Raw genomic sequence first — 56819 nt, forward strand, 5'->3', positions numbered from 1 at the left:
CCACGCTTAAGTTCTAAGAGCCGCTTCGGAGTCCCCGTAGAAATCCTCTTCTTATATTAGGAATCCTCCCAACAGTCCATCAGTCGGTAGGTTGGCCGCAGAATTTTCGGGAATTGACGTTTTCGACTCACCGAAGGGGGTTGGGGCCTTGAGTGCTTGAGTGCTTGAGACCCGGGTAGGCTCAAGACGTCTCGCGCTTTAGGAGAGCCCAGTGAAAAAGAAGCTAAGCATTGTCCTGATACCGATGATGACCTTGAGCTTGTCGAGCTGCCAGTCAGACTCCGAATTTATTGGAGACGCGGCAGCACATGCCAGTCTGATGAACACCACACACTTTTTCAGCGAGGAATTTGAGTTTGATGACGGCTTGCCGTTGCTGCGACAAGTTAACGATTGGCTCGCTGACCCAGACCCAATTGATCTCAAGCTACTTGGAGACCCCGGAATTATTGTATTGGATGCTACATCTGACCGGCTGGACGCTGCTATTTACAGGTACGGGCGTGGGCCAGGGATGTTCATGAGTAAAGTTGAAGGCTGGGGGCATCGATGTGTTCAGTTTCGGGAGTCACCTCTGGCTACGTTAACTATTAACGAGATCGAATGCCCGGAAGAGCTACCAGAAGACCCAAGCGCCTTAATATACAACCTTGATTAAGCTATCGCATCTAGATAAGCCTACGACTAGCCAATGGATCCAATATGCCAATCAGCCATTAAAGGTCTCCACTGGGCGCAACACCCGGCGAAACGCTGGAAAACGAAAAAGACCCCCAGCATTTCGCTGAGGGTCTCGATCTGGTAGCGGTGCCGGGACTCGATCCCGGGACCTCACGATTATGAGTCGTGCGCTCTAACCAGCTGAGCTACACCGCCACAAGTGGGAAATCAAAAGTAGAAGCCAAATGACTTCCCACTCAGAGCCCCCTGCCGGAATCGATCCGGCGACCTCGTTCTTACCAAGAACGCGCTCTACCACTGAGCTAAGGGGGCAACGAGTAAATACTCTACACGGATTGGCCGGTAAACAAAAATCGACTCACCCTCACCTTTCGGACTAAAGAGTGCGACAAAAAGCCAAGTCAGATCGTGGTTTGCTAGCCACCATCGAGCTCTACCCTCATTTTCACGTTGATTTTTTCGCGCGTGACCCTGCTCACTAGGAGTTTTATGAGCCCTGGCGCCCCGCAGCGCACCGCAAAGCCAACTAGTTCACCCCACCCAGAGGCCGCCACCACTCGGCCGGGAGAGTAATCCTCAATGTCGGCACACAAAACCAATAGCGGGAACCAGCGACCCCCACCACCGGAATCTTGACGGCAGGGCCCGGTGACGCCACCCTCGGCACCGAGTGCCACGCGAATTCATGCCCGCAATCTTGCACACCCATTCACCCCAAGGCGCTTCGGAAAGCGGCCTTCAGTAGCGAAGATGTGATTACCATCACCTTTAGGTTGTCGATTTTGCAATCCACCGGAGCCTGTGTAAAGTATTTACCTGTTGCCCCCTTAGCTCAGTGGTAGAGCGCGTTCTTGGTAAGAACGAGGTCGCCGGATCGATTCCGGCAGGGGGCTCCACTACAGAAGGACAATTCGATTGCGAATTGTCCTTCTTTTTATTGCGCTACTCCCCCGAGAGGGTTGCCATTCTTCGAGGTATACCGAGCGCGCAACATTCTTTTTCACGGTCATGAGCGGACAGACTGCAATCCGTTTTCTCCTAGTGGACCCAAACCTAGAATTCGCGCTACGAGCGCCTACAACACGCATTACGCCGCATCGCTGGCGCCCGCCCCTCTTTAGGTCACCTAAGGACGGTTTACCGGGCCCAGCGAGCCCCCATCAGCCTTGTTCGACGGCCGCGGCCGACCATCGGGACATCTGAGCGCCACAGCTATCGCCGGCGGCCCTCTGCACCCGCTCTACGCCATATTTAGACCTCACAGACCCAACTAGTGTGGAGACGAAAACGATCGAGCCAGGATAGGCCAAAGGCCGGGCACCCTCGGAAGAGGATGCCCGGCCTTTGAAAACCGGTAGCTTTAGTCGAAGTCGCGGCGTGCGCCACGGCCTGCGTCGCTGAAGCGACCCTTGCCACGACCACCGAAGCGCTTATCGCCACCACGACGATCGTCACGGAAACCGCCACCGCCGCGCTTGCGATCCTTGAAGCTACGATCCGGACGGTTGCCACCACGCTCGTCATCACGATCGCGGCGAGGCTTGCGACCGGAATCGAGTTCGAGGTTGATCAGCTCGCCACCGATACGGGTTTTGGACAGCGCGCGCCACTGGTCCTTGGACAGCTCGGCTGGCAGCTCCACCAGAGTGTGATCCGAGCGGATCTCAATGCCACCGATTTGCGAGGAGTTGAAGCCACCCTCGTTCGCCAGGGCACCAACGATCGAGCCGGGCTGCACGCGGTTACGTCGACCAATCGCCAAACGGTACATCGCGTTGCCCTCGGCCGCAGTCTTGCCGCGGTTGCCGCGCTGGCCTGGCTCGCGCTTCCCGTCACGCTCGCGGCTCAAGCGAGCCTGCTTGCCGGCCGGGATAGCTGGCTCCTCCATCAGCAACGGACGGCCACCCTGCGCCATCAAGGCCAGTGCAGCGGCGATCTCCAAGTGATCCAGGTTCTCGTGCTTCGCGGCGAACTGCTCGACGATCTCACGGAAAGTGGTCAGATCCTGGCTCGTGATGGTCTCATCGATGCGATCGGTGAACTTCTGGATACGGCGATTGTTCACCGAATCCAGCGACGGCAACTGCATGAGGCTCACCGGCTGGCGGGTAGCCTTCTCGATGGCACGCAGCAGGTACTTCTCGCGCGGGGTCATGAACAGAATCGCGTCGCCCGAACGACCGGCACGGCCGGTACGTCCAATACGGTGCACGTACGACTCGGTGTCATGCGGGATGTCGTAGTTGATGACGTGGCTGATGCGCTCGACGTCAAGACCACGAGCGGCGACATCGGTGGCGACCAAGATGTCGATCTTGCCGGCACGCAGGTTCTCCACGGTGCGCTCACGCTGCTGCTGCGGAATGTCACCGTTGATAGCTGCTGCAGTGAATCCGCGGGCCTTGAGCTTGTCGGCCAGGTCTTCGGTGGCCATCTTGGTACGCACGAAGGTGATCACGCCATCGAATTCCTCGGACTCGAGGATGCGGGTCATGGCATCGAGCTTGTGAGCTCCCATGACCTGCAGGTAGCGCTGGGTGATGTTGGTGCCGGTGGACTGCTTGGACTTGACCGAAACTTCTTCCGGATCACGCAGGTACTCGGAGGCAATGCGGCGAATGGTGCGCGGCATGGTGGCCGAGAACAGGGCAACCTGCTTCTCTTCCGGGGTAGCTTCCAAGATCTTGTCGACCTCTTCGGCAAAGCCCATGCGGAGCATCTCGTCGGCCTCGTCCAACACGACATACTGCAAGTTGGACAGGTCCAGTGAACCCTTGTTGATGTGGTCGATGACGCGACCCGGGGTACCGACAACTACCTGTGCACCGCGGCGCAGACCGGCCAGCTGTGGGCCGTACGGCGAGCCACCGTAGACCGGCAGGACGGTGAAGTTCGGGATGTGCTTGGCGTAGGACGTGAAGGCCTCGGCAACCTGCAGAGCCAATTCACGGGTCGGAGCGAGCACAAGAATCTGTGGGCTAGAGGCCGGACCGTTGAGGTCGGCCAGCTCGGCCATACGCGAAAGCGCTGGCAGGGCGAAGGCTGCAGTCTTACCGGTACCGGTCTGGGCCAGGCCCACGACGTCACGGCCGTCGAGCAGCAGCGGGATGGTCGCCGCCTGAATCGGCGACGGTTTTTCGTAGCCGAGGTCGGCTAGAGCCGCCAGTACTCGACCGTCAAGGCCCAGCTCGCTGAACAGAACGGTCGGTTCCTCGGTGGCCTGGGTATCGGTGGAGTTTGCGGGCATGTCAGAAGACACGAAGAATTACCTCATTCGTTAGGGGAAACGCCTAAACGCCCCTACTACGAGGCTCAGGCGGCACACAGTCAATACAACTCACGCGCATTCAGCGTTCCCCTATGACATACAAACCCGCACACACTTTGCGGAAATACAACACGAGAAGGCTCCAACCTCAAAAATTGGGCTGGATGCGAGGGATACCCTGATGTTCGCGAACACTTAATACTATCGGGCCTAGCTCCGCTTGGGCAGGGCAAAAGGTGTGAGATCACCCACCGCGCGATATTTTCAGGAAGGCTACTAAGCCCCTATTTTCCCGGTCACAACGGCAATTGAGGTAGATCACTCGTTTGAAGAAAACGTGCGGCAGATTACTCAATGCCGCGACTTCCGGTAGTGTCCGATGTCATGAACTGGCTACAAAATGAGGATGTTGCTACCTGGTTGGGCGACCAGGGCAACGTTTTATGGGGCAATATCGTCCTGCCCGTGGTGATTGCAGCCGGCCTGTACTTCACCATCCGCACCGGCGCAGTCCAGCTACGACTACTGCCGAATATGCTCAAGACTCTGACCGATAAGGCACTCGTCGACGAGAACGGCAACAAGAAGTCGATCTCCGCGTTCCAGGCTTTTACTATTTCGGCTGCCTCACGCGTGGGCGTCGGCAATATCGCCGGTGTGGCCACCGCTATCGCCGTCGGTGGAGCGGGTGCGGTGTTCTGGATGTGGACCATGGCCTTCATCGGCGGCGCTTCCAGCTTCGTGGAGTCCACGCTGGGTCAGCTTTATAAGCGTCACGGCAAGGACGGCTACCGCGGCGGTCCGGCCTACTACATGCAGCACGGGCTGGGCGCCCGTTGGTTGGGGATCATCTTTGCGATCATCCTCGTGGTCACTTTCCCCTTCGCCTTCTCCTCGCTGCAGGCAAACACCATTACCGCCACCATCACCGGTGCGGTTGGACTGGACGCAACCGCAGATGCAGCACAAATCACCACTCTGAGCTGGGTGATCGGTGTGGCGTTGGCCGTGCTGACCGCACTCGTCGTCTTCGGTGGTGTCCGCCGTATCGCCAAGGTCACCGAGTCGTTGGTGCCGGCCATGGCCGTGCTCTACATCGTGCTGGGTATCGTGGTGGTCTCCATGAACATCGGCCAGCTCCCGCACGTCTTCGGCATGATCTACTCGGAGGCCTTCAACTTCAATTCAGCTATCGGTGGCGGGCTGGGCATGGTCTTGCTAACCGGTGTGAAGCGCGGCATGTTCTCCAATGAAGCCGGTCTCGGTTCGGCTCCGAATGCCGGTGCTACGGCCTCGGTTACCCACCCGGTCAAGCAGGGGCTCGTTCAGACCCTCGGCGTGTACTTCGATACCTTCATCGTGTGCACGGTGACCGCGTTCATCATCCTGCATACCGTCCCGGACGCCGTCGGTTCCGAAGGCGGCGTGGCCATTACCCAGCTGGGTCTAACCAACGCCCTTGGCTCCTGGACCGGCACGCTGCTGGCAGTGATCATCTTCCTGTTGGCCTTCTCGTCGGTGATCGGCAACTACTACTACGGTGAAGCGAATATCGGCTTCATTACGAGTAATCCCACCGTCATGACGGTCTACCGCCTGCTAGCTTCGCTCGCCGTGCTCGGCGGCGCCGTCGCGGCTTCCTCGGTGGTCTGGAACTTCGCCGACGGAATTATGGGCATTATGGCCTTGCTGAACCTGGTAGCGATCATCTTGCTCTCCCCCAAGGCCTTGGCTCTGCTCAAGCACTACACCGCCCAGCTACGCGATGGTAAGGATCCGGTGTTCCTTGCCTCGGATATGCCAGGCTTGCGCGGCATTGAATGCTGGGAGCCATCGGACGTGCGCACGCAGTGATACTTCGGCGCAACGACCGGGCTTCGGCCTCGAGCCCCGGGCAGCTCCCAGAGCTACCCGGGGCTCTGCGTGTAGCTCGCTGGTGGTGGGTGGTGTTGGGGCTGGTTTTCGCGGGGTTCGCCGGCAAGTTGCTCCTCGATGAATTCAGCGCCCAACGCAACGCCACCACCTTGCTCTTTGCTGGCCTATTGTGCGCCGCAGGCATTGCAGTGGCGTTCTTGGCCTCCGGACTGTGGCGTGCCGATCGACGCGCTCGATCCCATTTGACCTGGCTCGGTCTGATTCTTGCGCTTCCGCTCTTTCTTCGATTCGGACGGTACTCGCTTCTAGCACTACTGGTTCTGGTCGGAGTGCTACTGCTGTGGATGCCTTCCTCGATCAAATACTTCAGGGCCCTTCACCGGCGCAAATAGTAGCTGACCTACGGCAAAGGCCTGGCCCCATCCAAGGATGGGGCCAGGCCTTTGCCGTAGGTCGGGAGTTACCGATTAGAGCGTCGTGAAGGCGCGTTCGAGGTCATCGATGAGATCGGCGGCATCCTCAATACCCACCGACAGACGCAATAGGTTCTCCGGGACGGCCAGTTCGGTCCCCTTCACCGAGGCATGCGTCATCTCCGACGGGTAGTTCATCAAAGACTCAATGCCACCGAGCGACTCGGCCAGCGTGAACAGGCGGGTGCTTTCGGCGACCTTGCGTGCGGCCTGGGCCCCACCGGCCAGCTGAACCGAGACCATGCCACCGAAGTCGCGCATTTGCCGCTTAGCGATCTCGTGTCCCGGGTGTTCGGCGAAGCCCGGGTAAAGCACGTGCTCGACCTCTTTGCGGTCACGTAGCCAGGTCGCGATCTGCGAGGCATTTTCACTATGTGCCCGCATGCGCACCCCGAGGGTCTTGAGCCCGCGGGTGGTCAAGTAGGCATCCATGGGCCCGGAAACGGCACCGACGGCAAACTGGATGAATCCGATCTGCTCAGCCAACGCCTCATCCTTGACCACTACTGCGCCGCCAACCACATCGGAGTGTCCGCCGATGTACTTGGTCGTCGAATGCACCACGATATCGGCACAGAGACTCAGCGGCTGCTGCAGGAACGGGCTGGCGAAGGTATTATCTACGACCAGCAATGCACCGGCGGCGTGTGCGATCTCGGCGAGCGCGGCAATGTCGGTAATCTTCATCATCGGGTTCGAGGGCGTCTCCACCCACACCAATTTGGCGCCGTTGGCCTCGATGGCCGCGGCTACCGCGTTGGCATCGGACATGTCCACCGGGGTGCTGCCGATTCCCCACGGACCCAGCACGCGGGTGAGCAGACGGTAGGTGCCGCCGTAGACGTCATTGCCGAGCACAATGTGATCCCCGGGACGCAGAATAGCTCGAATCAGCGAGTCTTCCGCAGCAAGGCCCGAGCCGAAGGAGAAGGCGTGAGTGCCCTGCTCCGCGGCGGCTAGCTGGGTCTGCAATGAATCTCGCGTCGGGTTGGTGCCGCGCCCGTAGTCATAGCCGGCGCGCAGCTGCCCGATAGCTTCTGGGGCGTAGGTGGTGGAGAAGTGCACCGGGGGCACCACGGCGCCGGTGCGTGGTTCGAATTCCTGTCCGGCGTGCACGAATCGAGTGTTGAATCCCTCGACATGGCTCATAGGGGATGCTCCTAACTAGGCGTGGTGAGTTGAGGTGTGGGCCAGCAGTTCCGCGGCGTTCAGTCCGCGGGTGATGTCCCCGTGTTCGGTGATCAGCAGGACCGGGCAGCTATCCAAGGCTGCGCGGGCATCGGCGACGGGTTGTCCGGCACCGATTAGTGGCTTGGGCAGATCGGTCAGTTCGGAGACGGGGGTTTCTGGGCTTATCCCGGCCAACAAGGCATCCGTAAGGATGGTTGCGCTCAGCACACCGCGAACCTCACCGATACGGGCGGGTAAACGGCGGCTTGCCACAATTGCGGCACTACCACCGGAGGCGCTGAGCGTTGCCGCTGCTTCGCTGAGCGTGGCCTGCAGGTCAATGACCGGGGTGGATCCGGTTCCTGCTGCGCTGAGCGCCGCTAGGGGTGCATCCTCGGCAATGCTGAAGCCTTGCTGGAGCATCCATGGTTCATTGAAGATCTTGGCAAGGTAGCCGCGGCCTCCGTCGGGGGCAATGACAACCACGATGTCATCTTCGGAGAGGTCTTTGGCGCTGCGCAATGCGGCGGCGACGGCCATTCCCGAGGAACCACCAAGCAGCAGCCCTTCTTCCTTAGCCAGGCGCTGAGTCATGGCGAAGGACTCCGCGTCACTGACCGGCACCACGCTGTCAGGTACGGAAGGGTCGTAGTTGCCCGGCCACATATCCTCGCCGACGCCTTCGACCTGGAAGGGGCGTCCGCTGCCGCCGGAATAGACCGACCCGTCGGGATCGGCGGCGATGACCTTGACCGGTCCACCGGGTCGATCGGCGGAAACCTGCTTCAGGTAGCGCCCCGTGCCGGTGATGGTGCCACCGGTGCCGGCGCCAATCACCACATGAGTCAGGCGCCCATCGGTGTCGTTCCAGATCTCGGGGCCGGTGGTTTCGAAGTGGCTCTCCGGGGCGCCCGGGTTCGAAAACTGGTCCGGCTTGTAGGCGCCGTCAATTTCCCGAACGAGGCGATCCGAGACGCCGTAATAAGACTCCGGGGATTCCGGGGCGACATCGGTGCGGGTGACCACCACATCGGCACCGTAGGCGCGCAACACGTCGCGCTTCTCTTCGCCGACCTTATCGGGGGTCACGAAGACGGTTTTATACCCCTTTAGCTGGCCCACCATTGCCAGACCGACTCCGGTGTTGCCGCTGGTAGGTTCCACGATGGTGCCGCCCGGCTTCAGGGCACCGGTTGCTTCGGCACGTTCCACCATCTTCAGGGCGATACGATCCTTGATGGAACCGCCGGGATTCAAGTATTCAAGTTTGACCAAGATTGTTGCCTTGATGCCATCGGTGACATGGTTGAGTTTGACCAGTGGCGTATTACCGATGAGATCTAGCACAGTGGGGGCATACTTCATGTCAAGTACCTTACCGGCGGTCGTCATAAACGAAGATGTCTTACGTAGCTTGGCGTCATTCTTCGTCCAAAACTTGAAGTGTGCGAACAGCTAGGGGTGGGGGTGATGATGAACGGACAGAGTAGCTCCGAGGTCCGCGGCCGTTATCAGCCCGAGCACCCCGTCGATCTGCTGAGCTCTTGGAGTATCTTTCGGCGCGGGCTGGGCGACCCGACGATCCGGCTTGAGCGCACGGAAGCGTGGCTGGCACTCGACACGCCGCTCGGTGACGCAACCCTTCACGTGACTCTTCCCGATCCGGGTGCCGGGGTGTGTTTCGTCGCGTATGGCCCCGGGGCTCGTTGGGCGGCCGATCAGGTTCCGCAACTGTTCGGGGCCGGCGATGACTGGTCGGCCTTTGACGATCCGGCATTCTTTAGCGGGCTACCGGAATTGGTGCAACGTAGCCGGAGTCTGCATCGAGCGTTGGTACTTCCGCGCACCTCACGGGTCTTTGTTCCGGCCGCGGGGGCGGTGTTGGAGCAACGGGTGACCGGTATCGAGGCGAACTACGCGTGGCGCTGGTTGATCCGGCATGCGGGGCGTCAGGCGCCGGGGCCCTGCCCGGCTTCGCTGCGCTTGTTCCCTACTCCGCGCGAGATCTTAGGGCTCAAACGCTGGGATTGGCAGGCGGCACGGGTCGATGCCTCGCGAGCCACCACCCTGCGGCATCTGGCCGAGGCGGCCAGCCGATTGGAATGGTGGGGTCCTGAAGAGTTGGAGACAAGCAAGCCTCAGGCGCGACCGCCCGGAACTTTAGAAGCGGCGCTACTGGCCGTGCCGGGCATTGGTCCGTGGACGGTGGCAGAGACCCTGCAACGTTCGCATGGGTCTGCCGACCACATCTCCGTCGGTGATTTTCATCTTGCTGATTTCGTCGGGCAGGTGCTCACCGGTCACCGTGTCGACGATGCGACGATGCTCTCGCTGCTGGAGCCTTACCGTGGACACCGCCAACGAGTTGTGCGGCTCTTGCAGCTGTCCGGGGTCCGCAAGCAAGCTTTTGGACCGCGTTATGCACCGCTGGACCACCGCAATCGATAGTCCTGCGGGCATCCTCGCTTAGGCTTCGGACTGTCCACTGGCCTCTTCGGCGATCTGTGCGTGAACTTCGGACATGTCGATGCCCTTTACCGCGGTAACCAGGTCCTCCAGCTGGGCGGCGTTCAGTGCGCCGGGCTGCGAGAAGACCAGAACCTTCTCACGGAAGGCCATCAGCGTGGGAATGGAGGTAATGTTTGCCGCGCGGGCTAGACCCTGCTCGGCCTCGGTATCTACCTTCGCAAAGATCACGTCGGTGAACTTCTCCGAGATCTGCTCATAGACCGGAGCGAACTGCTTGCATGGGCCACACCAGTCGGCCCAGAAATCGACGAGAACGATTTCGTTCTGATCAATCAGCTGCGCAAAGTCGGCTTCGGTTACATTTCGTGTTGCCATGCTTACACGGTAGCGGAATTTGGCGGAGAACTCCCATTGAGGCGTGCCTCACGCGCCACAGAAAACGTGCGGTTAACGAAAAATCTCCCAGATCCATGATCTGGGAGATTTTCACTCGGTGGCAGATGAGGGATTCGAACCCCCGTAGGCATTGCCAGCTGATTTACAGTCAGCCCCCTTTGGCCGCTCGGGTAATCTGCCGAGTTTGTTCTTGTCGGAACGAGAAATAACTCTACATGAGAATCCGGATGATGTGAAATCGAGGGGGCTATATTGGCTGTAACCCTGCTCACAGCCTGTAAGGGCATCGCTAAACCGGTAGGCTATGAAGCGAATTTGACCCATTTCCCGACGCCAAAGGAGCAACAACATGGCAAGTGATTCCACATTCGACGTGGTCAGCAAGGTCGACAGCCAGGAAGTGTCCAACGCCTTGAATCAGGCGCAGAAGGAGATCGCCCAGCGCTATGACTTCAAGGGCGTCGGGGCCGAGATCGATTTCTCGGGCGAGAAGATCCTGATGAAGGCCAGCTCGGAAGAGCGCGTCAAGGCAGTCTTGGATGTTTTCCAGTCCAAGCTGGTCAAGCGCAACATCTCGCTGAAGTCGTTGGATGCCGGCGAACCTTACGCTTCGGGTAAGGAGTACCGCATCGAGGCCAGCATCAAGGAGGGCATCGCCCAGGATGTAGCCAAGAAGATCAACAAGCTCATTCGTGACGAGGGCCCCAAGGGCGTGAAGTCCACCATCCAGGGCGATGAGCTCCGCGTCTCCTCCAAGTCCCGCGACGACCTTCAGGCAACGATCGCCTTGCTGAAGGACTTCGAAGAGGCCGACCTGCAGTTCGTGAACTTCCGCTAGAGTTTCGCAGCTACGCGCGTCAGCGACTTACAGGGGTCTATAGCCCGAACAGGGTCCGCAGACGGGTGAAGAGCCGTTGCCACCATTTTGGTGGCAACGGCTCTTACTTTTTATCCGTAGCGCTAGGGCTCCGTCTACGAAGCGCGGCGCTCTTTCGACGTACGCGCTTCGGTATGATCCGCCGCCTAACTATCAGCACTGCACATCATCGGAGACTGTGAAGCTTTCCCCAGTATCGGTTGCGGTAAGGGTTAGCGATTGGAGGCCCGAAAGGGCTTCCTTGTCGGCGGTGCCGAAACGCAGCAAGCTACAGACTTCCCGTGTCGCCACTGATCGCAGGGCCGGTGATGTGTAGTAGCTATCCAGCACGAACTCAACGGCTCCGTGCATATCGGACTTTACTTCGGTGATATTGAGCCAACGGTCAATACCTCCGGCATTCAGCGCGTAGAGATGCTGGCCGTATTTTCCACCGCTAATACCGGCATAGTAAGCAACGTGCGAATCTAGAGCCTGCTGAGCTTGGGCTTCAAGCTCGGCGGTAGCGCCAGAAACCTTCACATCATCGACGGTCCAGGGCCCCTCGTGCCCCGCGGTCTCCGAGGCCATCTTCGAATCGGTGGGGACAGCCGGTGCGGTTTGCGGAGCTGGTTCTACCTCCACAGCCGTGCATCCGGTTAGCGCTAGGCCTGCGGTGATCACCACAGCTGGGATTTTCCAAGCCTTCAATCTTCCTCCATCGGTATTTCTCGTGCTTCACGACCACGGACATTTGCTCGACAAGTCGCGCGAACCGCTGTAACCAGTGGCTCTATGGAACTATCCGCATCCGCGCACTTCACGCCGCTAAACGTGAACGTCGGCTAGAGCCTCGTGCTGATACACGAAAGGCACCGACTTGGCGGTCGGTGCCTTGCGTGTATTGAGCCACGGAATCGCGAGCAGTGAGCTCGTGATTACATGCCTGGCATTTCGATGAGCTCGTCTTCGGCCGGAGCCTCGATCGTCACATCTTCGCCCCACTTGGAGAAGTTGGCGGTCATCGGAGTATCTGCAACATTCATCACCATACGGCGCGGAAGGTCATCGGCATCGCCAACGTACATCTCGTAGGTCAGGGTGTCACCGAGCTGCTTGAGTGCTTCCGGCGGCAACTGCTCGCTCTGCCCCGAGGCTTCCATGGCCTTCTTGGTGTCGACGGTCAGCACGTACTTGGTGGTCTTCACACCGTCGATCTCTTCTCCGGCCTCGGCCTTGAAGTCCTTCAGTGCGCTCTTGAGCTGCTCGGCGCTGGCGGCCGGGTTCATCTGCGAGGTGATCTGGTCGAAGTTCATCTGCTCCTTCATCGAGTCAGGGAGCTTGGTGAACTTGTTCTGCGTGGCGTCGCCCATGTTCATGTAGAGCTCGTTGCCGATGAGAATCATGACTGCCTTCATATCCTGAATCGGCATCGTCATCTTCATCGCGACATCTTTGGGATCTTCGGCGATCTTGATGTCGGCGTCAATGTTCATGTCGGTGCCGGCAGCATTCATCTTCATGTTCATGTGAGCGGTACCGGCCTTGTACTGCGCGTCGGACATGCGCTGCACAAAGTTGTCGGCGGTCATCTGCTGGTTAGCGGGCTGCTGCTGCTCCTGCGATGCACCGGTCTCGCCAGTGGCACCGTTGTCGCCGCAACCGGCTAGGCCCAAGGAAGCGGCCAGAACGATCGAAGCGACTGCAGTGATTTTGCGTGATGATTTCATATCTACAAGCCTATGATTATTTCCCAGCCGAGGCAATGCGACCGACCGGGTACTTCTCCCCATCGCTGATCACCGAAGGGTGTAAAAATGGCGCCTACCCGATACTGGGCAGACGCCATCTGGCGTAGGCGTTACGGGCTTAGTACCCGCGGCCACCGGCCATTGCTTCCAGGCGAGCGATCCGCTGGTCCATTTGAGGGTGAGTGGAGAACATCTGCCGAAGCTTGGAACCAAAGGGGTTGGCAATCATCAGGTGAGAGCTGTTCACCACCCGCTGATCCTGCTTTAACGGTGAGGCACTGATGCCGGTTTCCAATCGACGTAGCGCACTGGCTAGCGCCAGCGGGTCATTGGTCAGGCGAGCACCGTCCTCGTCGGCGTCGAATTCGCGGGTGCGGCTCACGGCCATCTGAATCACCGAGGCGGCGATGGGTGCCAGCAGCGAGAGGGCGATCAACGCCAGCGGGTTCACGCCACGGTTGTCGTTGCTGGAGCTGCCACCACCGAAAAACAGCAAGAACTGGGCGATGGAGGTGATCACGCCGGCAATGGCTGCCGCCACCGAAGAGGTGAGAATGTCTCGGTTATACACGTGCATTAGTTCGTGGCCCAGAACGCCGCGCAGCTCACGCTCGTCAAGCAACTGCATGATGCCTTCCGTACAGCAAACGGCCGCGTTCTGCGGGTTGCGTCCGGTGGCGAACGCATTGGGTGACATCGTCGGTGACATGTAGAGCCGCGGCATCGGCTGCTGGGCGGTCATCGATAGTTCGCGAACGATCCGATACATCACCGGCTGGTCTGCCTCGGTCACCGGGTAGGCGTGCATGGAGCGCAGGGCAATCTTGTCACTGTTCCAGTAGCCGTAGGCGGTGGTGCCCAAACCGATCAACGCGAAGATAATGATGAAGCTACTGTTACGCGTGCTGGAGGCGATAATTGAGCCGATGACCAGCAAAATGGCAAACATGCCACCGAGCAGTACGGCGGTCTTCAACCCATTGTTATGTTGGTGCACGGTCAATTTAGGTACTCCCCATAGTTCGAACGGTTGCGCTACGTCCTATTAAACGCCGTGTTGACGATTATGGTTCCTCAACCACGCCTTGTTCGGTGCGGTGTGCGTCATAGGCGAGAAAGCCCGGTTGCCGGCGCATCAGCGCACTGGCGGCCAGGACACAGGCTAGTCCCCCGACGATTAGCACCCAGGGCTCACCGAGAACGGTTGCCGAGGCTCCGGCCAGCATGCCCCCGACATGCGGACCGCCAGCGACGACCACAATAAAGACTCCTTGGAGTCTGCCGCGCAGGTGATCTGGTGCAGCGGACTGCAAGATGGTGGTTCGGAAGATCGCCGAAACCGAATCAGCTGCCCCGGCGGCAAGCATGGCCAGCACCGCTAAGATCACCCATATCGGGGAAGCCACGGCCGCACCGCCATGCCCCAAGGCCAGCAGAACCACCAGCCCCAGCCCACTGATGCAGAGCCCCCACAAGCAGACACTGACGAATACCGCGATTCCGTGCCGCCGCAGATGGCTCAGGGATCCCGAAAACAGACCGACCAGCATGGCCCCACCGGCCGCCGCGGCAAGTAGCAGACCCACTGTGGTTTCTCCGCCTCCCAGTGCCAACGCAGCGATCGCTGGCAGTAGCACCCGCGGGGCGGCCAGAATCATGGCCGCCAAGTCGATCAGGAAGGTCATGCGGATATCGGGTTGGGTGGCCAGGAATTGAAACCCCTCGCGTACCGATCGCAGGCCACGCACCGTGGGTTTTTCGGCCATTGGCATGGGCGGTAGCCGATACACGGACTACACGGCGGCGGTGAAGGTCACCGCGTCGATGGTGTAGGTCCAACGGTAGCCATACTGGGCTACGAGTAGCCCTCCGAGCATGGGCCCCAGCATCATCGCGATTGAAAAGGTCATCATGTTCAGCGAGTTTGCTGCCGGCAGTAACCGGGTTCCCACCAGTTTGGGAATGATGGCTCCTCTGGTGGGTTGATTGATTCCCGCTGCTCCCGAATGGACCGCCATGAGCCCATATAGCCACCAGACGTTATCGACACCGATCCACGCCCCGATGGCTAGGGTTGCCGATACCGCCCACAAGACCAGAGCCGATCCGAGCGCGACTTTTCGTCGGTCGTGGGCATCGGCGATTGCTCCGCCATAGAGCCCAGCAATGATCAGCGGCACCAGTGTGAAAGCACCGAGTAGTCCCACGGAGAAGCTTGACGTGGTCAACGCGTAGACCTGAAGGCTGACGGTAATGACGGTCATCTGCGTACCGATAGCCGACAGCGAATTACCCAACCACAGGCGTCGGAATGCCGGAGAAAAGCGCAAGGGTTCGAGATCCACGAAAAGTTTGGCCACCTGCAAAGTCTAGCGAGGTGAACAACGTCATATAGGGACACTAATGAGGAATAATAAACTTCCCGTGTGGTTAGTACTTATATGGCTTCATCCGCACACTCCCCAACGTCGCAGCGTACCGTAGGAATTCTTCAGGGCGTCAGCGCCTATCTCATGTGGGGGTTGCTCCCTCTGTACTTTCTCACCCTTCCGCAGATCTCGGCCTTCGAGTTCGTTGGGGCGCGTGTTGTCTTCTCGCTGGTGCTCTGCGCGGTGCTCCTAGCCGCCACCAGCCAGTTAAAGGATTTCTTCGCGCTATTCCGGGATGGAGCAACCACGGGACGCTTGGCGATAGCCAGCGTGCTGATCGCCGCTAACTGGGTGCTCTATGCCGTCGCGGTGCTCACCGGCCATGTGCTGGAGGCCTCGTTGGGATACTTCATCAACCCCATCGTGGCGATGCTCTTAGGCGTGGTCATCCTCAAGGAGCGACTGACGAAGTTGCAATGGACGGCCCTTGGCTTCGCCGGGACCGCGGTGCTCGTGCTGACCGTGGCGCTGGGAAGCATCCCCTGGATTTCTCTCGGCTTGGCCTTTTCCTTTGGCTTCTACGGCCTCGTGAAGAACCAGGTCGGTCAGAAGGGCAGCGCGCTCGTGACGCTAAGCATGGAGACCCTCCTGCTCTCCCCCTTCGCCTTGGCCTTTATTCTCTACCTTGCCGCCCGCGGTGAGTCGGCGACGCTCGGAAGCTCGGCCGGCGGGTTCTGGCTGCTAGCCGCCAGCGGCGTGATTACGGCGGTGCCTCTATTGCTCTTCGGGGGCGCGGCGCGGCGGCTACCGCTGAGCACCGTGGGGTCCTTGCAGTTCTTGGCCCCGCTGTTGCAGTTCTTGTTGGGTTTGCTGGTCTTTGGCGAGCACATGCCGCCCGAACGTTGGGCTGGGTTCATTCTGGTGTGGATTGCTGTCGCACTGATCATGATCGATCTATTCCGTGCCCCACGAGTGGTGCGTGGAGCGGAACCGAAGAAACTCGTCTAAAAAATAAAATCGCTGGCCACGCACGAAAGGTGCGTGGCCAGCGATTTATCGTAGCCTAGGCCGCCCAATCAGGGGAAGGCGACTTAGGCATGCTTGCGGATGGCTGCCTCGAGCACATCAAAGGCTTCGCCGAGCAGCTCGTCACCGATGACCAGTGGCGGCAGCAGGCGCACTACGTTGCCGTAGGTGCCGCAGGTGAGGATCAGCACGCCCTGTGCCAGGCACTCGTCGGCGATCTTCTTGGTCAGCGCGGCATCAGGCTCGATGCCGCCGGCCTTGACGAACTCCAGTGCGATCATTGCGCCACGTCCGCGCACGTCGCCGAGGGCTGGCACGTCCTTCTGCAGAGCGGTGAAGCGCTCGAAGAACTGGGCCTCGATCTCGCGGGCACGCCCGGCCAGGTCCTGCTCTTCCATGAACTTGATGCTCTCCAAGGCTGCGGCCACGGCCACCGGGTTACCACCGTAGGTGCCACCCAGTCCGCCGCCGTGCACGGAGTCCAGCAGTTCGGCGCGGCCCACCACACCGGACAGCGGCATGCCGCCGGCAATACCCTTAGCCACGGTGACCAGGTCCGGTTCGATCCCCTCGATGTCGGAGGCGAACCAAGCGCCGGAGCGGGCGAAGCCTGCCTGCACCTCGTCGGAGATGAACACGATGCCGTTTTCCTTGGCCCACTCGGCCACGCGCGGCAGGAAGCCTTCGGCCGGAACGATGAAGCCGCCCTCGCCCTGAATTGGCTCGATGATGATCGCGGCGATCTGGTCGCCACCGATCTGCTTCTCCATGGCGAGGATGGCGCGCTCAGCAGCTTCCTTACCCGAGATGTTCGGGTTCTCTTCGCGGAATGGGTAGCTCATCGGCATGCGGTAGATCTCCGGTGCCAGCGGACCGAAGCCACGCTTGTACGGAGCGGCCTTCGCGGTCAAACCCATGGTGAGGTTGGTGCGGCCGTGGTAGGCGTGGTCGAAGGCCACAACGGCCTGGCGGCCGGTGGCGATACGCGCAACCTTGATGGCGTTCTCAACGGCTTCGGCGCCGGAGTTGAACAGGACGGCCTTCTTCTCGAAGTCACCTGGGGTGATGGCCACGAGCTTCTCGGCCAGCTCCACGTAGTTCTCGTACGGGGCCACCATGAAGCAGGTGTGGGTGAAACGCTGGGCCTGCTCGGCCACGGCCTTGGCCACGGCCTGGTTGGAAGCACCAACGGTGGTCACGGCGATGCCGGAGCCGAGGTCGATCAGCTGGTTGCCGTCGACATCGACGATGATGCCGCCGTCAACGTCTGCGGCGTACACCGGCAGGGTCGAGGCCACGCCAGCGGCTACCGCCTTGGTCCGGCGTTCGGCCAGAGCCTGCGACTTTGGGCCGGGGAATGGGCCGTTGAGCTTGCGCTTCTGCTCGATGCGGTAGGTAACGTCCACCGTAACTTCCTTTCATAAACACTGGCTGTCCGGTACCGGACAAGCTTGTAAACCTACCAAGAAGAATAGGAGCGTGAGGGGCCGCGCTCCACGGAATGATGCACAGTGCATCCCGGAAGTTACCGTGCAGTTGCACGAAAAGCGCCGACCCCTTGTCGCGGACGTGATCCACGGCAAAGAGTCGGCGTCTTTGTGACCGAGCGAGCGAGCCTAGGTTGCGTTATCGGCGAGGTACTCCTCGTCTTCTTCGGGCTCGGGGTGACGGGAGAGGTTGAGCATGGACAGGGCCAGTCCTCCCCAAATGGTCAGCATCGCGATGATCATGAAGACAATAGCCAAAGCAGTCATGGCTAGTACTCCTTTCCGGAGGTTTCGGGGACTTCATCCCGTTCGACCGCCTTTTGGTAGCCCTCGAACTCCGGGTCCGCGACCTTCGAACTGCGGCTCCACGGAATCAGCGAAAGCAATAGGGCGCCGACGATCAGCAACCCGGCCATTCCCCAACCGAAGATGCCGTTGAACCAGGCTGGGTAATCCGAGTACTGCGCAGACAGCTTGGTCTGAATTTCGTTGATGAGCATGTAGCCCAGGGCCGCCGGGGCAATGCCGCCGACCAGGACCTTCCAACCGGTGCCCAACTTCACGGAGCTGAAGCGGTTCATGTGCTTGGCCAGCTTCGGCAATGCGCCGAGGCCAGCGCCTACCACGATCACGGAAACCAGTGCCGCGGCCAGAATGCCGAACTGGTTCACGAAGGCATCCATCGTGTCCAGCAGATACAGGCCGGTAGTGGTTGGGAAGAGCACCAGCGAGATGAGTGCCACCGGAATCGTGACCACCAGAGTGGCCGCCTTGCGGTTCCAACCCAGCTTGTCTTGGAATGCCGCCACGATCACCTCGAGGATCGAGATCAGCGAGGTCAAGCCCGCGAAGACCAAGGAACCGAAGAACAGCACACCGATCAACGAGCCAAGCGGCGCGTTGGAGACGATGGTTGGGAAGGCAATGAAGGCCAGTCCAATACCACCCGAGGCTACGTCGCCCACGGCCGCGTTGGTGTTGTGGGCCATGAAGCCCAAGGCCGCGAACACGCCGATACCGGCGAGCAACTCGAAGCTGGAGTTGGCGAAGGCCACGGTGTAGCCGGCGCCGGTCAGGTCGCTCTTGCGCTTCATGTACGAGGAGTAGGTGATCATAATGCCGAAGGCCACGGACAGCGAGAAGAAAATGTGTCCGAAGGCGGCTGCCCACACACCGGGATTCAGCAAGGCCTCGAAGTTCGGAGTGAAGAACGCGTTCAGGCCCTCGGCCGCGCCGGGGAGGAACACCGACTGGATGACCAAGATCAAGAACATCACAATCAGCAGCGGCATGAAGACCGCGTTGGCGCGGGCAATACCCTTGTTCACGCCGGCGACCATGATGATCACCGTGATCAGCCAGACGGCCAACATCGGCACGAAAATATTCGGGACGTAGTCGAAGGACACCCCGGCGCCATCGGCAACCTTCAGGAAGTCGCCCTGGAAGAAAGCACCGGCGCCGTCGGCATTGTTATCCCATGCCTTATTGATGGAGAACCAACAGTACATGGCCGCCCACGCGATAATTGCGGCGTAGTAGATGGCGATGATGAAGCAGATCAGCACCTGCCACCAGCCGATCATTTCGGCCTTGCGGTTCAGGCGACGATAAGCCAGTGGGGCCGAACCGCGGTAGCGGTGGCCGATGGCGTAGTCGAGGAATAGCAGTGGGATACCGGCACACAAAATCGCCACCAGATAGGGGATCAAGAATGCGCCGCCGCCGTTCTCATACGCGACGTAGGGGAAACGCCAGATGTTTCCCAAGCCAACCGCGGAACCTACGGCCGAAAGAATGAAGAGCTTACGCGAGGAAAAAGTCTCGCGCTTCTTCGGGGCCGCCGAACCGCCCTTAAGTGACGATGGAGTGCTCATAGGTCTAAGCTAGCCCAGATGTCCACGTAGTGGGCGGAAAATCGGAAAAAATGTTCAAGATGTGGACACGAGGGCAGGGCGAAAGAGCGGCAAGACGCCCTAGAATTGCCTTATGGCAATCACCTTACGCGCCCTGTTGGCACAAGGCGAGCTAAATTTGCGCGCACTAAATGCCCATGCCAGCGCGGACGACATACCCATCACTTGGAGTGCCGTCACCGAATTGCTCGATCCTTCCAAGTTCCTGACAGGACGCGAGATCGTTCTGACCACCGGGGTGCGCCAAAAGACCACGGCGAGCCAGCGTGAATTCGTGCGCACCTTGGCGGCCAATGACGTGGTGGCCCTTGGCTTCGGCACGGGGCTGGGCCATAAGAATGTGCCGCAGACGATCATGCAGACCGCCGCGGAAGTGGGGCTCGCGGTATTTGAGGTCCCCTACCAGACGCCCTTTGCGGCCATTACCCGGTTGATTGCCGAGGCGCATAACGCCGATCACCTGCAACGACTCGAACGCCTGCTGCGTTCACACCAGCGGCTGACGCAAACCCTGCTGTCCTCCAACCTCGACTCCATGCTGAGCACACTCTCACGCATGCTCAACACCGACGTGGCCCTGAGCCTGTACGGTGAATTTATCCACGGCACCGTCGAGGACTCGCGGCAATGGCATTCGCTCCCCATTGCTACCGGAGTCCGCGACCGCTGCACGTTATATCTCGCCGAACCGTATGAGCGCGACGGCCTAGTCGAGTATGCCCAGTCGCTGATCGGGCTCGAACTAGCCAATAAGGCGGCCCTGCGTGTCTCGCAACGGCACGCCCACGGTCAGGTCTTAGCCGACCTGGCGGCAGGTTCGCTCTCCGGCTCGGATGCAGTGGCGAGGTTCGCGGCCCTAGGACTGAACCCACAGCGCGAACATGTGGTCGTGCTGGTCCAGGCCAGCAAGGATGCCGAACGGTTACACAATCTCCCGCTACCCCCGGAATTCGAATCCGAAGTGTCGGCAATTGTCGAAGACCGGCTGGCCGTTATCCTCTCCAACCACGGCGACCCGCAAGCCATTGAACGACTGGATCACTACCTCGAGGGTGCAGGTATCAAAGCCACCGTCGGTTACGGCGGCCGATACCCCAACACCACCGGCATCCGTTGGAGCTACTTTGAGGCACTCGAAGCCCTACGTCACGGCGATCGAGTAAACCTGCCCACAAAACTCTCCCTGACCTCATTACTGCTCGCGGCGCGCGACGTCCCCCTGCAGGATCTGGCGCAGGAGGCCCTAGGTCCGTTGCTGGAATTCGACGCGGCCCACGAGTCCGATCTCATGGAGACCCTGCGTGAATACCTGAACCGTGACGGGTCCGTAGGTGCCGTGGCCGAGGCGCTGGGATTACACCGCAATACGGTGCGCTACCGCATGCAGCAGATCGCCGAGCTCTCTGGTTATGACCCGAACGCCACCGCCGATCGAGTGCAGTTGTGGATCGCGCTGAGCGCACTTGAGCTGGGCTAAATCTAGATAGGATTGGAACATGGCTGACATGTTTCTTGAGAAGTTCCGTTCGCTCGTTCCGAAGTACCTAGAGGACCAGTGGCAGGAAGCCGACGGCCTGAGCCGTCAGGAACTTCGCGATGCCCTCGCCGAGCATGACTTCGAGATCCCAATGGTTCTCGAAGAGTTTTATTTGGCGCTGGGCAATAACGAAGACTTCATGGAGGCGTACCACTACTTCTTCGATCCCGAAGAGCTTGAAATCGAAGACGACTACCTGCTGTTCCTCGAAGACGAGGAAGAGAAGTTCGTATGGGGCTTCAAGACCAACCAGTTGGAAGTGCCCGACCCGATCGTGTACCGCCGAAACAATGCTCGCGGTTCATGGACAAGCGAAGAGGGTACCTTCAGCGAATTCGTCTTTGACATGTTCAGCTGGGTTTTCGAGGAGCTGAGCAGGGAGCTTGAGCACTAATGCTCTACCGCTCTCACGCACCGGAAAATTACCAGTGTCCGTTCTGCGAACTGGTCAATCACCGTGAATTCAGTGAGGGCAACTACTGCGCACCCACCGATTTGATCTTTCAGACCGAACTTGTCGCCGCCATCATGGCGTGCGACGGGTTCGGTCCTTACGGCGGGCATGTGATGATCATTCCCAACGCCCACCTCGAGGCCCTCTATGACCTAGACGAGGAAACTGGCTCCGCCATAATGCGCGAGACCCGGCGTGTGGCGTTGGCGATGAAAATTGCGTGGAGTCCAGAGGGCACCAGCACCCGGCAACACAATGAGCCTTCGGGCAACCAGCATGTCTGGCACTACCATCAACACCTATTTCCGCGTTACGCAGACGACAACCTCTATGGTCATCTGCGGCACCGGGTACCGGTTGAAAAACGAGCCCGCAAGGCCGCCGAGCTTCGTGCGGCTCTAAGCAGCCCCCTGCACCCCGATCCCCTACCCAGCTCGTATTGCCCGTCGTAGACTCGGGCCATGACGAAGGTTGGGCATCGGAGCATCGGGCAGGGCCTTCTGGCACTACTGCTGGTCGCCAGCATGGTTGGTTGCACGGAGCAACGCCACTTATATTCGATGATTCCCGAGCTCAATGAGCCAGCGGCAAGCGAACGTCCGCCGGTGCCTCAAGTGGCCGACCCGGCCACCGGGGAACTCGTGTCCACCGACGACGCCCGGCTCCTCGTGCGCAACGAACACGCCAATTTCTGGGTCATTCCCATCACCCGAGGCACGAGTGTGTGCGGAGTCTTGGAACTCCACGGCGGGGAGAGCCGCACAACGTCTTGCGTTGACACCGAAACATTCGCCACGCTCGGCTTACGCGCAGCAGTCACCATAAGCGAGGGAACGAAACGTTCGCATGCAGCGGTGCTTCTTGTTCCCGAAGGATATACCGCCACCGAAACCGAGTTACCGGACCACATTCAGGTGCTCCGGCCTCACCTGCTATTTAGCGCGGACGAGCAGAGCGCCAATAGCATGGTGACCTTCGAGACGCCGCGGCGTCTGGGGCAGCAGTCCGAATCTCTCGAGCTACGTTTCCGCTAACCGCAGCGTCTACATCGCTTAGGCCTCGCGGGTCACCACGGCGTCTGCGAAAGCCGTCAATGCGGCCTTGATAGTGCCTTCCGGGAGGGGCTCGAGCACGGCGATCGCCTCATCGGCCCAGCGACGGGCCACCAGCCACGCATCCTTAATGGCTTGGTGAGCGCGCAAAGCCTCGACGGCCTCGGCCAGTGCTTCATCGGTGCTCAAATCCGAGTCGACGAGCTCAACGATTTGCGCCGCATGGGCATCGCCGGCGGCGGCAGCCTTACGCAGCAAGAGGACCGGCAGGGTCGGCACACCCTCGCGAAGATCGGTACCCGGGGTCTTTCCGGAGCTCGCGGTGGTGGAGGCAATGTCGATCACATCGTCGGCGACCTGGAAGGCAACTCCAACCTTCTCGCCATATTCGCGCAGCACCGGCACTAGTTCCGGGATCTTGCCGAACTGGGCACCGAAGGCTCCTGAGGTGGCCAACAAGGAGGCGGTCTTGTCGCTGATGACCTGAATGTGGTGATCGATCGGATCATCGGATTCCCGCGGGCCGATGGATTCATGCAGCTGCCCAAGACAGAGGCGCTCGAAGGTGCGGGCCTGCCAGCTTACGGCTTCGGGGCCGAGTTCGGCGCCGAACACCGAGGCACGGGCGAAGATCAGGTCGCCGGCCAGAATGGCCACAGAGTTGCCCCACACCTCGTGGGCGGTAGGGGCCCCGCGACGCATGGGAGCGGAGTCCATCACATCATCGTGGTACAGGGTCGCCAGATGGGTCAGTTCCACCACTGCGGCGGCCTTGATGACCTCGTCGTTGATTCCTTCACCCAGCAGTGCCGTGAGCAAGACCAGTAGCGGGCGCACGCGTTTGCCACCGGCCTCGACCAGATGTCGGCTCGTGGCGTCAATCAGCGGATCCGAGTTGGCGATCGCGTCGCGTAATAGCTTCTCGACGCGCGCCATTCCGGTGGAGATGGCAGGGCCAAACTCCGGGTCCTCGGCGATCAGCGCAAAGCCCGAGGGAAGATTGATGGCGGCCGCTAGGGCCGAGGTTTCGGGATTCAGCTCAATCGAGTCGGACACGTCGTGCCCGGCTGCGGTCCAGTTGCTCTTCGAATCAGTCACAGTTCTACGACTTACTTATCTTTCATCGGGTGGTCATCGCGGAAAGACGAAGACTTTCGGGGAGCCGTTGAGCCCTCCAAACTTCCAACACTCTATCCGATGGGCAACCCCTACCCCGCAACAAGCCATTAATACTCGCCTTGGACTGTGGGTTTATGTCCTCTGGTCTCGAGTTTACCGGTAAGCAGGGCGCTGTGCGCGTGAGCTAGCTCGTGGTGGCGCGTGATCGCAACCACCGCACCGAATATATCCGCACACCGCGCGGTAGGCTTAGCCCTATCATGTCTGCCGAATTACCCCTAGACCATGCCTATGCACCACAGCCAGCGGTGCCAGAGTTAACCAGCCTCACCTTCGCCTTGGCGCCGACCCAACTTGCGGCCCTCGGTGACTTTTTTGCTCACGAGGCGAAAATCTGGACCCGTCAAGGGCACGGGCTCGTGGGATTCGGCGAGGCGGCAAGTATTCGCACCCGAGGGGAACACCGGTTTACTCAGGCGCGTGAATGGTTCGCGCAGATTCGGGCGGCGGCCACGATTCTCGACCCCATTCAACGCCCCGGTAGCGCCCTGGTGTGCTTCGGTGCGTTCTCCTTCTCCTTCACCAGTAGCTACGAGTCGCGGCTCGTCATTCCGCAGGTGGTCATCGGCCAAGATAGTGCCGGGGCCTGGATTACCGTCAACTCCCCAGCTGAGGACACCTCCGGCCTCGACGTCCGGGCAGCACTTGACCTAGCTCACCGGCTCAAGGACGAAGCGTCAATGCCTAGCGCGCGGGGCTCGATTCGTTTAAGTAGCGGTCAGCTCACCGCTGGCTCCTATGTTCAGGCCGTAGGTCAGGCGCTGGGTATGTTCGATGAGTACGGTATTTCGAAGCTGGTGCTGGCCCGAGATATTCTGGCGCAGAGTACCGAACGGATTGACTTGGCCCATGTGGTGGCCAAGCTGACCGAGGGCTACGGCAAATGCTGGACGTACTTGGTAGACGGCTTGGTCGGGGCAACTCCGGAAATGCTGGTGCGTGTCACCAACGGAGTGGCCGAGGCCCGTGTATTAGCCGGCACCCTTGACCGCGCCACCGCCCCCTCGCACGATCCTCAATATCCATCCCGGATGCTCTTGGATGATCCGAAGCAGCGCACCGAGCATGAGTTGGCAATCGACTCGCTCACCGAGGCCTTGGCGCCGATCTCCCACGGCATGAATGCCCCGCGCGAGCCCTTCATTTTGGAGTTACCTAACGTCTGGCATTTGGCCAGCGATGTCAGCGCGCAACTCAAGCCAAACGCCGATGGGAAGATGCCCACGGCGCTGGACCTTGTTGAAATTTTCCATCCGACCGCGGCAGTGTGCGGCACGCCGACCAAGGCAGCGGGAGTCTTGCTCCGCAAACTCGAGGGCATGGACCGCGGCCCCTATGCCGGACCGGTGGGCTGGCTAGACGGGCGCGGCGACGGCGAATTTGGTATTGCGCTCCGCGGCGGTGTGCTGGAGGCCGAAAAGGAAATGCGGCTCTACGCTGGGTGCGGCATCGTTCCCGGTTCCGTACCGGAGGCCGAGCTTGCCGAGTCGTGGGCGAAGATGCGGCCCATGCGGCAGGCGCTGGAGGCGGATTAGCCGCGAGATCCCGCATAAGGCTAAGTTATGCTTATGCTTAGCGCCTCAAGAGTGATGTAGGTCTCTCTCTAGTGTGAGCGTGGTTATGATTATTCGTACGCAATGATCCACTCGCATTACCGAAAGTAGGTCTTGATCTTATGCGTATCACTAAGCGCCTCACCTCAGCACTGGCCATCACCGCCGTTGCAGCCCTGTCCCTCTCCGCCTGCGGCGGCAGCCCTTCCTCCGAATCTGAAGGAGAGAAGTTCCCGCTAAAGTCCGAAGGTAGACTCACCGTCTGCTCCGACATCCCCTACGAGCCCTTCGAGTTCACCAAGGACGGCAAGATCGTTGGCCTGGACATTGACCTAGCAAACGAAATTGCCAAGGATCTAGACCTCGAAGCCAGCATCGTCGATTCCTCCTTCGACGCCATCGAGTCCGGCCTGTTCAGCACCAACTGCGATCTGGCCATGTCCTCGCTCTCGATCACCGAGGAACGCAAGGGCAACATGGATTTCTCCAACCCTTACCTCGACGATGACCTGATGCTCATCGCTCGTAAGGGTTCGGACATCACCGACCTCGAGTCGGCCAAGGGCAAGCGCGTCGCCGTCCAGCAGGCGACCACCGGTGAGTCCTACGGTCAGGACAACGGCATGGAAACTGTCGCCTACGACGACAGTGGCCTGCAGCTCCAGGCGCTTATCAGCGGTCAGATCGACGCAGCGCTCGGCAACCAGTCCGTCATGGGGTACGCCATCAAGGACATCGACGACATTGAGATCGTCGATGAATTCTCCACGGGTGAGCAGCTAGGCATTGCTGCGGCCAAGGGCAACACGGAACTCATCGAGAAGGTCAACTCCACGTTGAGCCGTCTCGAAGAGTCCGGAGACCTGGCCAAGATCACCGAGAAGTGGCTAGGCACCAAGTAGCACACTGATACACCGTTGGTCCGAGGCCGCTAGCGAAGGTTACGACCTCGGACCAACGCTATTTGGAAGGCTTTCCTCACATGGCTATGACCGCACGTGAACGTGCCCGCGTAAGCAAAATTGCGCAGATCGCGATCTTCATCATCGTTGTCGCGATCCTTCTGATCTCGATGAATTGGCCGAAGGTCCTTACTTCGTTCTTCGCCTTCGACAAGATCGGGCCGATGTTCCCGGACCTGCTGATCGTGGGTTTGAAGAACACGATTTTCTATACGGCGATCTCATTCGCCTTCGGGTTGACGCTGGGTCTGATCCTCGCACTGATGAAGATGGCCTCGTTTGGCCCCTACCGCTGGTTTGCCACCGGATACATCGAATTCTTCCGCGGTGTTCCAGCCCTGTTGGTGCTGTTGGCCCTAGGCTATGGCCTGCCCTCGGCCTTCCCGGAGGCCAAATGGCCGTACGCCGTGATTGTCATGGTGTCGTTGGGTCTGGTTGCCGCCGCCTACATCGCTGAAACCCTACGCGCAGGTCTTCAGGCCGTGCCGAAGGGCCAGACCGAAGCTGCCCGCTCCTTGGGTATGCCGGCTTGGCGAGCCATGGTCACGATCGTGATCCCGCAGGCTTTCCGCATCGTCTTGCCGCCACTGACCAACGAAATCATCCTGCTGACCAAGGACACCTCGCTGGCCTTCATTCTTGGAAGTGTCGCGGGACAGTACGAATTGACGAAGTTCGGCCGCGACGGCATTACCTCGCTGGGTGCCGGTATTACTCCGCTGGTCGTTGCCGGTGCCGTATATCTGGTGATTACCGTTCCGCTGAGCCTGCTGACCCGCCGCATGGAGTCCAAGACCGGGCGCGGAAAGCGATAGGAGAAAACTACAATGAACGCTGCACCCACCAGTGAATTTAAGGCAGCTGGAGTTGAGATCTCCGGACTGCAGAAGTCGTACGGCCCCGTTCAGGTGCTCAAGGGCATTGACCTGAACGTCAAGCCGGGCGAAGTTGTCTGCCTCATTGGCCCTTCGGGCTCGGGCAAGTCCACGCTCCTGCGCTGCGTGAACCTGTTGGAACAGCCCAACGGGGGCACCATCAATGTCGGCGGTTTCGAGGCCACCGATCCGGATGTTGACATCGATAAGATGCGACGCAAAGTCGGAATGGTCTTCCAGCAGTTCAACCTGTTCCCGCACTTAACGGTGCTGGAGAACTGCACCGTGGCCCAGCTAAAGGTGCTCAAGCGTAAGAAGAGCGACGCAGATGCCAAGGCACTGGAGAATTTGGAGAAGGTTGGCTTGGGGCATCTCGCCACGCGCTACCCATCGGAACTCTCCGGCGGTCAGCAACAGCGTGTCGCCATCGCTCGAGCACTGTCCATGGATCCATCGCTGATGCTCTTCGACGAGCCGACCAGCGCCCTGGATCCGGAAACCGTTGGTGACGTTCTGTCTATTATGCGAAACCTCGCCAAGGACGGAATGACCATGCTCGTGGTAACGCACGAGATGGCCTTCGCCCGCGATGTCGCCGACCGGGTGTTCTTCATGGACGGCGGTGTGGTGGTCGAGTCCGGCCCTGCCGCTGAAGTCATCGGTAACCCGCAGCAGCCGCGTACGAAGGACTTCCTCTCACGCGTGCTCGATCCGACCCATGTCGATATAGGCAACGACTAGGTTCCGCGACATTTAATGGCCACCGCCCAATTTGGGCGGTGGCCATTTGCGTGTTTGGTGCTATGTGCCCGAGGGGGAAACCTGAATGACCGTCGGGCGTGGACCATAGAATTGTCCTGGTTCCGCCGCGTCAGGTGCTGCGACGAAGTCCGGGAACAGGGATTGCGGTTCATCCCAGGTGCCGCCCTCCCCCGGGTGCTGGACATTCACGAACACCGAGTTGTCACGATCGTGAATAAGCGGGCCGCAAGTTTCCGCACCGGGAGGGACCGCAAGGAATTGCTCAACGCGACCGCGCTCGGGCCCCTCGAGTGTCACTTTGTGCAGTGCATCCGAGTAGCCAATCGTTTTGGCGGCCCCGTCGGTCGAAATCCATAGGTTTCCAGCAGAATCGAAGGCAAGGTTGTCCGGGCAGGAGATGGGAGAAACTTTCTCCACCGGGTATCCCGAGAAGTAGGCGCTCGCGTTGACCGAAGGGTCACCGGCTACAAGTAGGATCGTCCACGTGAAGCGCTGGGCGGTGGCATCATCGCCGTTCTCCGTCAACTCCAGCACATGCCCATCACGATTGTTGTTGCGTGGGTTCGCCTCATTGGCCGAGGCAAGTTGCCCGGGCCCACGGTCAGAATTATTGGTTAAGGCCACGTAGACCTTGCCGGTGTGTGGGTTAGGTTCAACATCTTCGGGCCGGTCCATCTTGGTTCCCCCGGCCTTATCGGCGGCAATTCGCGTGTAGACCAGTACTTCCTCCACGCTCATGCCAGAAACCATCGATTCTCCGCCTAAGACCAGCGGTAACCATTCGCCGGTGCCGTCGAAAGCCCCGTCCTGCGGCAGTTGGCCACTGCCATCTATTTCGCTGGCTGGCGAATTGCCGTTGAACCGGGCGACAAAAAGGTCTCCTTCGGAAAGCAAACTCAAGTTGTGGGCGCGGTCGTTTTTCTTGTACTTCTCTTTGGAAACGAACTTATACAGATATTCGAACTTCGAGTCATCCCCCATGTAGGCCACCGCCCGCCCGTCCGGAGCAATCCGCACGTTGGCACCCTCATGTTTAATTCGTCCGAGGCTACTATGCTTCACGGGAGTCGAGTTGGGATCTTGTGGGTCAATCTCAACGATCCAACCGAAACGGTTCGCCTCATTCTCGTATCCGGGATGGTTCAGCCCGAACCGTTGCTCGGTCAGCTCCCAACCTCGGGTGGTTTCCCCGGGGTAGATGCCATAGCGGGCCTCTTCCTCCGTGCCGCGGCCCTCAAAGTATTGATTGAAATTCTCTTCACCGGTTAACACCGTGCCCCACGGTGTCGTCCCACCAGAACAGTTATTCAAGGTTCCCAGAACGCTTCGACCCTGCGGGTCGTCCACGGTTTTCACGAGGTCGTGACCGGCCACCGGGCCGTCGATGGTGAATTCGGTGTGCATATGTAGCCGCCGGTTTCGTGCCCCGTCGACCATGTAGGTCCACTTCGTTGATTTCTTGGAACGCCGGACCTCGACAATGGAGAAGCTATGCGCCGCCATGGCCACGCGACGTGCTTCATCCTTGTTCTGCTCAAACCATGCCGGGCTGAACATCATTTCCTCGTTGGTGTATTCGTGGTTTGAGACCAGGACACCGCTTTTGCCTGCGGCATTGTCGGCCATGATGTTCAAATAGTCGCAGTTGTAACCAAATTGTCGCTGCTGAGCCGAGGCCGATTGATTCAGCGGATCGAAAACCGGCGCATCGGAGAACAACGGGTCGCCCCAACGAATGATGGGCTCCCAGCTGTAGCCGGTTGGCACGGTGACGGCATCTACCGTGCGGGGTACCGGGTCGATCGCCGAAAACTCGAGTCGGCCGCCGCCCCGCGGCGCTAAACCGTAGTCTGCGTGAGCGGAGGGAGTAGCCAAGCTGTCCGCTCCGATGACGATGGCCGCAGAGGCGACCGCGCCCGCGCCTAGCAGTTTGCGCCGTGATAACACCGCGTCGGCAATCTGCGGGAAGTACTCATTGGACGATGTGTTCTCGGTAGGTAGCGCGCACGCGTCTCCACACTTGTAGTGGCAAGTTGCTGCCGACCGATTTCCACGGGTATGTCCTGCCATCGGCAAGAGTTTTCGGATGATGCTCATTGGGGTTGGTCCTCAGGGGTCTCAGGATATTCAGCAAAGAATCAACGCAGCTGCTCCCCGAAGGCCACGGAAGGTTGTCCCTGGTGCTTCGGGTAGCAGATAAGTTACCGGCACACCGGGAGACCGTAAATGAATGAGGAATAAATTAATACGCTCAAGCCAATTGTGAACCCACTGAGTAAGCTGCCATTCACAAGCGATTCGAACAAGTGCTAATGTGTGCGATTCACTATTCGGCCCGGGGCGATCTCAGTCCCCGGAAGCAAGTGTCTCCGCTAGCTCAGCTCAGAGACCGCTTGCGCCAGCGATGCGGTGCGCTCACGTAGCTGGGACCGATCACCGTGCACTTCGATGACTCGAAGGCCGCAAGGCACTGTCTGTAGTACTTCGCTGAGCTCTTCGCGCGAGGTGATCGCTACATAGTCCCAGCCATATGCCCCCGCCAACGCGCGGAGGTCGGCCGCATGCGGTGTGGCGAACAGTCGTTCAACCCACGAGCCGTAGCGTCCGCTGTACTGCACGGCACCGTGCTCAAGGGTGGAGAAGATGGCTCCTCCGGCATCGTTGAACACGACGACATCGAGGTCCGGCCGGGCTTCCTCCGGGTTCCAAGCTAGAGCTCCGGCATCGTGCAAGAAGGTAATGTCGCCCATCACGGCGCGGGTGGGCTCCCCTGAAGCTAGTGCCAGACCCAGTGCCGTGGAGACGGTTCCATCGATGCCAGCCAACCCGCGATTGGCGAAGACCGGCCCCTGCGTGACCTCATGTGGCATGGCGGAAAGGTCTAGGTCTCGAATGACCATGGACGAACCGATGAGTAAGGGCCCGTGCTGGGTGCGCCAGAGTTCCTCGGCGAGCGCCCAGCCGCTGATCCCCGGTTCGTTGTCGATCGCGGCCCGGAGCCTGACGGCTTGGCTATCGAGTCCCTGCCAGTGTTCCAACCAGCCCTGCGGGGCACGTCCGGCAAACCGAACAAGCTCCTCGGCCTCGGCGATGACCCGTTGTGCGCGGCGCCCCGGCTCGTACCAGGCAACAGGGTGGGGCTGCCAGATGACGCTAGGGATATCCGTGCGGGCCAGTAAGGCGTTGACCGGTCGGCTCAGCGTCGGGCGCCCGAAGAGAACCACACGTTCAATGTCCTTCTCCATAACGGAAAGCAACAGACGGTAGGCGGCAATAGCGTTGGGGCCGCTCCGTGCGTTGGAGGAAGGTTCGGCCAGCAGCGGTAAACCCAGTGCTTGGGCGAAGCTTTGGGCTTCGGGTCCGGCCTGATGTCCGGCGAGTACGACCGTGCGTCGCTCGGCCAGTTGCTCCGGCAACGTCCAATGCAGTGTGTCTGCTGGTTCTTTGGGTGCCACAGGTAACTGGTTGGGAGTGTCGCTTTCCCGTTTGAGCTCGGCCGTGGCTTCGGGGACCAGCGGGTCGCGAAACTCTACGTTTAATTGCACGGGACCGGGTGCCTGCGCGCTGTCTCCGTCTAGCGCGGCCAGTGCCGCTTGGACCTGCACGCTAGGGTCGGTTCCGGCCTCGATGTTCAGGCTGGCCCGGGCATGATCTCCGAAGAGTCCGCGTTGTCTTGTGGTTTGGCTGGCCCCGGTACCGTGTAGCTCTCCGGGACGATCGGCGCTGAGCACTAGGAGCTTGGTGGCGGCGTGATTTGCCTCCATCACGGCCGGTAGCAGTTGCCCCACCGCCGAGCCGCTGGTGACAATGACGGCCACGGGGCAGTCGGAACCTTGGGATAGACCCAGCGCCAAAAAGCCTGCCGAGCGTTCATCAAGACGCACGTGCACCCGCAGCCGTTCCGTTGCGGCGTATTCTGCGATGGCATAAGCCAATGGGGCGCTGCGCGACCCGGGGCTAAGCACCACATCTCGAATACCAGCGGTGATCAGTATCCCCAGTAGCCGACGTGCCGTTTCGATGGCAGGGATCGGTGTGGTGCCGGGGTTGCTCACGTCTCTGGCCTTGCCTCTTCTTCAAGTGATGCTGACGAGCACCAGTTTAGTCCGCCTCGACCACGTACCCTCGCTCGATGCTTGCCGTGGACGACGCACAGATGAAGGATGGTGGCATGTCTTACACGCCAATGTTTCTGATCATGCCCTTTCTCATGTACGCGCTCGGCGCCGTCATTCTTTATTATGTGATCTCTTTCGCGGTCACCAGCGGTATTCGGCGCTACCACCGGCAAGAGCAGGCGCGCGGCAACGGTGGTAGCTCAGATCCCAAGGTCTATTAATGAACGTCGGGCGCCGCCATGCTTCCGTGAATTCTGGAGCGTGTCGGCGCCCGGCGCACTGTGCAGTGGAGGCGATTACTTTGCCTTCTTGGCCTTCTTGCCGTGGGTCACCGTCTTGGTCACCTGAACCACTGAGGGACGCGGTCCGTAGAACTGGCCCTTCTTCGCTTCGCCGGGTGCCGTGACGTAGTCCGGGAATAGCGAGGCCGGCTGGGCGTAGCTGCCGCCCTCCCCCGGGTGCTGGACCGCGACGAAGACGGAATCGTCGCGGTCGTGGACTACCGGCCCACAGGTTTCGGCGCCGGTAGGCACGGCGAGGAACTGCTCAACGCGGCCACGCTCGGGCCCTTCAAGCGTCACCTTATGTAGCGCATCGGATAGGCCGATCGAGCTCGGTGCACCGTCGGTGGAGATCCACAGGTTCCCCGACGAGTCGAAGGCTAGGTTATCCGGGCAAGAAATTGGGGAAACCTTCTCGGCCGGGTACCCGGCGAAGTAGGTCGAGGAGTTGATCCGCGGGTCACCGGCCACCAGCAAGATGTTCCAGGTAAAGCGTCGCGCGGACGCATCGTTGCCAGCTTCGGTCAGTTCTAGGATGTGCCCATCGCGGTTACGCACGCGTGGCGCGACCTCGGTGGCTCCTTCCTTACCGTCCTTGCCGCGATCCGAGTTGTTGGTCAGCGCCACGTACAGCTTGCCGGAGACCGGGCTCGGCTCAACGTCTTCCGGGCGGTCCATTTTCGTTGCACCGGCCTTGTCGGCGGCAAGACGCGTGAAGACCAGGACCTGCTCCACGCTCATGCCAGATACCATCGACTTGCCGTCCAGAACCAGAGGCAGCCATTCGCCGGTACCGTCGAATGCGCCATCGGCAGGGAGCTGACCGCTGCCGTCAATTTCGCTGGCCGGCGAGTTGCCGTTGAAACGAGCCACAAACAAGTCACCCTCGGAAAGGAGGGTCATATTGTGTGCGCGGTCGTTACGCTTGTAGCTGTTCTTCGAGACGAACTTGTAGAGGTATTCGAACTTCGAATCGTCCCCGGAGTAGGCCACTGCCTTGCCGTTCGCGGCAATGCGCACGTTGGCACCTTCGTGCTTGAAGCGACCGAGGTTGGTGTGCTTGACCGGGGTTGACTTAGGGTCCTGCGGATCGATTTCGACGACCCAACCAAATCGGTTGGCCTCATTTTCGAATCCGGCATTGTTCAACCCGAAGCGCGGGTCGGTTTCTTCCCAGCCGCGGCTGGTGGATTTGGCGTCGATTCCGTAGCGAGCTTCTTCCGCCGTTCCACGACCCACGAAATACTGGTTGAAGTTCTCTTCGCCGCTGAGCACGGTCCCCCAGGGGGTGGTTCCACCCGAGCAGTTGTTCAGGGTGCCGAGCACCTTGGTGCCGGTCGGATCGGCGGCGGTTTTCAGCAACTCGCTGCCGGCTGCTGGACCATCGACGCTGAATTCGGTGCTCATTGTGATGCGGCGGTTGCGTTCGCCGCCCTGAACGTAGCGCCAGCGTCGGTCGCGCTTCTTGCGTTCGATTTCGACCACCGAGAATCCATGGGCTTCCATTGCGGTGCGGCGGGCCTCATCCTTATTGGCTTCGAACCACTCGCTGTCGAACATCATGTCTTCGTTGGTGTATTCGTGGTTGGCCACCAGCACTCCGGTACGACCGGAATACTTGTCGGCGATGATGTCCAAGTAATCGCAGTTGTACCCGAACTGGCCGGCCTGAGCCCGTGCGCTCTGCTTGGTCGGGTCGAAGGGGCGGCTGTTCTTGAATAACGGGTCGCCCCAGCGGATGATGGGGTGCCAGTCATAACCCTCGGGCACGGTAACGGTGTCAACGGAACGGGAAACCGGTTCAATGGCCTCAAACCGCAGGTGGTTGCCGTTGCCGCCGCGTTTAGCATCCACGGTGATGGCTTGCGCGGAACCGGTACCGAGCAAGCTCGGGCCGACCACAATGGCCGAGGCGCCGATGGCCCCCAAACCGAGCATGCGCCGACGTGACAGTGCGGTGTCGGCGATGTCGGCAAAGTAGCTGTTCGAGCTGGTGTTGCAGTCAGGGCTGACACAGGCGTCACCGCACTTGAAGTGGCAGGTGGCGGCGGAGCGTCCGCCGCGGGTATGTCCGAGCATGGGCAGGAGCGTGCGTTTAGCGTCCATGGTGGTCCTTCACTGTATCGGTGAAACTGGCTCTGAATTTCCGGGGAAAGAAACGATTAGAGCGTGCCACCTATAAGTGTTTCTAAGCTGACCTGAAGGTTAACGCATGGAAAATAACTGTAAGGAACTAATTCACCGAACGATGAAATTCTTCGTGACATCGGATCAATCGGTGTTGCCACCAGCGTTCGCGCTCGGGTTCCGCCCGATATGCGTTCAGCAAAGATCGATCGGGGGCGACGCGTCGAACCGGCAAGTACCCGGCCGTGGCGTGCAGTGGCTCACCGGTCACATCTCGCTCGAAAAGCGAACCCGTGGACAGCCCGCAGGCGTAAGGCAAGGACTCGAGGGTAGCGGCGAGCGCGGCGGCTTGAGCCAGCCCCACGGAGCTATCTAAGGCACTGGAAACCACCACATCAAGCCGGGCCTGTCGGGCGATCTCTAGCACCGCAGCAATACCGCCTAAGGGTTGGGCCTTGATCACCATCAGGTCGGCCGCCCCCAAGCGGGACACCTCGAGCGGGTCATCGTGTTTTCGTACCGCCTCGTCGGCGGCGATCTTCAACGAGATGCCGCGTTGGCGTAGGGCGGCTCGAAGCTCGGCTAGTCCGTGAATCCCAGGCACGGGTTGCTCCGCATACTGCAGGTCAAATTCGGACAATTGTTCAAGCGCCGCGAGTGCCTGCTCATGGGTCCAGCCGGCGTTCGCATCAACGCGTAGTGCCGCCGTAGGAAATAGTTCGCGAGCGCGACGTACTCTGGCCAGATCGTCGGAGAGCGACTGCCCGCCTTCGGCCACCTTGATCTTGATGGTGTGTGGGTCATCGTAATTAGACAGCACCTGCTCGACCTGATCGGCTGGCACAGCCGGGAGCGTCGCATTGACTGGGATCTGCTGGCGGCGGGGCTCGGGGAAGGGACGATAGGCGGCCTCGATTCCAGCCTGCAACCAGCGCGCGGCTTCGGCGGGGCCGTACTCGAGGAAGGGCGAGAATTCTCCCCACCCCGCTGGCCCTTCGATTAGCATGACTTCACGCTGTGTCACCCCACGGAATTTCACCTTCAAGGGAAGGGTCACCACGTGGGCATGCTGGAGCAGTTCATTCACATCAGGCAGATCGGCGCTCATGAACACAGCTTATCGAGGTGGCCTTTCTGACACTTCGCGATAACCGTGGTTCATGGTCGAGATGTGCAAAACTAGGGGTGCTATGACTACGACCCGTACCCTGTCTCGGCCAATCCACCTGCAATGGTGGTGGGCAGCCGCGCTACTACTTGCCATGAGCGTGGTCGAGTATGTTTTCTTCGTGCGGAGCAGATCCGGGCAATGGGCCGACCAGGCTGCATTTAACGTATTTGTCGAGTTGTGGCCCAGGGCGCAGTGGCCGAACTTCCTTCACGAGTTCCTCGACCAATTGCCGCTACTGTGTGGGATTATCTCCGCCGTCTTTCTGCTGTACCGGGTGGTACGCGATCGCAGTTTCTTGCGCGCCTCACTGGCAGTGGTCGCGGTGGCTGCCGCCTTGATCACCACTCAGGTGTTCAAACACTGGATCCTTGATAGACCGGACTTCAATTTCGGAACAACTCAAAATTCCTTGCCGTCTGGACATACCACGGCCGCGGCCGCGGCCATGGGGTTGATGTATGTTATCGCCCCACCCCGACTCCGCCCCGTCGTGCAGCCACTGGCGTGGGGATTTACGGCAGCCACCGGGCTGGCGACGCTGATCTGTGGCTGGCACCGTCCGAGTGATATTGCAGTGGGCATGATGGTAGCCACGTTCTGGTTGGTATTATCCGTGGCGCTTTTGCAACGACACCAGCCGCTAGGGTCAGCGGAAGCAATCACCACCTGGTCTCGGACCACCGGTCTAGTCAGTTTGGCTCTCTGGGCTGCGGTGATACTACTGTCATTCCTCTTGCCGCACCCGCATATCCAGAAGATTCCCCAGCTCTTACAGGTGGCCTACGGGGTTCTGGGCGTGGTGCACATTCTGGCAGGGTCGCTGGTCGCCGCGCTCTGTTTGCGCTCGGTGGTGCTGGGCCCGCGCCGTAGCTAGCCCTCCGCGCCTTGCAGTAGTCTCGCGGCTTGTTCGGAATCGGGCATGGTGACGGCGAACCGTTTACCGTTCACGGTTTCCACTACGAGCCCCTGGGTTCGGCGCATCACTACCGCACTACCGCCTGGGAAGAACCGCCAGCCCCAGCCACCCCACTGCATCGGTTCAATCAGTTCGCTGGTGGCGGCAAGCACGTTCCTGTTCTCGATCCGGCGTAAGGGGAACCCGAATAGTGCCGATCGAACCAGCAGGCCATTGCCGGTCACCCGGATCTGGATGCGAAGTAGTCCCCCGACCAAGACCACGCACACGACCTCGAGAAAGAGCATCCAGGTCAGGAGCCATAGATCGGTCTGCGGCGTGGTCAGTGCCATGATGACCGTAAAGGCCACTAGGCCAATCAGCGTCACTCCCAGCGCCCACAGCCACGCCGGGGCGTTGACGATACGCTCCATTTGGACCGTGCCCGCCGCTAGGGATTCGGACGATGCCGGAGTTTGGTAATCTGCCGCCTTACGACCGGCGGCAATGCGCTCGGCGCGCCGCGCTTCATTCTGCCGGACCAAGGGCCCGGACAGCCCGCTGAGCGCAGCGGGTAACAACCCCATGAGGGCGGCGGCTATGCCAACCAAACCACCGGCCCCGAGCACCGCTCGCGTGGGGTCCCCCGCTAGCGCCGTCGGTACAGAGCACCCAATGAACAACCCTGCACCAACCCACGCGGTCAGCCCGCCGATGAAGAGCAGAGACAGAATCAAGGGCTTTGGAAGGTGGCGAAATATCAACACCAGCGCGGCCACCACAACTCCCACGACGCCCAAGGTCAGGCAAACGGCAAAGAACACGGCGCTATCGGTGAAACCATCCGGGTAACGAGTCGTTGACCAGTGGGTTGCAGTCACCGGCGGGAGCGAAGCACCCAATAGCCCTCGAGTGATCACAACAAGGAGCGTGGGTAATAGCATCAAGCCGATAATCCATCCACGGTGCTTGAATTGGTTGACGCTCGTGCTCGACATGCTGACAACTCCTGCCTATTGCCTCATACAGATCAATTCCACCCTAGTAGATCTCGTTCTATGCGGAATAACGGCGCGAAATCAGCGTGGCAAAGTCGCGGTTAAACACCGCTGACGGGCCCGAAGATTCGGAGCCCGCCAACAGGTTGGTACTTCTAAAGAACAGCCAGTGCCGCCTTCGGATCGGTCATCGCATCGGCCACATAGCGCAGGAAGCCTGCCGCCGTGCCGCCGTCGCAGACTCGATGGTCGAAACTCAACGTCAACTCGCAGATTGAGCGCGCCTTGATCTTGCCCTTGTGGACCCACGGGCGCTCCACCACACGGCCGATGCCAAGGATGGCGGCCTCCGGATAATTAATAATCGCGGCCGATCCGTCCACGTTGAAGACACCGTAGTTGTTGATCGTGAAGGTGCTACCCGAAAGATCCGCAACCTGTGCCTTGCCTTCACGGGCAAGCGTGGCCAAACGAGCGAATTCCGCGGAGAGCTCCTCGGCATTGAGCTTATGGGCCCCCCGAACATTGGGCACCACGAGTCCACGGTCCGTTTGCGCGGCAAAGCCGAGGTTGACCCCGTCAAAGACCGTGTGGCGCAGCTGGCCGTCGGCCTCGGTGTCGATGCGGCTGTTAAGTTCCGGGAAGCGTGCCAGCCCAGCGACGGCGAAGCGCGAAATCAGCGCAAGCATGCTCGGTGCGCGACCGGTGTCGGCTTTCAATCCGGCGCGCAGTTTCAAGAGCTTGGTGACGTCCACGTCCACCCATACTGTGGCCTCGGGAATTTCGCGTCGCGAGGTGCTCATGGCATTCGCAATGGTGCGGCGCACCCCGGAAAGTACGGTGGTGGAAGCCACCGACAGGCCGGTGCGTGCATCCTCGCGCCCCTCACCGGTTGGCGCAGTCGGCGCTGCAGCCGTTGCGGCCGGAGCCGGGGCCGCTGCCGGGACAGTTTCAGGCAGAGTCTGCGCCCCGCTGATCGCGCGTTCCACGTCGGCGCGCAACACGAGGCCGTTCTCGCCACTACCAGTGAGTGTTTCCACGGCAATACCGTGTTCCCGGGCCAGTTTGCGCACAATCGGGTTGATCACGCGCACGGCTTGGGTGCCGGAGCTCGTGCCAGTGGCGGGTGCGGTGCCCTTACGGGGGCGGCGACGGCGTGAACCGGTTCGCTCGGTGCTGGAGGTACCGTAGCCAATCAGGACGTTGCCGCTGCCTTCATCGCTTTCGGCATCCGGTGCTTGGGTGCCGGCGAGTTCTTCCTCAAGGTAGGTCTGCGCTCCTTCGGCCGGAGCTTCTGGAGCCGAAGCGCCGCTTCCCCCGGTATTGACGGAGATAAAGGGCTCGTCGACCAGCATCATCTGCCCGGCCTCACCGTGCAGCGTCGCAACCGTACCGGCGAAGGGGCACGGAATCTCCACGAGCGACTTCGCGGTTTCCACCTCGGCGATGGGCTGATCCACCGCGACTTCGTCACCGGCGGCTACCATCCAACGGACCAGTTCGGCCTCGGTCAGGCCCTCCCCCAAGTCCGGGAGCAAAAAGGTCTTGATGCTCATTTACGCCTCCCACTGAAGCTGGTCGACCGCGTCGAGAATACGCTCGGCGCTGGGCAGATGGAATTTTTCAAGGGTCGGAGCCGGGTAGGGAATATCCATGCCCGTCACGCGCAGGACCGGTGCGGCCAACGAGTGGAAGCAGCGTTCCTGAACGCGAGCCACGATTTCACTGGCCACCGAGGCAAAACCCTGAGCTTCGGCGATCACCACGGCACGCCCGGTCTTGCGCACCGAGGCACCGACCGTTTCATCGTCGAAGGGGACGATCGAGCGCACGTCGACAACCTCGAGGCTCAGGCCCTCTTCGGCGGCCAAGCTGGCGGCCTCAAGCGCGGTCGACACACTCGGCCCATAGGTAATCAGCGTGGCATCCGAACCGGCGCGAGCAATTCGCGCCTTACCTTCGGACCCTGGGGTGCGGCGGGCCTCGTAGTCTTGGGCCAGCTGCGCGAGATCAACCGCTTCCTTAGACCAGTACAGCTTCTTTGGTTCGAAGAAGATGACCGGATCGGGTGAATCGATTGCTTCACGCAACATCAGGTAGGCATCTGCCACGCTCGAGGGAGTGAAGACCTTCAATCCCGGCGTGTGCGCGTAGTAGGCCTCGGAGGAATCACAGTGATGTTCCACGCCGCCCACGCCACCGGCGTACGGAATACGGATCACCATAGGCAATGGCAAACGCCCCTGCGTACGGTTGCGCATCTTCGCCACATGGGAGGCGATCTGCTCGAAAGCCGGGTAGGCGAAGGCGTCGAACTGCATTTCGATCACCGGACGCATTCCGTTCATGGCCATACCCACGGCCATACCCACAATGCCCGATTCGGCTAGCGGCGTATCAAAGCAGCGCTCCGAGCCAAAGCGATCGGTAAGTCCGTCGGTGATGCGGAATACGCCACCGAGCGTTCCCACGTCCTCACCAAAGATCACCACCGACTCGTCTGCGGTCAGTGCGTCGGCAAGGGCAGTGTTCAAGGCTTTGCCGAAGGTCACCGGCTGGTTAGCCTTGGCGGCCTGCGCTGCGGCGCTGGCGGTAGCCTTGCTGACGTTCGGGTTCAGTTCTGAGGTTGCTGCGGTGCTCATTTATGCCTCCTCGCGGGCGAGTTCATCGGCCAGCAATTCACGCTGTTCGCGCAGCTGTGCGGTGGGTTCGGAATAGACGTGGGAGAACAGCTGAAGCGGGTCGGTGTCGGCTTCCTCGTTCATGCCATCGCGCAGGGTGCTGGCCACTGCTTCGGCGTGCTCGGTGATCTTTCCTTGGACCTTCTCATCCAGGAGACCGGCATCGTCAAGGTAGGCCCGCATGCGGATTACTGGGTCCTTGGCCACCCATTCGGCTACCTCGGAGTCCTCGCGGTAACGCTTGTCGTCATCCGCGTTAGTGTGGGCCTGCATGCGGTAGGTGTGGGCTTCAATCAACAACGGTCCAGAACCCTCGCGGGCCAAGCGCACCGCGCGGCCCATGACGGCCATGAGCGCCATCAAATCGTTGCCGTCGACGCGCTCGCCGGCCATGCCATAGCCCACGGCCTTGTGTGCCAGGGAAGGGGCGGCCGACTGGTGCGCCAACGGTACCGAAATCGCGTACTTGTTGTTCTGCACGAAGAAGATCACCGGCAGTTTGAACACTGCGGCAAAGTTAAGCGCCTCGTGGAAGTCGCCTTCACTGGTGGCTCCATCGCCACACATGGCCACGACGACGGTCTGCTCCCCGCGCAATTTAGCGGCGTGGGCCACGCCGACAGCGTGCAGCAGCTGGGTGGTCAGCGGGGTGGACATCGGGGCGCAGTTATAGGCCTTCGGGTCATAGCCACAGTGCCACTCGCCACGGAAACTGGTCATCACTTCCATCGGGGCGACACCCTTGGTTAGCACCGCCACGGTGTCGCGGTAGGTCGGGAAGAGCCAGTCTCCGTCCTCGAGGCACAGGGCCGCAGCCACCTGGCAGGCCTCCTGGCCATGGCTTGATGGGTAAACGGCCATGCGACCCTGGCGCACCAGCGCCGAATTCTGGTCATTGACACGTCGACCGACGACCAGAGCCTCATAGGCTTCCAGCAGTCGAGCGGGGCTCGGCAAGGGGTATTCGTGGCCCGGCTCGGTACCCTGTTCGGCGTCGGACCGGAGCGATCCGTCCGGGTTGAGCAAATTGATCATGTGCCGTGCCGGCAACATGTAGTCCTCGGGAGTAATGCCGAATTTCCGGCTGACTTCCGAGAAGCGATTCGAGTTGTCCTCGGTGCTCATCGTCACCCACCTTTCTTGCGAGTGGTGCCCAGCAACCCCAGCGGATTGTGATTCACCTCACCCAAACATCTTTTGACAATAATTATGTCCTCAGCCTGCAATTCGTATCCAGTCGGTCCGAAAATCTTGGAAAGTTGGGATAAAAGATCGTATTATTGGAGACGAAATGTTGTCCGCAGATGAGTTTTGAGCAATCTCGTCGTATCCGCCCAAGGAGGCCCGGTGAGCACGGACCAGACCCCTAAACTCGACGATGTTGATCGCGCCATCATGGCGGAATTGACTAGGGACGGAAGACAGTCGGTCACCACGGTGGCGCAGAAGGTTCACGTCTCCCGCGCACACGCCTATTCACGCATTTCCCGACTGCAGGACTCGGGCGTGATCACTCGTTATACGGCGGTGATTGACCCGGTCAAGGCCGGCCTGACCGCTAGCGCCTACGTAACGCTCAAGCTACGCCAGCATTCGTGGCGCGAGCTGCGCGATCATCTGGCATCCATCCCCGAGGTGCACCACGTGGGACTCGTTGGCGGAAACTTCGATGTCATCTTGCTGGTGCGCGCCAAAGACAATCTCGATCTGCGCCGCGTGGTGTTCGAACATCTACAGTCGCTACCAACGGTGCTCGATACGCAAACCTTGCTGATCTTCGAAGACGCCGACACCCGCTAAAGGCCCGAACGCGGCACCGGCCAACGGCCTTAAACGCCACGCCACGGGCGGACCCTAGTAGCGGGTCCGCCCGTGGCGTGTTGGTGTAGCGTGTGGCGCTCAGTGACCGCCGGTGAAGACCGGTGGACGCTTCTCCTGGAAGGCTTTGAAACCCTCGGCATAGTCTGCGGTGTCGCACAACGCGGTCTGCGCCTTGTTCTCGGCACGCATCGAGGCCCAGAGCCCCACCCGCTGATCTCGAATCTGTGCCACAAGCTCCTTGGACGCCACGAAGGCTTCGGTGGCTCCACGCGCCACCTTGGTGATGATCGCTAGGCCTTGCTCAACCAGTTCCTCGGACGCAAAAGACCGCGAGAACAGCCCAGCCTTCACCGCCTCGGCACCGGAGATGAGTTCGGCGGTGTAAATCAGGTCCAGCGTTCGGTGCGCACCGAGTCGCTCGGTGAACAACCAGTGGCCGCCGGAGTCCAGCGTGGCCCCAAGATTGGCGAATGGGGAGCCGATCTTGGCATCTTCCGCCACGTAGACGACGTCACTGGCCACGGCGAGCCCTAAGCCGACTCCGAGGCAGGCACCATGGACCAGCGCAAAGGTGGGCGCCGGGAAGGCGGACATCTGCTCCAGCAACGGTTGCACCTTGCCGTCGAGGTAACCCATCACGTCGTCGTTCGCTGGGTCAACCGCCGAGATGTCACGACCGGCGCAAAAGGCGCGGCCTTCACCGCGTAGCACTAGGGCTCGGACTTCTCCGGTAGCCACCGCTGCTGCCGCCCGGTCATAGGCCTCGGACAGCTCTGCCAGCGCCTGCACGTCCAGCGCGTTCATCTTCTTCGGTGCGTTTAGCGTGACATGGGCGATGCCCTCACGGATCTCAAGCTCAATCATTAATTGCTCCCGCTTCGCGCTTAGGCATCGAAATCGACGCTGAGCTTTTCGGTGGTTGGGTGGGACTGACAGGTCAGCACATATCCCTGCTCCACTTCCTCTGGTTCCAGAGCGTAGTTCTCCGCCATCGTGACCGAGCCGCTGGTGACCTTGGCGCGGCAGGTACCGCAAACGCCGCCCGCGCAGGCGAAGGGCACATCCGGACGGACGCGCAGTGCCGCGTTGAGCACCGTCTCGTTGGCGGCCACCGGCGAGCGCACCTCACCCTTGAGCCCGTCCAAATTGAAGCTGATTTCGAAGGCTTCCTCGTCCTCGGCCACCACAACCGGGCGCCCGATCTGGCCTTCGGGCCGATTCGGTTCCCCGGTGGTAAACAGCTCGAAACGGACCTTTTCGGCCGGAACATCCAGGGCCGACAGCTGATCGCGCACCAGTTGCACCAGTTCGAAGGGGCCGCAAAGGAACCATTCGTCGACGTTCGGCGCCTGAACCACGGTGTTTAGCAGGGTGGTTAGCTTCTCCGCATCAATACGGCCCGAGAGCAGCGGCGAGATGCGCTGTTCCCTACTGAGCACGTGGTGGAGGGCCAGCCGGGAGGGATAGCGATCCTTCAGATCGGCCAGTTCCTCGAGGAACATCACGTCCATGGCGGCCTTGTTCGCGTAGATCACGTCAAAGCGCGTATGGTCATTGGCTTCCAGAATGGTACGTGCAATGGCCAGCACCGGTGTGATGCCACTGCCGGCGGCGACGGCGACGAATTGATCCTGGGTTTCGGTGTCTACGGAACTCGGATCGTTCATCCCGGTGAGCTTGTGTTTGGAGATAAACGCTCCGGCCGGGCTCATCACGTCGATTTCGTCGCCGGCGGTTAGCTCTTCGTTCGCCCAGGTGGAGAAAATACCGCCGAGATCGCGCTTGATAGCTACCTTGATTTCGCTACCGGTCGGTGCGGCGCAGATGGAGTAGGAGCGGCGCACCTCCTGCAGTCTCCCCTCGGCATTGGGCAGTTCTTTGCGCAGGGCCACATACTGGCCGGCCACGTAGTCATATTCATCCGAGAGCTCTTCTGGGATGGCGAAGGTGACTTCGATGGAATCCTTGGTCAGCCGCCGTACCTGTGAAACGGTCAGGCGGTGAAAGGCGGCGCGACGACGCGCGGATGTGGTCTGTTCGGTCATGAGAGCACCTTGAAGTAGTCGAAGGGTTCCAGGCAGTCTTTGCAGGTGTAGAGCGCCTTGCAGGAGGTCGAGCCGAAGCGAGCGAGTTCACGAGTGTTCAGTGAGTGGCAACGCGGGCATTTAACGCTCAGACCCAAGGTCACCGGGCCTGCATGCCCGGTGCCGGTGGGGGCGGCAATGCCGTATTCGGTCAGTTTGCGTTTGCCTTCCTCACTCATCCAGTCCGTGCTCCACGCTGGGCTCAAGACGAGTTTGACCTCTACCCGGGGGTAGCCAGCGTCGGTAAACACCTCGTGTAGGTCCGAAGTGATCACATCCATCGCTGGGCACCCCGAGTAGGTGGGGGTTATGGTCACGCGCACGGTGCCGTCCTGCAACATTTGGACATCGCGTAGGATGCCCAGATCATTGATGGACAGTACCGGAATTTCCGGATCATTGACCGTGGCTGCTAGCGCGATCAGTTCTTCGCGGCTACGCTGCTCTACTGCGTTCATAACCTCCACCCGGGTCCTTGAAATTGATTGGTTTTACCTACCAGCTTGCGCCGGGGTGTTTGCGGGCCAGTACCTGCATTTCGGCGAGGATGTACCCCAAATGCTCGGAGTGTTCTCCGCCGCGCCCACGAGCCATGGCCATGCCCACCTGAGGAACTTCGAGTCCCGCGTCGGTGAGAACCTGGGTAATCTGCTGTTCCCAGTCCTCGCGCAGGCTCGAAGGTAAGACCGCGCGGTCGCCCAGACGCTCATGCAAGGCCTCGTCCTGGAACATTTCATCGACATAGGGCCAGAGGATTTCCAGTGCGTGCCGCATACGCTGCGCGGACTCTTCGGTGCCCAGTCCGAGGCGTCGGGTCCACTGCGTGGCATGGTCGCGGTGGTAGTCCACCTCTTTGACCGCCTTCGCCGCAATGGCCGCGAGGGTGGGGTCGGCCGATGCCGCGAGCTTTGAATACAACAGGTACTGGTAGATCGAAACGATGAGCTGCCGGGTGATGGTTACTCCGAAATCACCGTTGGGCTGCTCAACGATGTGCAACGAGGTGAACTCTTCCTCTTCACGCCAGTAAGCCAGATCGTCTTCCGTTTTATCCCACGCCAAACCGGCATAGGTGAGGAAGGAGCGGGCATGGCCGAGCACATCGAGGGCGATATTCCCCAAGGCCACGTCTTCTTCAAGCTCCGGGGCTCGGGAGATCCAGTGCGAGAGGCGCTGAGCCAAAATTAGGGCGTCATCGCCCAGGCGCAGGGCGTACTGGGCCAGGTCTTCGTCGGGAATAACCCCGTCGACCGCAATGTCTTCGGGGCGCAAGGCATTGCCCGGGGTCACGCGGGTGGCCGATGCTAGGGCGTCGCCGAAGCTATCGAGCGTTGCATCCAGTTCGTCGTGGTTCACAGGTGCTTCACTCCCTCGCTGGCCTTGTAATAGGTCGCGTGGCGGTAGTCCTTACCCTGTGGGGATTCGAAGAACGAATCCTTTTCATCGGGGTCCGAGGTAATGATGTCTTCGGAACGCACAACCCACAAGGAAATGCCCTCATTGCGGCGGGTGTAGAGGTCGCGGGCGTTACGCACCGCCATCTCGGCATCCGGGGCGTGTAGTGAGCCGGCGTGCACATGCGACAGGCCGCGGGCCGAACGAACAAAGACTTCCCACAGGGGCCAGGTGTTGCTGCTCATGTTTAGGCGACCTCGCTGTTCTCGTACTTGCGAGCGTAGGCGGCTGCGGCTTCGCGCACCCAGGCACCTTCGCGGTGGGCTTCGCGTCGACGTTCGAGTCGGTGCGAGTTCATCGGACCATTGCCCTTGATCACTGCCATGAATTCATCCCAGTTCAGTTCCTTGTGGATCCACCGGCCGGTCTCTTCGTCGAAACGCAGCTCCGGATCCGGCAACGTCATGCCCAGCACCTTGACCTGTTCGGCGATCATGCCGACGAAGCGCTGACGCAACTCATCGTTGGAGAAGCGCTTGATCTTCCACGCCATCGACTGTGCCGAGTTGGGCGACTGCTCATCCGGCGGCCCAAACATCATCAGCGACGGCTCGTAGAAACGGTTGATCGCGTCTTGAGCCATTTTGCGCTGTGCCTCGGTGCCGCGCGAGAGAGCCAAGAGAATCTCAAAGCCCTGACGCTGGTGGAATGATTCTTCCTTGCAGATTCGGACCATGGCTCGGCCGTACGGTCCGTACGAGGCGCGGCATAGCGGCACCTGGTTGGCGATTGCGGCGCCATCGACGAGCCAGCCGATGGCCCCCATGTCGGCCCATGAACGAGCCGGGTAATTGAAAATCGACGAGTACTTCGCGCGTCCGCTCATTAGCTGATCGTTCAGTTCGTCGCGCGGCGTTCCTAGAGTCTCGGCGGCCGAGTATAGGTAGAGGCCGTGCCCTGCCTCATCTTGCACCTTGGCCATGAGGATGGACTTGCGCTTTAGCGAAGGAGCGCGGGTGATCCAGTTGGCCTCTGGCTGCATACCAATAATTTCGGAGTGCGCGTGCTGCGAAACCTGGCGCGTGAGCGTCTTGCGGTAGGCCTCGGGCATCCAGTCGCGCGGCTCAATACGCGAATCCTGCTCGATAAGGGCATCGAAGCGAGCCTGGGACTGTTCCTGCTCATAGCTGGGCACGGCACTGAGCCCTGCATTTTGCGGTGTGGTCGCGGCCATGGTTCACCTCACTGAAGTTCAATTATTTACTGACCGTTCGTTCAGTATATTGGAGTGCCCTCAGTCACGTCAACAGGTCGCAGAAAATAGAAAAACCCCCGGAAAACCGAGGTTTTCCGGGGGTAGATCCTACGTTGGACTAGCTGGCCAGTGACCGCTCGGAACGCTTTGATCCCCCAACGAACAAAGCGTCAACCGCGTAGCGACCCGGGCCAATCAGTGCCAGCGCCAAAGCGCCCACCGCAAGCACCAGTACGAGCTCCACGCCACCATCGGCCACGAACATACCGGCCGGAAGGTGTACCAGCACCCCGGCCACCAACATCTCGACTCCCAGCAGGATGCCGACGATGCGAGTTGCCACGCCCAGAATCAGTGCCACGCCACCGGCTAGTTCCAAGGTGGCTGCGAGTGGGGCCACGAACTCCGCGGCGGGCACACCCATCTGGGCAAAGGCACCAGCGGCACCCTCGAGGGTGAACTGGAAAAATTTCTGCCAGCCGTGGGCGGCAAAAACAACACCTAGCCCTAGGCGCAGGATAAGTAGTCCGAGGGATGGGAGTGCAGCGTTATTGCGTACGGTGTTCATAACTTCGATCTTTCGGTCGACGAGGTGAGCATCAGGTGCGGGTGTTTATGCGCGCACTCGCCAATTCAACGAGTACACCTCCACCCTACCCGCAGATAATTGAAGCTTCAACGAATGTGACATAGATCGTGGAATCACCCACAACGCCCCCATTGGCTTTCAGCGCTGAGAAAACTGCACACCGCATACGGGCTGAATGCGCTTGAATAGTGCCATGACGAGCGAAACGATTGTGGCCCCGGTGGCTAAAAAGGTTCCCACCTCCCGCGTGCATCACGGTGATACTTTCACCGATGACTACGAGTGGCTCCGGAATAAGCAGGATCCCGAAGTCATCGAGCATCTCGAACGCGAAAACGCCTACACAGACGCCGTCACCGCGGACCAGCAGCAGTTGCGTGAAGACATCTTCAACGAGATCAAGGCCCGCACCGTGGAAACCGATCTCTCCGTCCCAGCTCGCCGACGCGGCTGGTGGTACTACACGCGCTCCGTGGAAGGCAAGCCCTACACCATTCAGTGCCGACTACGCGCCGCCGATACCGGCAACCCCACCGCCGACTGGACCCCACCAACCATTAGCGCCGAGACCACCATCGAGGGCGAAGAAGTTCTCATCGATGGTAACGAATTGGCCGAGGGACACAGCTTTTTCGCCCTCGGTGGGATGAGTATCAGCCAGGACACCAACCTGCTGGCGTACTGCATCGACACCACCGGCGACGAGCGATTCACGCTCTACATCAAGGATCTGCGCACCGGACAGCTGTTACCCGACGTAATTGAGGGTGTCTTCTACGGCCTGGCCTTCTCCCCCGACGCCCAGCGGATCTATTACACGGTGGTCGATGACACCTGGCGCCCGCATCAGATCAAGGTCCACGTACTAGGTACCGATCCAGCCAGCGACGAGCTCGTATTCCAAGAGGACGATCCCGGCATGTGGCTCGGTTTCGATTTGAGCGCCGACAAGCGACAGTTGCTGATCTCCAGCGGCAACTCCGAGTACGCCGAAACCAGCGCGCTGGATCTCACCGACCCGCAGGCCACGGTCCAGCTTCTGGTCCCGCGCAGTCTACGCCTGTTGCATTCGGTGGAACTGACCGCGCAAACTCCCGCCCAGGCGATCATCACCCATGACCATCAGGCGCCGAATAACATGCTGTCGTTGGCGATGCTCGATGAACTGGGCGCGGACGCCGACCCCAGCAGCTGGCGCACCCTCGTATCCCACCGCGACGACGTCAAGCTCGAAGGCACGCTACTGACCTCCAGTCATGTGGTGCTCGCCGTGCGACGCGATACCTGCGAGCGGGTCCAACTCCTGCCGCTGGAGCACCTTGGTACCGACCAACAGCGTCCGGTCAGTGAACCGGACTTCGGCGAAGAATTATTCACCGCCTCTCCTGTGATGGCGAATCTGGAGGCACCGCTGATCCGGATCAGCTATACCTCGGACTTCACACCGGCTCGTGTCTATGACTACTGGCTAGCCACCGGCGAGCTTGTGTTGCGCAAGCAGACTCCGGTCAATAACTACGACCCGCAGAACTATCTCGCCACCCGCGAATGGGCCACCGCAGCCGACGGCACCAAGATTCCATTGACCATCCTGCGGCGCGCGGATGTGGACGCCTCCACGCCACGCCCGGTACTCATCTATGGCTATGGCTCCTACGAAGTATCCATGGACCCGGGCTTCGGCATTCCACGGCTAAGCCTGCTCGACCGCGGCGTGGTCTTCGTCATCGCGCATATCCGCGGTGGTGGCGAGCTCGGCCGCAATTGGTATCTCGAGGGTAAGAAGCTAGCCAAGAAGAACACCTTCACCGACTTCATCGCAGCCACCGAGCACCTTATTCGCACCGGATGGGCCGATCCGCAGCGGATCGTCGCCCTAGGCGGTTCGGCCGGTGGGCTACTGATGGGCGCGATCTGCAACTTGGCCCCTTCCCTCTATACCGCGGTGATCGCGCAAGTGCCTTTCGTCGATGCGCTGAACACCATCCTGGACCCCGAGCTGCCGCTTTCGGCCTTGGAATGGGAGGAGTGGGGTAACCCGATCACCGATGAAGAGGTGTATCGCTACATGAAGTCCTACTCGCCCTATGAAAATATCGCGGCAGTGCCCTATCCACGGATTGCCGCGGTCACCTCGCTACATGACACCCGCGTGCTCTACGTCGAGCCAGCGAAGTGGGTGGCCAAGCTGCGCGAGGTCACAACCGGCGACGCCCCGATCGTCTTGAAGACCGAAATGGACGGGGGCCACGGAGGGGCTTCCGGACGTTATGAAGGTTGGAAGACGCGGGCTTGGGACTATGCCTTTGCCCTTGACGCGTTGGGCCTGAACCCCGGCGCCGAGCACTAGGGAACCCACCTTCTATGTCCGAGACCAGTATTCGTGCAATGGATTTCGCGCGCTGGCGCGACGATTCGGCATTACATGAATTACTCACGCGTGCGGCCGATCCGCCAACTCCGGCGGCGCTGCAGGCGTTGCTCGAGCAGTGCGCCACCCTCGAGGCCATCGGGGCCTTTGACCAGGGTGGCGCGCTGATCGGTGCGGCCTTTTGGCATCGAGTGCACGATGAGGCCGTGGAAATCGAGTATCTCGCAGTCCTGACCCCGCATCGCGGGCTGGGCACAGAACTTGTGCGCGCGGTTCAACAGGCTTGCGGCACACACGTTATCGCGCGCACCGACCACGATGCCCTCGAGTTCTACCAGCGCCGTGGGTTTATTTGCGTGCCGACCGCGACCGATCCGCGGTGGCCACAGACCCCGCGCTTCCTCTGCCTATTGCCGTGCCAAGAGCTACTGGCAACTCAGCCGAAGGGGCCCAGCGGCTTCGAGCTAGTCGAAGGCTTTGCCCAGCCTGGCATAGTACAGATTCATCCACCGCAGGAGCGGTGGCCAGAAGACTTCGCCCGGTTGCGGGCGCTGATTGATCGTGCGCTGGGAGACAGCGCGTTGGCCATTGAACATGTGGGTTCCACCGCCGTGCCCGGCCTGCCGGCGAAGAACGTGATCGATGTGGTCTTGCTGGTAGCCGATGGCGACGCCGAAGAACGCTACGCTCCCTCCTTGCAAGATGCTGGATTGCTGTTCTGGCACCGCGAACCCGGCTGGTATGCCCATCGGATGTTCCGTCCAAGGCCGCACGAGTCCATGCCCGTGGCCAACATCCATGTTTTTTCGCTGGGGAGCACCGAACCGCTGCGAATGTTGCTCTTTCGCGACTATCTACGCACTCACGGCACCGAACGCGAGGCCTATGCCGCCACCAAGCGGCAGGCTGCCGAACGTCTAGCCCAGTTACGCGGGGATGAGGGTGAAGTCATGGAATATAACCGCTTCAAAGAACCCTTCATCCGTGAGCTCGGGGCACGCGTTCACGCGAGCGCGGGGTTACCGCGCGGCCCGCGAAGCTAGTCACCTACTAGACAAAGCACCTTGACGTGGATCACACTTTTGTTATTACCTAATGATCGTTCGGTAAATAATTCCACGGAGGTTTGCCCATGAGCGAGGCACCGGCTCAGCCCGCCACGCAGCACGCCATTTTGGCCAATGACTACGCCACGCAATGGATGGGCATCGAAGTCCAAGAAGTTGCCGACGGCCACGCGGTCATCACCATGACCCTACGCCGCGAAATGCTCAATGGTTTTGGCATCGCCCACGGCGGAATGATCTTCGCTTTAGCCGATACGGCCTTTGCCCTCAGTTGCAACCACCCCGAAGGCTCCGATGACACGATCACGGTGGCTTCCGGAGCCGATATCAATTTTCTGCGCCCCGGGATTCCCGGACGCCTGTTGACCGCCACCGCCCGCCGCGTATCCCAAATGGGCCGCAGCGGAGTCTATGACATTACGGTCACACAGAGCACCGAGGATGGCAGCAGCGAAACGGTCGCGGAGTTCCGCGGTCGTTCACGCACCGTCCCCAAGCCCGCCGCACGCTAACCCCTCTTTCCACCACACAGACGGGAAACCTGACTCATGTCGCCAAATGAAGAACGCCACTCGCTACCCAATCCGCTGGATCCAGAAGAAACAATGAGCCGCGATGAAATTGAATCCATCCAGCTCGCCCGTCTCAGCGAAACCTTGCACTACGCATACGAGAATGTGGAGCACTACCGCACCAAGTACGATGCCGCGGGTGTGCACCCCAATGACTTCAAGGAACTAAAAGACCTCGAGATCTTCCCCTTCACAGAGAAGGAAGACCTACGCGAAACCTACCCCTTTGGCATGTTCGCCGTTCCCCAGCATGAAGTCGCACGCATCCATGCTTCGTCGGGCACCACCGGACGCCCCACGGTCGTGGGATACACCCGCCAAGACCTCGACGACTGGGCAAAGCTGGGCGCACGCTGCCTGCGTCTTTCGGGCGTAAAGCCCGGCTGGAAAGTACACAACGCCTACGGCTATGGTCTGTTCACCGGCGGGCTCGGCGCCCACGCTGCTGCGGAACGCCTCGGCGCGACGGTCATCCCAATGTCCGGCGGGCAGACAGAGAAGCAGATCAGCCTCATTCGAGATTTCGAGCCGGATGCCATCTTGTGTACCCCGACTTATCTGCTCACCATCGGCGATGCCATGCAGCATCAGGGTTTGGACCCCCGGGATACCTCGCTGAAGGTCGCCGTACTGGGTGCCGAACCGTGGACTCTGGAAATGCGTCACGAGCTCGAGGAAATGTTTGGCCTTGACGCCTGCGATATTTACGGCCTGTCTGAGGTCATGGGCCCCGGTGTGGCCGGCGAATCTAACGAAACCAAGGATGGCAGCCACATCTGGGAAGATCACTTCCGCCCCGAAATCATCGATGCCTTCGATTCGTCCAAGGTCTTAGGCGACGGCGAACCTGGCGAGCTGGTCTTCACTTCCCTGACCAAACGCGCCTTGCCGATCATTCGTTACCGCACGCACGACCTGACCCGCCTTTTGCCCGGTACCGCCCGCCCGGGGCACCGCCGGATGGGACGAATTACCGGACGAAGCGATGACATGATCATCTTGCGGGGTGTGAATCTCTTCCCGAGCCAGATTGAAGAATTGATCCTCAAGGTACCGGCGCTCTCGCCGCACTTCCAATTGATCTTGACCCGTCCGGATCGAATGGATCAGCTTGAGGTGAAGGTGGAACGCCGCGAGGATGCCAGCGCCGATGATGCCCGCACTGCCGGGGCTGAGCTGGCGAAGTTGATCAAGATTCACATTGGTTCGAGCTGCGCCATCAGCGTGGTGGAACCCGAAACGCTCGAACGTTCCATGGGAAAGCTCAAGCGAATCTTCGACCGGCGTCAGGACTAGGAACTATAGGCATGGGATAATCGGAGGATCATGACTTCCAAGGATAAAGCGACACACGGCGTGCGGCGCGGCCGCCCCGGCTATGACCAAGACTCGGTTTTGCGCATTGCGGTGCAAGCGTTCAACGAGTACGGCTATGACGCGACCTCCATGGGTAAATTGGCCGAACGGCTGGGCATCAGCAAATCGGCAATCTACCATCATGTTCCTTCGAAACAAGACCTGCTTCGGCTCGCTCTCGATCAGGCCCTCATCCCGCTGGAGGCCGTCGTGGGTGAAGTTGGCGAGCACGATGGGGATGCGGATGAGCGGTTGGAATTCTTCCTGCGCTCAACAATCCGCATCCTCGTCGAGCAGCGCCCCTACGTAACCTTGTTGTTGCGCTTGCGCGGCAATACCGAACTCGAGCGTGCCGCCGTGGAACGCCGTCGTGCGATCGACCGTAAGCTCGCCGAGCTTGTGGCCACGGCACAGGCCGAAGGGTCGGTTCGCACGGATCTGGACTCTCGGACCACGGCCCGCCTGATGTTCGGCATGATCAACTCCGTGGTCGAGTGGTATCGAGATTCCGGCTCGATCGATGGTTCGGCGCTGGAGCAACACGCCATCGCGCTTGTTTTCGGCGGCCTACACGACACTCGAGCCAAAAGCTCGGCCGCGTAACGAGGCACCCATCACGGGTTGTGCGGATAGCAGCTTCACAGGTTTGGCCGGTAGCATCATTCGGGTGCCTTTGGCGCCCACCGTGATCATCCCGTTGAACTAAGAAGTGTCGTGGAAGAACTATTCTTTAGCCTTTTCTCGCAGTCCCCCGGAACCGACTCGGGCACCCAGGTGGCGTTGTATTCGCTCAGTGCTGTGCTCTCGGTGATCGCCTGTTTCATGCTGGCGCACCGCAATGATCTAGGCTGGTGGGCTCAAATCCTCTCAGCGTTCGCCGGTCCACTGGTGATCGCCATGCAATATGACATGATGCTCTTGCTCTACGGTGTTCCGGCCTTGCTGATCGGTGTCTTTGGTCTCTGGCGTTTCTCCCGCTTCGAATTCCAAGGCAAGTTCACCCGCAAGGTCACCCGCGCCCCGCTCACCGTGGGCTCGGCGGTGCTGGCCGTGCTGGGTGTTGCCGTCCTGACCGCAGCGCATATGGGTGAAATGCTCAGCACCGGCTTTATTTTCACGCCAGGCACGTCAACGATTTGGATTTCCTTCATTACTGAGGCCGTGGTGCTCATTAGTTTCGCGCTGATCGCTTGCGGCATCCGTCTGGGTTGGCTGACCATGGCCGCGGCCGCCGCGGTCTATGTGGCCACACTATTCACTAACAACCCGGCCTTCGCACTGCTTGGTGTCTGGGTGTTTATGGTGATCGCCGCACTGTACGGATTCTTTGCCTGGCGTCAGCTACCCGCCCGTGACGAGCAGCTCGCGGACGCGTAACGTTTATGGCCCAAAAATGCGACCCCGGCCCCTTTCAAAGGGGCCGGGGTCGCAACGTTTATGGGCTAGTTTCGCCAGCTGTCGTTGAGTGTGAGCGCCCCGTTGGCGTCCACTGTGGCCACCCGGTTCGCACCGGATTCCCACACCACGTTGCCGCTGCCATCAACCTTCACGTACTTGTACTCGAACTGGGTGCCCGCTTCCAGGTTCACAGTTCCAGTCCACGTCGGGTAATTCTCCGCGGAAAGCTCGACTCCGGCGGCCGGGTCCCAGTTACCCAATGCACTCTGGTTGCCCACGATGCGCAGGTTCTGGCCCCAGGTGGTTTCCGCGTTGACCGAAACGCTGACCTTAGCTGGTGGTGGCGGCGGATTTTCGCAGTCCTTCTTGCCGGTGTGGATTGCCAGCGCACCGTAGGCGGGGATCGTTGCGGTGAAGGTGCCGTCGGCAGCCACATCGATCGAACGGTCATTCTCGGAAACAACATCGCAGTAGTTACCGGCGGCCAGGTCACTGGTGTAGGTACGGGTCGTGGCCGATCCGGTGTTGTTGATAGCCACAAATCCCTTATCGCCGCGGCCGAAGGCAATCTGGTTCGAGCCATCGTCCCACCAGCGGGTCACTGGGGCGTCGCCAACGTTGTTGTTGAAGCCGACCATCTCGGTAATTTCGTGCTGGCGCTGCTCGCAGGTCCACTGGCCCGAATCACAGTCGGCGTTCGGAACCGAGTTCTGGGTAGCTCCCGGAGCCCCGGCATCGAAGTCGGTAAAGGTGTATCCGGAGTAGACCGTCGGCGAACCGTATGGCCAAGCGAGCATGAAGGTGTTTGCGAGCAGGTACTTGGCGCCCCACTTGTAGCTCATGGATTCGCCGTTACGCTCGGTGTCGTGGTTTGAAACGAACACACCGGCCCGGTTGCTTGGAAGCTTGCCGTCGCCGATGAAGCGCAGGTTGGCGATCTGAGCATCGAAATCGTGCTTGAGCTGGCGGGCGTAGTCGAACTCGTGCGAGTCGCCGCTGCCCAGATACTCATCCTCGGTGATCGGTTCATCGGCGGCGCCGATGACCTCGTGTACCCAGTACACATCGGAGTTCTGCATACGGTTCTTGATCTGTTCCAGATCGGTGGCCGGCACATGCTTGGAGGCATCGATGCGGAAGCCGGAAACGCCCAACGACACCAGGTCATCGAGGTAGTCGGCAATCTTCTGCTGCACGTACCCGTCCGAGGTCTTCAGGTCCTGCAGCCCAACCAGGCGGCAGTGCTGAACCTGCCAGCGGTCCTGGTAGTTCGAGATGTTCGTGCGGCAATCGTTGAAATGCTCGTACTTAAAGTCGGGGAAGTTGTCTTCCTCAAAGTATGAGCCGTGCGTTCCATAACCGGATTTACCGGCCCCGGCCATGTGGTTGATCACGGCATCGGCGATCACCTTGACTCCGGCGTCATTGCAGCTTTGGACCATCGCGGAGAACTGCGCACGATCGCCAAGCTTGGACCCAACCTGATAACTCACCGGCTGGTACGAGGTCCACCACTGGGAACCCTGAACGTGCTCGGCGGGCGGCGAAACCTGGACGTAGCCGTAACCTGCAGGCCCAATCGTGGAAGTGCATTCATCGGCGACCGAGTTCCAGTTCCATTGGAAGAGGTTCAGGACCACATCCTTGCCGTCGTTCGCTGGCGTGGCCGCCTGGGCTGGTACCCCGACAAGTGGTGTGGCCAGTAAGGCCGCGCCGGCGGCAACGCTAGCCAGCCGCCTACTGAGTTTGCCCCGCCTCCCCCATAACTTTGATGTGGTGCGTGATGACGATAGACCCACGATTGAGCTCCTTTGCTGTGCTGAGAATTTTGGCCCGGACTAAGCCGTCCGTTCCGGTCACCTGCATGTCAGATGCGTGACCTGCGACACAACTGTAAGCGCTTTCTTCATTTACGCCAAGAGGTCAATTTGTGAAAACTCGTTAAATCCGCGACACGTTCAACTAAAATCGGCGAAACATTTTTTGGAGACCCTCGAGTTTCGCTATAAACTGTAAGCGTTTCCACACGTGTTTGGGGCACGTGTACACCTCCACCGGAACGCATGGCGCGTTAAGCGCAAAAGGTGGGCACCGCGCATGCGCGGTGCCCACCTTTTGCGTTCTAAGGACTACTTACTGCCCGAAGTTCGCGTAGGTTTCATCCTTTTTCTCGACCAGCGTCAACACATCATAGGTGGCAACGATCTCGTCGTTCTGGTTGTGCAAGATCGCATCCCACGCCACCTCGCCGTACTCGTCCGTAACCCGTGGAGTGATCTTCTTGGCGGTCAGCGTGACTCGGATCGAATCGCCAGCAGCAACCGGGGTAATGAAGCGCAGATTTTCCAGCCCGTAATTAGCCAGCACGGGCCCCGGAGCCGGCTCCACGAACAATCCGGCCGCCCAAGAAACCAGCAGGTACCCGTGCGCCACGATTCCGGGGAAGAACGGGTTCGCTGCGGCGGCTTCTTGTTGCGTATGGGCATAGAACGTATCGCCCGTACTGGTGGCGAAATCGCTAATATCCTG

General features: G+C 60.3%; 51 protein-coding genes, 4 tRNA genes and 1 pseudogene (1 of these 56 cut by a window edge). 24 read left to right on the forward strand and 32 right to left on the reverse strand.

The window, feature by feature from the left end; all coding sequences use genetic code 11:
• Positions 1 to 211: 211 nt before the first annotated feature.
• Complete coding sequence (locus ACJD00_RS11745) at positions 212 to 658, forward strand: hypothetical protein (protein ID WP_418907134.1); 447 nt, start codon at positions 212 to 214, stop codon at positions 656 to 658.
• Positions 659 to 799: 141 nt separating this feature from the next.
• Here the strand turns inward: ACJD00_RS11745 and ACJD00_RS11750 are convergent.
• Together ACJD00_RS11750 and ACJD00_RS11755 are read right to left on the reverse strand one after the other, a co-directional pair.
• Positions 800 to 876: transfer RNA gene (locus ACJD00_RS11750), tRNA-Met, on the reverse strand.
• 45 nt (positions 877 to 921) lie between these two features.
• Positions 922 to 993, reverse strand: a tRNA-Thr gene (locus tag ACJD00_RS11755).
• 509 nt (positions 994 to 1502) lie between these two features.
• Between ACJD00_RS11755 and ACJD00_RS11760 the strand changes: the two genes are divergently transcribed.
• Positions 1503 to 1577, forward strand: a tRNA-Thr gene (locus tag ACJD00_RS11760).
• 464 nt (positions 1578 to 2041) lie between these two features.
• On the opposite strand, the gene ACJD00_RS11765 is transcribed toward ACJD00_RS11760, so the two are convergent.
• Positions 2042 to 3928, reverse strand: a complete 1887-nt coding sequence (locus ACJD00_RS11765; protein ID WP_418907135.1) for a DEAD/DEAH box helicase — start codon at positions 3926 to 3928, stop codon at positions 2042 to 2044.
• A gap of 405 nt (positions 3929 to 4333) precedes the next feature.
• On the opposite strand from ACJD00_RS11765, the gene ACJD00_RS11770 reads away from it, so the two are divergent.
• A complete protein-coding gene (locus ACJD00_RS11770; RefSeq protein WP_418907136.1) occupies positions 4334 to 5803 on the forward strand; it encodes an alanine/glycine:cation symporter family protein in 1470 nt (489 codons plus the stop codon).
• Positions 5800 to 6216 (forward strand): hypothetical protein, encoded by a 417-nt coding sequence (locus ACJD00_RS11775; RefSeq protein ID WP_418907137.1) that lies wholly within the window; start codon positions 5800 to 5802, stop codon positions 6214 to 6216. Before ACJD00_RS11770 ends, ACJD00_RS11775 begins: the two co-directional genes overlap by 4 nt.
• Before the next feature lie 75 nt (positions 6217 to 6291).
• Here the strand turns inward: ACJD00_RS11775 and ACJD00_RS11780 are convergent, their stop codons facing one another.
• Entirely contained in the window at positions 6292 to 7446 is a 1155-nt protein-coding gene (locus ACJD00_RS11780; protein WP_418907138.1) for a cystathionine gamma-synthase, read from the reverse strand.
• A gap of 15 nt (positions 7447 to 7461) precedes the next feature.
• Positions 7462 to 8832: a pyridoxal-phosphate dependent enzyme gene (locus ACJD00_RS11785; protein WP_418907139.1), complete on the reverse strand. Its 1371-nt coding sequence runs from the start codon at positions 8830 to 8832 to the stop codon at positions 7462 to 7464.
• A 105-nt stretch (positions 8833 to 8937) separates the two neighbouring features.
• Between ACJD00_RS11785 and ACJD00_RS11790 the strand changes: the two genes are divergently transcribed.
• Entirely contained in the window at positions 8938 to 9915 is a 978-nt protein-coding gene (locus ACJD00_RS11790; protein ID WP_418907140.1) for a DNA-3-methyladenine glycosylase family protein, read from the forward strand.
• Between the two features lie 18 nt (positions 9916 to 9933).
• On the opposite strand, the gene trxA is transcribed toward ACJD00_RS11790, so the two are convergent.
• Both trxA and ACJD00_RS11800 read right to left on the reverse strand, forming a co-directional pair.
• Complete coding sequence (gene trxA, locus ACJD00_RS11795; protein WP_309406135.1) at positions 9934 to 10311, reverse strand: thioredoxin; 378 nt, start codon at positions 10309 to 10311, stop codon at positions 9934 to 9936.
• 119 nt (positions 10312 to 10430) lie between these two features.
• A tRNA-Tyr gene (locus tag ACJD00_RS11800) sits at positions 10431 to 10512 on the reverse strand.
• A 169-nt stretch (positions 10513 to 10681) separates the two neighbouring features.
• Between ACJD00_RS11800 and ACJD00_RS11805 the strand changes: the two genes are divergently transcribed.
• Positions 10682 to 11170 (forward strand): YajQ family cyclic di-GMP-binding protein, encoded by a 489-nt coding sequence (locus ACJD00_RS11805; RefSeq protein WP_309406133.1) that lies wholly within the window; start codon positions 10682 to 10684, stop codon positions 11168 to 11170.
• A gap of 192 nt (positions 11171 to 11362) precedes the next feature.
• On the opposite strand, the gene ACJD00_RS11810 is transcribed toward ACJD00_RS11805, so the two are convergent.
• From ACJD00_RS11810 to ACJD00_RS11825, 4 genes and pseudogenes are all read right to left on the reverse strand, one after another.
• A complete protein-coding gene (locus ACJD00_RS11810) occupies positions 11363 to 11875 on the reverse strand; it encodes a hypothetical protein (protein ID WP_418907141.1) in 513 nt (170 codons plus the stop codon).
• A gap of 251 nt (positions 11876 to 12126) precedes the next feature.
• Positions 12127 to 12918: a DUF6612 family protein gene (locus tag ACJD00_RS11815; RefSeq protein ID WP_418907142.1), complete on the reverse strand. Its 792-nt coding sequence runs from the start codon at positions 12916 to 12918 to the stop codon at positions 12127 to 12129.
• A gap of 139 nt (positions 12919 to 13057) precedes the next feature.
• Positions 13058 to 13936 carry a zinc metalloprotease HtpX gene (gene htpX / locus ACJD00_RS11820; protein WP_418909333.1) on the reverse strand — a complete coding sequence of 293 codons (879 nt, stop codon included), beginning with the start codon at positions 13934 to 13936 and terminating at the stop codon, positions 13058 to 13060.
• Between the two features lie 67 nt (positions 13937 to 14003).
• A pseudogene (locus ACJD00_RS11825) lies at positions 14004 to 15299 on the reverse strand (MFS transporter).
• Positions 15300 to 15380: 81 nt separating this feature from the next.
• Here ACJD00_RS11825 and rarD point away from each other — a divergent pair.
• Positions 15381 to 16316 carry an EamA family transporter RarD gene (rarD, locus tag ACJD00_RS11830; protein ID WP_418907143.1) on the forward strand — a complete coding sequence of 312 codons (936 nt, stop codon included), beginning with the start codon at positions 15381 to 15383 and terminating at the stop codon, positions 16314 to 16316.
• Between the two features lie 83 nt (positions 16317 to 16399).
• Here rarD and gabT read toward each other — a convergent pair whose 3' ends face one another.
• The 3 genes from gabT to ACJD00_RS11845 all read right to left on the reverse strand — a co-directional run bounded on the left by gabT (position 16400) and on the right by ACJD00_RS11845 (position 19698).
• Positions 16400 to 17740 (reverse strand): 4-aminobutyrate--2-oxoglutarate transaminase, encoded by a 1341-nt coding sequence (gene gabT, locus ACJD00_RS11835; RefSeq protein WP_418907144.1) that lies wholly within the window; start codon positions 17738 to 17740, stop codon positions 16400 to 16402.
• 210 nt (positions 17741 to 17950) lie between these two features.
• The gene (locus ACJD00_RS11840) at positions 17951 to 18088 is read right to left on the reverse strand and encodes a methionine/alanine import family NSS transporter small subunit (RefSeq protein ID WP_309406124.1); all 138 of its coding nucleotides are present in this window, start codon (positions 18086 to 18088) and stop codon (positions 17951 to 17953) included.
• A 2-nt stretch (positions 18089 to 18090) separates the two neighbouring features.
• Positions 18091 to 19698, reverse strand: a complete 1608-nt coding sequence (locus ACJD00_RS11845) for a sodium-dependent transporter (RefSeq protein ID WP_418907145.1) — start codon at positions 19696 to 19698, stop codon at positions 18091 to 18093.
• A gap of 112 nt (positions 19699 to 19810) precedes the next feature.
• On the opposite strand from ACJD00_RS11845, the gene ACJD00_RS11850 reads away from it, so the two are divergent.
• From ACJD00_RS11850 to ACJD00_RS11865, 4 genes are read left to right on the forward strand one after another with little or no spacing between them, the layout of a single operon-like run.
• Entirely contained in the window at positions 19811 to 21214 is a 1404-nt protein-coding gene (locus ACJD00_RS11850) for a PucR family transcriptional regulator (RefSeq protein WP_418907146.1), read from the forward strand.
• 19 nt (positions 21215 to 21233) lie between these two features.
• The gene (locus tag ACJD00_RS11855; RefSeq protein WP_418907147.1) at positions 21234 to 21668 is read left to right on the forward strand and encodes a hypothetical protein; all 435 of its coding nucleotides are present in this window, start codon (positions 21234 to 21236) and stop codon (positions 21666 to 21668) included.
• Complete coding sequence (locus ACJD00_RS11860) at positions 21668 to 22180, forward strand: HIT family protein (protein WP_418907149.1); 513 nt, start codon at positions 21668 to 21670, stop codon at positions 22178 to 22180. Before ACJD00_RS11855 ends, ACJD00_RS11860 begins: the two co-directional genes overlap by 1 nt.
• 9 nt (positions 22181 to 22189) lie before the next feature.
• On the forward strand, positions 22190 to 22762 hold the full coding sequence (locus ACJD00_RS11865; protein ID WP_418907151.1) for a hypothetical protein: 573 nt from the start codon (positions 22190 to 22192) through the stop codon (positions 22760 to 22762).
• Between the two features lie 18 nt (positions 22763 to 22780).
• On the opposite strand, the gene ACJD00_RS11870 is transcribed toward ACJD00_RS11865, so the two are convergent.
• On the reverse strand, positions 22781 to 23878 hold the full coding sequence (locus ACJD00_RS11870) for a polyprenyl synthetase family protein (RefSeq protein WP_418907152.1): 1098 nt from the start codon (positions 23876 to 23878) through the stop codon (positions 22781 to 22783).
• Between the two features lie 281 nt (positions 23879 to 24159).
• On the opposite strand from ACJD00_RS11870, the gene ACJD00_RS11875 reads away from it, so the two are divergent.
• The 4 genes from ACJD00_RS11875 (at position 24160) to ACJD00_RS11890 (ending at position 28090) form a co-directional block, all read left to right on the forward strand.
• Entirely contained in the window at positions 24160 to 25494 is a 1335-nt protein-coding gene (locus ACJD00_RS11875) for an isochorismate synthase (protein WP_418907153.1), read from the forward strand.
• A 140-nt stretch (positions 25495 to 25634) separates the two neighbouring features.
• Entirely contained in the window at positions 25635 to 26414 is a 780-nt protein-coding gene (locus ACJD00_RS11880) for an ABC transporter substrate-binding protein (protein WP_418907154.1), read from the forward strand.
• A gap of 80 nt (positions 26415 to 26494) precedes the next feature.
• Positions 26495 to 27289, forward strand: coding sequence for an amino acid ABC transporter permease (locus ACJD00_RS11885; protein ID WP_418907155.1), 795 nt, complete (start codon positions 26495 to 26497; stop codon positions 27287 to 27289).
• Positions 27290 to 27301: 12 nt separating this feature from the next.
• Entirely contained in the window at positions 27302 to 28090 is a 789-nt protein-coding gene (locus tag ACJD00_RS11890; protein ID WP_418907156.1) for an amino acid ABC transporter ATP-binding protein, read from the forward strand.
• A 60-nt stretch (positions 28091 to 28150) separates the two neighbouring features.
• On the opposite strand, the gene ACJD00_RS11895 is transcribed toward ACJD00_RS11890, so the two are convergent.
• Both ACJD00_RS11895 and menD read right to left on the reverse strand, forming a co-directional pair.
• Complete coding sequence (locus tag ACJD00_RS11895; protein WP_418907158.1) at positions 28151 to 30208, reverse strand: PhoX family protein; 2058 nt, start codon at positions 30206 to 30208, stop codon at positions 28151 to 28153.
• Between the two features lie 275 nt (positions 30209 to 30483).
• Positions 30484 to 32166: a 2-succinyl-5-enolpyruvyl-6-hydroxy-3-cyclohexene-1-carboxylic-acid synthase gene (gene menD, locus ACJD00_RS11900; protein WP_418907159.1), complete on the reverse strand. Its 1683-nt coding sequence runs from the start codon at positions 32164 to 32166 to the stop codon at positions 30484 to 30486.
• A gap of 77 nt (positions 32167 to 32243) precedes the next feature.
• Between menD and ACJD00_RS11905 the strand changes: the two genes are divergently transcribed.
• Positions 32244 to 32450: a hypothetical protein gene (locus ACJD00_RS11905; protein WP_418907160.1), complete on the forward strand. Its 207-nt coding sequence runs from the start codon at positions 32244 to 32246 to the stop codon at positions 32448 to 32450.
• A 75-nt stretch (positions 32451 to 32525) separates the two neighbouring features.
• Here ACJD00_RS11905 and ACJD00_RS11910 read toward each other — a convergent pair whose 3' ends face one another.
• A complete protein-coding gene (locus ACJD00_RS11910) occupies positions 32526 to 34616 on the reverse strand; it encodes a PhoX family protein (protein WP_418907161.1) in 2091 nt (696 codons plus the stop codon).
• Positions 34617 to 34743: 127 nt separating this feature from the next.
• Positions 34744 to 35745 (reverse strand): o-succinylbenzoate synthase, encoded by a 1002-nt coding sequence (locus ACJD00_RS11915; protein WP_418907162.1) that lies wholly within the window; start codon positions 35743 to 35745, stop codon positions 34744 to 34746.
• Positions 35746 to 35827: 82 nt separating this feature from the next.
• On the opposite strand from ACJD00_RS11915, the gene ACJD00_RS11920 reads away from it, so the two are divergent.
• Positions 35828 to 36682 (forward strand): phosphatase PAP2 family protein, encoded by an 855-nt coding sequence (locus tag ACJD00_RS11920; protein WP_418907163.1) that lies wholly within the window; start codon positions 35828 to 35830, stop codon positions 36680 to 36682.
• On the opposite strand, the gene ACJD00_RS11925 is transcribed toward ACJD00_RS11920, so the two are convergent.
• The 4 genes from ACJD00_RS11925 to pdhA form a co-directional block, all read right to left on the reverse strand.
• The gene (locus ACJD00_RS11925; protein ID WP_418907164.1) at positions 36679 to 37701 is read right to left on the reverse strand and encodes a hypothetical protein; all 1023 of its coding nucleotides are present in this window, start codon (positions 37699 to 37701) and stop codon (positions 36679 to 36681) included. The two genes, ACJD00_RS11920 and ACJD00_RS11925, sit on opposite strands and share 4 nt — an antisense overlap.
• A 155-nt stretch (positions 37702 to 37856) precedes the next feature.
• Positions 37857 to 39257 (reverse strand): dihydrolipoamide acetyltransferase family protein, encoded by a 1401-nt coding sequence (locus ACJD00_RS11930; protein WP_418907165.1) that lies wholly within the window; start codon positions 39255 to 39257, stop codon positions 37857 to 37859.
• A complete protein-coding gene (locus tag ACJD00_RS11935; RefSeq protein ID WP_418907166.1) occupies positions 39258 to 40343 on the reverse strand; it encodes an alpha-ketoacid dehydrogenase subunit beta in 1086 nt (361 codons plus the stop codon). It abuts the gene before it with no gap.
• Positions 40344 to 41507 carry a pyruvate dehydrogenase (acetyl-transferring) E1 component subunit alpha gene (pdhA, locus tag ACJD00_RS11940; protein WP_418907167.1) on the reverse strand — a complete coding sequence of 388 codons (1164 nt, stop codon included), beginning with the start codon at positions 41505 to 41507 and terminating at the stop codon, positions 40344 to 40346.
• Between the two features lie 222 nt (positions 41508 to 41729).
• Here pdhA and ACJD00_RS11945 point away from each other — a divergent pair, with 222 nt between their 5' ends.
• Entirely contained in the window at positions 41730 to 42182 is a 453-nt protein-coding gene (locus ACJD00_RS11945; protein ID WP_396275191.1) for an Lrp/AsnC family transcriptional regulator, read from the forward strand.
• 99 nt (positions 42183 to 42281) lie between these two features.
• Here the strand turns inward: ACJD00_RS11945 and ACJD00_RS11950 are convergent, their stop codons facing one another.
• From ACJD00_RS11950 to ACJD00_RS11980, 7 genes are all read right to left on the reverse strand, one after another.
• Positions 42282 to 43067, reverse strand: coding sequence for an enoyl-CoA hydratase/isomerase family protein (locus tag ACJD00_RS11950; RefSeq protein ID WP_418907168.1), 786 nt, complete (start codon positions 43065 to 43067; stop codon positions 42282 to 42284).
• A gap of 20 nt (positions 43068 to 43087) precedes the next feature.
• Positions 43088 to 44248, reverse strand: a complete 1161-nt coding sequence (gene paaE / locus ACJD00_RS11955; RefSeq protein WP_418907169.1) for a 1,2-phenylacetyl-CoA epoxidase subunit PaaE — start codon at positions 44246 to 44248, stop codon at positions 43088 to 43090.
• On the reverse strand, positions 44245 to 44745 hold the full coding sequence (gene paaD, locus ACJD00_RS11960; RefSeq protein WP_418907170.1) for a 1,2-phenylacetyl-CoA epoxidase subunit PaaD: 501 nt from the start codon (positions 44743 to 44745) through the stop codon (positions 44245 to 44247). The genes paaE and paaD overlap by 4 nt, the downstream gene beginning before the upstream one ends.
• 37 nt (positions 44746 to 44782) lie before the next feature.
• Positions 44783 to 45643, reverse strand: a complete 861-nt coding sequence (paaC, locus tag ACJD00_RS11965; RefSeq protein ID WP_418907171.1) for a 1,2-phenylacetyl-CoA epoxidase subunit PaaC — start codon at positions 45641 to 45643, stop codon at positions 44783 to 44785.
• The gene (paaB, locus tag ACJD00_RS11970) at positions 45640 to 45927 is read right to left on the reverse strand and encodes a 1,2-phenylacetyl-CoA epoxidase subunit PaaB (RefSeq protein WP_309406082.1); all 288 of its coding nucleotides are present in this window, start codon (positions 45925 to 45927) and stop codon (positions 45640 to 45642) included. The genes paaC and paaB overlap by 4 nt, the downstream gene beginning before the upstream one ends.
• A 2-nt stretch (positions 45928 to 45929) precedes the next feature.
• Complete coding sequence (gene paaA / locus ACJD00_RS11975; protein WP_309406080.1) at positions 45930 to 46916, reverse strand: 1,2-phenylacetyl-CoA epoxidase subunit PaaA; 987 nt, start codon at positions 46914 to 46916, stop codon at positions 45930 to 45932.
• Positions 46917 to 47055: 139 nt separating this feature from the next.
• Positions 47056 to 47505 (reverse strand): DoxX family protein, encoded by a 450-nt coding sequence (locus tag ACJD00_RS11980; RefSeq protein WP_418907174.1) that lies wholly within the window; start codon positions 47503 to 47505, stop codon positions 47056 to 47058.
• Positions 47506 to 47719: 214 nt separating this feature from the next.
• Between ACJD00_RS11980 and ACJD00_RS11985 the strand changes: the two genes are divergently transcribed.
• The 6 genes from ACJD00_RS11985 (at position 47720) to ACJD00_RS12010 (ending at position 54269) form a co-directional block, all read left to right on the forward strand.
• Positions 47720 to 49876, forward strand: coding sequence for a S9 family peptidase (locus tag ACJD00_RS11985; RefSeq protein WP_418907176.1), 2157 nt, complete (start codon positions 47720 to 47722; stop codon positions 49874 to 49876).
• 14 nt (positions 49877 to 49890) lie between these two features.
• Complete coding sequence (locus ACJD00_RS11990; RefSeq protein WP_418907178.1) at positions 49891 to 50940, forward strand: GNAT family N-acetyltransferase; 1050 nt, start codon at positions 49891 to 49893, stop codon at positions 50938 to 50940.
• Positions 50941 to 51029: 89 nt separating this feature from the next.
• Positions 51030 to 51476: a hydroxyphenylacetyl-CoA thioesterase PaaI gene (paaI, locus tag ACJD00_RS11995; RefSeq protein ID WP_418907180.1), complete on the forward strand. Its 447-nt coding sequence runs from the start codon at positions 51030 to 51032 to the stop codon at positions 51474 to 51476.
• Between the two features lie 36 nt (positions 51477 to 51512).
• A complete protein-coding gene (locus ACJD00_RS12000) occupies positions 51513 to 52832 on the forward strand; it encodes a phenylacetate--CoA ligase family protein (protein WP_418907182.1) in 1320 nt (439 codons plus the stop codon).
• Between the two features lie 30 nt (positions 52833 to 52862).
• Positions 52863 to 53495 carry a TetR/AcrR family transcriptional regulator gene (locus ACJD00_RS12005; RefSeq protein ID WP_418907184.1) on the forward strand — a complete coding sequence of 211 codons (633 nt, stop codon included), beginning with the start codon at positions 52863 to 52865 and terminating at the stop codon, positions 53493 to 53495.
• Between the two features lie 111 nt (positions 53496 to 53606).
• Positions 53607 to 54269 carry a nicotinamide mononucleotide transporter gene (locus ACJD00_RS12010; RefSeq protein ID WP_418907185.1) on the forward strand — a complete coding sequence of 221 codons (663 nt, stop codon included), beginning with the start codon at positions 53607 to 53609 and terminating at the stop codon, positions 54267 to 54269.
• A 65-nt stretch (positions 54270 to 54334) separates the two neighbouring features.
• Here the strand turns inward: ACJD00_RS12010 and ACJD00_RS12015 are convergent, their stop codons facing one another.
• Complete coding sequence (locus tag ACJD00_RS12015; RefSeq protein ID WP_418907186.1) at positions 54335 to 56089, reverse strand: carbohydrate-binding module family 20 domain-containing protein; 1755 nt, start codon at positions 56087 to 56089, stop codon at positions 54335 to 54337.
• A gap of 334 nt (positions 56090 to 56423) precedes the next feature.
• On the reverse strand, positions 56424 to 56819 hold the end of the coding sequence (gene paaZ, locus ACJD00_RS12020; RefSeq protein ID WP_418907188.1) for a phenylacetic acid degradation bifunctional protein PaaZ. It continues 1728 nt past the right edge of the window; 396 of the gene's 2124 nt are visible here — the last part of the coding sequence; its start codon lies off the right edge, out of view; the stop codon is at positions 56424 to 56426.

The organism is Glutamicibacter endophyticus (genome assembly GCF_048457885.1).
Classification (GTDB): Bacteria; Actinomycetota; Actinomycetes; order Actinomycetales; family Micrococcaceae; genus Glutamicibacter; species Glutamicibacter endophyticus.

Excerpts from the sequence above, each read along its gene's own strand:
- ACJD00_RS11765 (WP_418907135.1), bottom strand. The coding sequence starts at position 3,928 with ATGCCCGCAAACTCCACCGATACCCAGGCCACCGAGGAACCGACCGTT.
- ACJD00_RS11770 (WP_418907136.1), top strand. The coding sequence starts at position 4,334 with ATGAACTGGCTACAAAATGAGGATGTTGCTACCTGGTTGGGCGACCAG.
- ACJD00_RS11780 (WP_418907138.1), bottom strand. The coding sequence starts at position 7,446 with ATGAGCCATGTCGAGGGATTCAACACTCGATTCGTGCACGCCGGACAG.
- ACJD00_RS11785 (WP_418907139.1), bottom strand. The coding sequence starts at position 8,832 with ATGAAGTATGCCCCCACTGTGCTAGATCTCATCGGTAATACGCCACTG.
- ACJD00_RS11790 (WP_418907140.1), top strand. The coding sequence starts at position 8,938 with ATGATGAACGGACAGAGTAGCTCCGAGGTCCGCGGCCGTTATCAGCCC.
- trxA (WP_309406135.1), bottom strand. The coding sequence starts at position 10,311 with ATGGCAACACGAAATGTAACCGAAGCCGACTTTGCGCAGCTGATTGAT.
- ACJD00_RS11805 (WP_309406133.1), top strand. The coding sequence starts at position 10,682 with ATGGCAAGTGATTCCACATTCGACGTGGTCAGCAAGGTCGACAGCCAG.
- ACJD00_RS11815 (WP_418907142.1), bottom strand. The coding sequence starts at position 12,918 with ATGAAATCATCACGCAAAATCACTGCAGTCGCTTCGATCGTTCTGGCC.
- rarD (WP_418907143.1), top strand. The coding sequence starts at position 15,381 with ATGGCTTCATCCGCACACTCCCCAACGTCGCAGCGTACCGTAGGAATT.
- ACJD00_RS11840 (WP_309406124.1), bottom strand. The coding sequence starts at position 18,088 with ATGACTGCTTTGGCTATTGTCTTCATGATCATCGCGATGCTGACCATT.
- ACJD00_RS11845 (WP_418907145.1), bottom strand. The coding sequence starts at position 19,698 with ATGAGCACTCCATCGTCACTTAAGGGCGGTTCGGCGGCCCCGAAGAAG.
- ACJD00_RS11850 (WP_418907146.1), top strand. The coding sequence starts at position 19,811 with ATGGCAATCACCTTACGCGCCCTGTTGGCACAAGGCGAGCTAAATTTG.
- ACJD00_RS11855 (WP_418907147.1), top strand. The coding sequence starts at position 21,234 with ATGGCTGACATGTTTCTTGAGAAGTTCCGTTCGCTCGTTCCGAAGTAC.
- ACJD00_RS11860 (WP_418907149.1), top strand. The coding sequence starts at position 21,668 with ATGCTCTACCGCTCTCACGCACCGGAAAATTACCAGTGTCCGTTCTGC.
- ACJD00_RS11865 (WP_418907151.1), top strand. The coding sequence starts at position 22,190 with ATGACGAAGGTTGGGCATCGGAGCATCGGGCAGGGCCTTCTGGCACTA.
- ACJD00_RS11875 (WP_418907153.1), top strand. The coding sequence starts at position 24,160 with ATGTCTGCCGAATTACCCCTAGACCATGCCTATGCACCACAGCCAGCG.
- ACJD00_RS11880 (WP_418907154.1), top strand. The coding sequence starts at position 25,635 with ATGCGTATCACTAAGCGCCTCACCTCAGCACTGGCCATCACCGCCGTT.
- ACJD00_RS11885 (WP_418907155.1), top strand. The coding sequence starts at position 26,495 with ATGGCTATGACCGCACGTGAACGTGCCCGCGTAAGCAAAATTGCGCAG.
- ACJD00_RS11890 (WP_418907156.1), top strand. The coding sequence starts at position 27,302 with ATGAACGCTGCACCCACCAGTGAATTTAAGGCAGCTGGAGTTGAGATC.
- ACJD00_RS11895 (WP_418907158.1), bottom strand. The coding sequence starts at position 30,208 with ATGAGCATCATCCGAAAACTCTTGCCGATGGCAGGACATACCCGTGGA.
- ACJD00_RS11905 (WP_418907160.1), top strand. The coding sequence starts at position 32,244 with ATGCTTGCCGTGGACGACGCACAGATGAAGGATGGTGGCATGTCTTAC.
- ACJD00_RS11910 (WP_418907161.1), bottom strand. The coding sequence starts at position 34,616 with ATGGACGCTAAACGCACGCTCCTGCCCATGCTCGGACATACCCGCGGC.
- ACJD00_RS11915 (WP_418907162.1), bottom strand. The coding sequence starts at position 35,745 with ATGAGCGCCGATCTGCCTGATGTGAATGAACTGCTCCAGCATGCCCAC.
- ACJD00_RS11920 (WP_418907163.1), top strand. The coding sequence starts at position 35,828 with ATGACTACGACCCGTACCCTGTCTCGGCCAATCCACCTGCAATGGTGG.
- ACJD00_RS11925 (WP_418907164.1), bottom strand. The coding sequence starts at position 37,701 with ATGTCGAGCACGAGCGTCAACCAATTCAAGCACCGTGGATGGATTATC.
- ACJD00_RS11930 (WP_418907165.1), bottom strand. The coding sequence starts at position 39,257 with ATGAGCATCAAGACCTTTTTGCTCCCGGACTTGGGGGAGGGCCTGACC.
- ACJD00_RS11935 (WP_418907166.1), bottom strand. The coding sequence starts at position 40,343 with ATGAGCACCGCAGCAACCTCAGAACTGAACCCGAACGTCAGCAAGGCT.
- pdhA (WP_418907167.1), bottom strand. The coding sequence starts at position 41,507 with ATGAGCACCGAGGACAACTCGAATCGCTTCTCGGAAGTCAGCCGGAAA.
- ACJD00_RS11950 (WP_418907168.1), bottom strand. The coding sequence starts at position 43,067 with ATGATTGAGCTTGAGATCCGTGAGGGCATCGCCCATGTCACGCTAAAC.
- paaE (WP_418907169.1), bottom strand. The coding sequence starts at position 44,248 with ATGACCGAACAGACCACATCCGCGCGTCGTCGCGCCGCCTTTCACCGC.
- paaD (WP_418907170.1), bottom strand. The coding sequence starts at position 44,745 with ATGAACGCAGTAGAGCAGCGTAGCCGCGAAGAACTGATCGCGCTAGCA.
- paaB (WP_309406082.1), bottom strand. The coding sequence starts at position 45,927 with ATGAGCAGCAACACCTGGCCCCTGTGGGAAGTCTTTGTTCGTTCGGCC.
- paaA (WP_309406080.1), bottom strand. The coding sequence starts at position 46,916 with ATGGCCGCGACCACACCGCAAAATGCAGGGCTCAGTGCCGTGCCCAGC.
- ACJD00_RS11980 (WP_418907174.1), bottom strand. The coding sequence starts at position 47,505 with ATGAACACCGTACGCAATAACGCTGCACTCCCATCCCTCGGACTACTT.
- ACJD00_RS11985 (WP_418907176.1), top strand. The coding sequence starts at position 47,720 with ATGACGAGCGAAACGATTGTGGCCCCGGTGGCTAAAAAGGTTCCCACC.
- ACJD00_RS11990 (WP_418907178.1), top strand. The coding sequence starts at position 49,891 with ATGTCCGAGACCAGTATTCGTGCAATGGATTTCGCGCGCTGGCGCGAC.
- paaI (WP_418907180.1), top strand. The coding sequence starts at position 51,030 with ATGAGCGAGGCACCGGCTCAGCCCGCCACGCAGCACGCCATTTTGGCC.
- ACJD00_RS12000 (WP_418907182.1), top strand. The coding sequence starts at position 51,513 with ATGTCGCCAAATGAAGAACGCCACTCGCTACCCAATCCGCTGGATCCA.
- ACJD00_RS12005 (WP_418907184.1), top strand. The coding sequence starts at position 52,863 with ATGACTTCCAAGGATAAAGCGACACACGGCGTGCGGCGCGGCCGCCCC.